This window comes from Rikenella microfusus DSM 15922 (assembly GCF_000427365.1).
GTDB classification, from domain to species: domain Bacteria; phylum Bacteroidota; class Bacteroidia; order Bacteroidales; family Rikenellaceae; genus Rikenella; species Rikenella microfusus.
In genome coordinates this window covers 2202952-2260622 of record NZ_KE386488.1, presented here as the reverse complement: position 1 = coordinate 2260622, position 57671 = coordinate 2202952, and the positions used below count along the sequence as shown (strand labels likewise).

At 48.8% G+C, this 57671-nt stretch carries 50 protein-coding genes and 1 riboswitch (2 of these 51 only partly in view); of the genes, 27 read left to right on the top strand and 23 right to left on the bottom strand.

Annotated elements, in window-relative coordinates; all coding sequences use genetic code 11:
• Window positions 1–835: the 5' portion of a DUF4435 domain-containing protein gene (locus RIKMI_RS0110365; protein WP_051214584.1), read on the bottom strand. It extends 746 nt beyond the left edge of the window; only the first 835 of its 1581 coding nucleotides appear in the window; the start codon lies at window positions 833–835; the stop codon falls past the left edge of the window.
• Window positions 836–842: 7 nt separating this feature from the next.
• Window positions 843–1130, bottom strand: coding sequence for a helix-turn-helix domain-containing protein (locus RIKMI_RS13910; protein ID WP_037292554.1), 288 nt, complete (start codon window positions 1128–1130; stop codon window positions 843–845).
• Between the two features lie 136 nt (window positions 1131–1266).
• Between RIKMI_RS13910 and RIKMI_RS14915 the strand changes: the two genes are divergently transcribed.
• The 6 genes from RIKMI_RS14915 to RIKMI_RS0110335 all read left to right on the top strand — a co-directional run bounded on the left by RIKMI_RS14915 (window position 1267) and on the right by RIKMI_RS0110335 (window position 4766).
• On the top strand, window positions 1267–1461 hold the full coding sequence (locus RIKMI_RS14915; protein ID WP_147288479.1) for a hypothetical protein: 195 nt from the start codon (window positions 1267–1269) through the stop codon (window positions 1459–1461).
• A gap of 11 nt (window positions 1462–1472) precedes the next feature.
• Window positions 1473–1811, top strand: coding sequence for an SH3 beta-barrel fold-containing protein (locus RIKMI_RS0110355; RefSeq protein WP_051214504.1), 339 nt, complete (start codon window positions 1473–1475; stop codon window positions 1809–1811).
• 7 nt (window positions 1812–1818) lie between these two features.
• Window positions 1819–2007: a hypothetical protein gene (locus RIKMI_RS14410; protein ID WP_147288480.1), complete on the top strand. Its 189-nt coding sequence runs from the start codon at window positions 1819–1821 to the stop codon at window positions 2005–2007.
• A 125-nt stretch (window positions 2008–2132) separates the two neighbouring features.
• Entirely contained in the window at window positions 2133–2669 is a 537-nt protein-coding gene (locus tag RIKMI_RS13900) for a recombinase family protein (RefSeq protein ID WP_084135265.1), read from the top strand.
• 303 nt (window positions 2670–2972) lie between these two features.
• Window positions 2973–3344, top strand: coding sequence for a hypothetical protein (locus RIKMI_RS0110340; protein ID WP_027291545.1), 372 nt, complete (start codon window positions 2973–2975; stop codon window positions 3342–3344).
• A gap of 189 nt (window positions 3345–3533) precedes the next feature.
• Window positions 3534–4766 carry a site-specific integrase gene (locus tag RIKMI_RS0110335; RefSeq protein ID WP_027291544.1) on the top strand — a complete coding sequence of 411 codons (1233 nt, stop codon included), beginning with the start codon at window positions 3534–3536 and terminating at the stop codon, window positions 4764–4766.
• A gap of 244 nt (window positions 4767–5010) precedes the next feature.
• Here RIKMI_RS0110335 and RIKMI_RS0110330 read toward each other — a convergent pair whose 3' ends face one another.
• Both RIKMI_RS0110330 and RIKMI_RS0110325 read right to left on the bottom strand, forming a co-directional pair.
• Entirely contained in the window at window positions 5011–6867 is a 1857-nt protein-coding gene (locus RIKMI_RS0110330; RefSeq protein ID WP_027291543.1) for a radical SAM protein, read from the bottom strand.
• A gap of 26 nt (window positions 6868–6893) precedes the next feature.
• Window positions 6894–9071 (bottom strand): O-antigen ligase family protein, encoded by a 2178-nt coding sequence (locus RIKMI_RS0110325; protein WP_027291542.1) that lies wholly within the window; start codon window positions 9069–9071, stop codon window positions 6894–6896.
• Between the two features lie 159 nt (window positions 9072–9230).
• Here RIKMI_RS0110325 and RIKMI_RS0110320 point away from each other — a divergent pair, with 159 nt between their 5' ends.
• The 6 genes from RIKMI_RS0110320 to RIKMI_RS14405 all read left to right on the top strand — a co-directional run bounded on the left by RIKMI_RS0110320 (window position 9231) and on the right by RIKMI_RS14405 (window position 16836).
• Entirely contained in the window at window positions 9231–11639 is a 2409-nt protein-coding gene (locus tag RIKMI_RS0110320; protein WP_027291541.1) for a TonB-dependent receptor, read from the top strand.
• A 121-nt stretch (window positions 11640–11760) separates the two neighbouring features.
• Entirely contained in the window at window positions 11761–11961 is a 201-nt protein-coding gene (locus tag RIKMI_RS13895) for a hypothetical protein (protein WP_037291868.1), read from the top strand.
• Between the two features lie 124 nt (window positions 11962–12085).
• Window positions 12086–13279 (top strand): zinc metalloprotease, encoded by a 1194-nt coding sequence (locus tag RIKMI_RS0110310; protein WP_147288481.1) that lies wholly within the window; start codon window positions 12086–12088, stop codon window positions 13277–13279.
• A 12-nt stretch (window positions 13280–13291) separates the two neighbouring features.
• Window positions 13292–15328, top strand: coding sequence for a hypothetical protein (locus RIKMI_RS0110305; RefSeq protein WP_027291539.1), 2037 nt, complete (start codon window positions 13292–13294; stop codon window positions 15326–15328).
• A 55-nt stretch (window positions 15329–15383) separates the two neighbouring features.
• Window positions 15384–15977, top strand: coding sequence for a hypothetical protein (locus RIKMI_RS0110300; protein ID WP_037291864.1), 594 nt, complete (start codon window positions 15384–15386; stop codon window positions 15975–15977).
• 13 nt (window positions 15978–15990) lie between these two features.
• On the top strand, window positions 15991–16836 hold the full coding sequence (locus RIKMI_RS14405; RefSeq protein WP_051214501.1) for a Kiwa anti-phage protein KwaB-like domain-containing protein: 846 nt from the start codon (window positions 15991–15993) through the stop codon (window positions 16834–16836).
• 158 nt (window positions 16837–16994) lie between these two features.
• Here RIKMI_RS14405 and RIKMI_RS0110290 read toward each other — a convergent pair whose 3' ends face one another.
• The 5 genes from RIKMI_RS0110290 to RIKMI_RS14655 form a co-directional block, all read right to left on the bottom strand.
• Window positions 16995–17408: a hypothetical protein gene (locus RIKMI_RS0110290; RefSeq protein ID WP_147288482.1), complete on the bottom strand. Its 414-nt coding sequence runs from the start codon at window positions 17406–17408 to the stop codon at window positions 16995–16997.
• On the bottom strand, window positions 17305–17730 hold the full coding sequence (locus RIKMI_RS15310) for a protein kinase domain-containing protein (RefSeq protein ID WP_084135263.1): 426 nt from the start codon (window positions 17728–17730) through the stop codon (window positions 17305–17307). The genes RIKMI_RS0110290 and RIKMI_RS15310 overlap by 104 nt, the downstream gene beginning before the upstream one ends.
• A gap of 604 nt (window positions 17731–18334) precedes the next feature.
• A complete protein-coding gene (locus RIKMI_RS14660; protein ID WP_022391183.1) occupies window positions 18335–18739 on the bottom strand; it encodes a TIR domain-containing protein in 405 nt (134 codons plus the stop codon).
• Window position 18740: 1 nt separating this feature from the next.
• Entirely contained in the window at window positions 18741–19985 is a 1245-nt protein-coding gene (locus tag RIKMI_RS0110285) for a tetratricopeptide repeat-containing protein (protein ID WP_022391184.1), read from the bottom strand.
• Window positions 19986–19993: 8 nt separating this feature from the next.
• The gene (locus tag RIKMI_RS14655; RefSeq protein ID WP_084135262.1) at window positions 19994–20593 is read right to left on the bottom strand and encodes a TIR domain-containing protein; all 600 of its coding nucleotides are present in this window, start codon (window positions 20591–20593) and stop codon (window positions 19994–19996) included.
• Between the two features lie 90 nt (window positions 20594–20683).
• Here RIKMI_RS14655 and RIKMI_RS0110280 point away from each other — a divergent pair, with 90 nt between their 5' ends.
• The 6 genes from RIKMI_RS0110280 (at window position 20684) to RIKMI_RS15335 (ending at window position 27633) form a co-directional block, all read left to right on the top strand.
• Entirely contained in the window at window positions 20684–20890 is a 207-nt protein-coding gene (locus RIKMI_RS0110280) for a helix-turn-helix domain-containing protein (RefSeq protein ID WP_022391186.1), read from the top strand.
• Between the two features lie 69 nt (window positions 20891–20959).
• Window positions 20960–23665 carry a type I restriction endonuclease subunit R gene (locus RIKMI_RS0110275; protein ID WP_027291535.1) on the top strand — a complete coding sequence of 902 codons (2706 nt, stop codon included), beginning with the start codon at window positions 20960–20962 and terminating at the stop codon, window positions 23663–23665.
• A 6-nt stretch (window positions 23666–23671) separates the two neighbouring features.
• Window positions 23672–25090 carry a type I restriction-modification system subunit M gene (locus RIKMI_RS0110270; RefSeq protein WP_027291534.1) on the top strand — a complete coding sequence of 473 codons (1419 nt, stop codon included), beginning with the start codon at window positions 23672–23674 and terminating at the stop codon, window positions 25088–25090.
• Window positions 25091–25094: 4 nt separating this feature from the next.
• Window positions 25095–26252, top strand: a complete 1158-nt coding sequence (locus tag RIKMI_RS0110265) for a PDDEXK nuclease domain-containing protein (RefSeq protein WP_027291533.1) — start codon at window positions 25095–25097, stop codon at window positions 26250–26252.
• Window positions 26253–26257: 5 nt separating this feature from the next.
• Window positions 26258–26947, top strand: a complete 690-nt coding sequence (locus RIKMI_RS15340; RefSeq protein ID WP_473241532.1) for a restriction endonuclease subunit S — start codon at window positions 26258–26260, stop codon at window positions 26945–26947.
• A complete protein-coding gene (locus tag RIKMI_RS15335) occupies window positions 26914–27633 on the top strand; it encodes a restriction endonuclease subunit S (protein ID WP_473241531.1) in 720 nt (239 codons plus the stop codon). The genes RIKMI_RS15340 and RIKMI_RS15335 overlap by 34 nt, the downstream gene beginning before the upstream one ends.
• Here RIKMI_RS15335 and RIKMI_RS13885 read toward each other — a convergent pair.
• Window positions 27628–28095, bottom strand: coding sequence for a restriction endonuclease subunit S (locus RIKMI_RS13885; RefSeq protein ID WP_084135261.1), 468 nt, complete (start codon window positions 28093–28095; stop codon window positions 27628–27630). The two genes, RIKMI_RS15335 and RIKMI_RS13885, sit on opposite strands and share 6 nt — an antisense overlap.
• A 64-nt stretch (window positions 28096–28159) precedes the next feature.
• Here RIKMI_RS13885 and RIKMI_RS0110245 point away from each other — a divergent pair, with 64 nt between their 5' ends.
• Complete coding sequence (locus RIKMI_RS0110245) at window positions 28160–28963, top strand: tyrosine-type recombinase/integrase (RefSeq protein WP_022391192.1); 804 nt, start codon at window positions 28160–28162, stop codon at window positions 28961–28963.
• 26 nt (window positions 28964–28989) lie between these two features.
• On the opposite strand, the gene RIKMI_RS13880 is transcribed toward RIKMI_RS0110245, so the two are convergent.
• From RIKMI_RS13880 to RIKMI_RS0110205, 8 genes are all read right to left on the bottom strand, one after another.
• On the bottom strand, window positions 28990–30177 hold the full coding sequence (locus RIKMI_RS13880) for a restriction endonuclease subunit S (protein ID WP_037291858.1): 1188 nt from the start codon (window positions 30175–30177) through the stop codon (window positions 28990–28992).
• 112 nt (window positions 30178–30289) lie between these two features.
• Complete coding sequence (gene mobV, locus RIKMI_RS0110235) at window positions 30290–31663, bottom strand: MobV family relaxase (RefSeq protein ID WP_027291531.1); 1374 nt, start codon at window positions 31661–31663, stop codon at window positions 30290–30292.
• Window positions 31664–31864: 201 nt separating this feature from the next.
• Complete coding sequence (locus RIKMI_RS0110230; protein WP_027291530.1) at window positions 31865–32935, bottom strand: DUF6371 domain-containing protein; 1071 nt, start codon at window positions 32933–32935, stop codon at window positions 31865–31867.
• A gap of 134 nt (window positions 32936–33069) precedes the next feature.
• Window positions 33070–34485, bottom strand: coding sequence for a DUF3987 domain-containing protein (locus tag RIKMI_RS0110225; protein ID WP_027291529.1), 1416 nt, complete (start codon window positions 34483–34485; stop codon window positions 33070–33072).
• Entirely contained in the window at window positions 34478–34831 is a 354-nt protein-coding gene (locus RIKMI_RS0110220) for a helix-turn-helix domain-containing protein (RefSeq protein WP_004328966.1), read from the bottom strand. The genes RIKMI_RS0110225 and RIKMI_RS0110220 overlap by 8 nt, the downstream gene beginning before the upstream one ends.
• 215 nt (window positions 34832–35046) lie before the next feature.
• Entirely contained in the window at window positions 35047–36195 is a 1149-nt protein-coding gene (locus RIKMI_RS0110215; RefSeq protein WP_027291528.1) for a DUF6043 family protein, read from the bottom strand.
• Window positions 36196–36242: 47 nt separating this feature from the next.
• On the bottom strand, window positions 36243–37574 hold the full coding sequence (locus RIKMI_RS0110210) for a site-specific integrase (protein ID WP_027291527.1): 1332 nt from the start codon (window positions 37572–37574) through the stop codon (window positions 36243–36245).
• A 13-nt stretch (window positions 37575–37587) separates the two neighbouring features.
• Window positions 37588–38886 (bottom strand): site-specific integrase, encoded by a 1299-nt coding sequence (locus tag RIKMI_RS0110205; RefSeq protein WP_027291526.1) that lies wholly within the window; start codon window positions 38884–38886, stop codon window positions 37588–37590.
• A 231-nt stretch (window positions 38887–39117) separates the two neighbouring features.
• Here RIKMI_RS0110205 and RIKMI_RS14905 point away from each other — a divergent pair, with 231 nt between their 5' ends.
• The 3 genes from RIKMI_RS14905 to lepB all read left to right on the top strand — a co-directional run bounded on the left by RIKMI_RS14905 (window position 39118) and on the right by lepB (window position 42263).
• Window positions 39118–39258 carry a hypothetical protein gene (locus RIKMI_RS14905; protein ID WP_156877461.1) on the top strand — a complete coding sequence of 47 codons (141 nt, stop codon included), beginning with the start codon at window positions 39118–39120 and terminating at the stop codon, window positions 39256–39258.
• A gap of 258 nt (window positions 39259–39516) precedes the next feature.
• The gene (locus RIKMI_RS0110195) at window positions 39517–41322 is read left to right on the top strand and encodes an O-antigen ligase family protein (protein ID WP_169715519.1); all 1806 of its coding nucleotides are present in this window, start codon (window positions 39517–39519) and stop codon (window positions 41320–41322) included.
• 32 nt (window positions 41323–41354) lie between these two features.
• Window positions 41355–42263, top strand: a complete 909-nt coding sequence (gene lepB, locus RIKMI_RS13875; protein WP_051214500.1) for a signal peptidase I — start codon at window positions 41355–41357, stop codon at window positions 42261–42263.
• An 838-nt stretch (window positions 42264–43101) separates the two neighbouring features.
• Here the strand turns inward: lepB and RIKMI_RS0110185 are convergent.
• Window positions 43102–44187, bottom strand: a complete 1086-nt coding sequence (locus tag RIKMI_RS0110185; protein WP_037291851.1) for a YncE family protein — start codon at window positions 44185–44187, stop codon at window positions 43102–43104.
• A gap of 206 nt (window positions 44188–44393) precedes the next feature.
• A riboswitch (cobalamin riboswitch) is annotated at window positions 44394–44660 on the bottom strand.
• Window positions 44661–44723: 63 nt separating this feature from the next.
• Here RIKMI_RS0110185 and RIKMI_RS0110180 point away from each other — a divergent pair.
• The 3 genes from RIKMI_RS0110180 (at window position 44724) to RIKMI_RS0110170 (ending at window position 47318) form a co-directional block, all read left to right on the top strand.
• A complete protein-coding gene (locus tag RIKMI_RS0110180; RefSeq protein WP_027291523.1) occupies window positions 44724–45935 on the top strand; it encodes an L-serine ammonia-lyase, iron-sulfur-dependent, subunit alpha in 1212 nt (403 codons plus the stop codon).
• A gap of 129 nt (window positions 45936–46064) precedes the next feature.
• Window positions 46065–46544 carry a hypothetical protein gene (locus RIKMI_RS0110175; RefSeq protein ID WP_027291522.1) on the top strand — a complete coding sequence of 160 codons (480 nt, stop codon included), beginning with the start codon at window positions 46065–46067 and terminating at the stop codon, window positions 46542–46544.
• A 78-nt stretch (window positions 46545–46622) separates the two neighbouring features.
• Window positions 46623–47318 (top strand): cell division ATP-binding protein FtsE, encoded by a 696-nt coding sequence (locus RIKMI_RS0110170; protein ID WP_211224113.1) that lies wholly within the window; start codon window positions 46623–46625, stop codon window positions 47316–47318.
• A gap of 1096 nt (window positions 47319–48414) precedes the next feature.
• On the opposite strand, the gene RIKMI_RS0110160 is transcribed toward RIKMI_RS0110170, so the two are convergent.
• Window positions 48415–49659 (bottom strand): ABC transporter permease, encoded by a 1245-nt coding sequence (locus tag RIKMI_RS0110160; protein ID WP_027291519.1) that lies wholly within the window; start codon window positions 49657–49659, stop codon window positions 48415–48417.
• A gap of 73 nt (window positions 49660–49732) precedes the next feature.
• Here RIKMI_RS0110160 and glmM point away from each other — a divergent pair, with 73 nt between their 5' ends.
• Complete coding sequence (glmM, locus tag RIKMI_RS0110155; protein ID WP_027291518.1) at window positions 49733–51121, top strand: phosphoglucosamine mutase; 1389 nt, start codon at window positions 49733–49735, stop codon at window positions 51119–51121.
• Between the two features lie 242 nt (window positions 51122–51363).
• Window positions 51364–54243: a glycoside hydrolase family 3 N-terminal domain-containing protein gene (locus tag RIKMI_RS0110150; protein ID WP_084135260.1), complete on the top strand. Its 2880-nt coding sequence runs from the start codon at window positions 51364–51366 to the stop codon at window positions 54241–54243.
• A 1207-nt stretch (window positions 54244–55450) separates the two neighbouring features.
• Here the strand turns inward: RIKMI_RS0110150 and RIKMI_RS0110145 are convergent.
• From RIKMI_RS0110145 to RIKMI_RS0110135, 3 genes are all read right to left on the bottom strand, one after another.
• A complete protein-coding gene (locus RIKMI_RS0110145; protein ID WP_027291516.1) occupies window positions 55451–55981 on the bottom strand; it encodes a GNAT family N-acetyltransferase in 531 nt (176 codons plus the stop codon).
• A 4-nt stretch (window positions 55982–55985) separates the two neighbouring features.
• Entirely contained in the window at window positions 55986–56843 is an 858-nt protein-coding gene (prmA, locus tag RIKMI_RS0110140; RefSeq protein ID WP_027291515.1) for a 50S ribosomal protein L11 methyltransferase, read from the bottom strand.
• Window positions 56844–56967: 124 nt separating this feature from the next.
• Window positions 56968–57671, bottom strand: the 3' portion of a protein-coding gene (locus RIKMI_RS0110135; protein WP_027291514.1) for a S28 family serine protease. Its footprint extends 592 nt past the window's final position; 704 of the gene's 1296 nt are visible here — the last part of the coding sequence; its start codon lies beyond the right edge, outside the window — the gene reads right to left on this strand; its stop codon occupies window positions 56968–56970.

The following is a 57671-nucleotide window of genomic DNA, read 5'->3' as shown; positions in this document are numbered from 1 at the left end:
TATCAGGAATATCATCGTCTCTATTTAGAATCTCAATATCCCATTGTTCTGAATCGTTTTCTTTATCATAACTCTTTAACCATATTTTTGTAGATTCTTTTCGAGATGCTGCAAAATCTAAATCATGGGTAATGTACACAAATGTATTGTTGGGACAATATTCCTCAATTTTATCCCACAGTTTATGCATAATTGACTTATGCAAATGTATTTCGGGCTCATCGATTACGAGCGTTATTCCATCAGGTGCAACAAGACACTGACCAATAAGATATATCGCAACCCTTTCGCCATCTGACATGTCTTTTGCATGATAATGATTGCCACCTATCACTGATGCAATTATTTTGGCATCCTCTAAAACAATTGTTCGATGTGGGAAAACAGCATTCCAAATGTCTATAATTTTATCTGATATAATATCAGGGGTGTGTGGGTTTGATTCGTTTCGACTTTCATATTCACGACATAATGCAAAAAAAGCTTTATGTTCGTTAGTCATTCGGGCAAATATTGAGGCTAATACATTCTCATAATCATTAACTAATTGCGTAGTATAATTTTTCCCCCATTTCCATTTGTAGCCTTTATTCTTTTCTTTTTCATGACCATAGAGTATGTAATTCCAAGCATCAGCCTCGCTCTTTATTATTACACTTTCGGGTATTTCTAAAGCTCTTTGGGCAGAAATACGCAAAACGGTTTCCACGTTATGCATTTCAAGCCATGCGCCCAATCGACTTTTACCACTACCATTTGCTCCTACAAAGACAAAGCAATGTTGGCTTTCAATAGTTGTTTCAGTTCCATTAATCGGAATTTCGATGCTTTTCATAGATAATTTATTCATTTTCAGCTTTTACTTTATCTGTCAGAGCATATAGGCTACTGAAATCATTAATGGGATATATTGCTCCTTTGTACTGCACTATGCCGCTAATATCCTGCTCTTTCTTGAATAGCTGCCATACTTCTACCTGAAGTATATCGGCTACCTCCTTCAGCCTTGCAAGGGTTGGATTGCCATTCAGCGAATTACTCAGGTTTACATTGGATATGCCGATTCTTTCGGCTATTTCCGTTTGGGTGATTCCCTTTTCTTTACATAGCTCTTTAATTCTCAATTCCATAGCACTCTCCATTTTCCACAAATGTAATAAAACATTAAAATAATTCAAACTTTTAATAAAATACCATTAAAAATATTTGCATAATTAATATTATACTATTATCTTTATAGCATTAATTAATAATAAAGCATAAACAATGAAAGCACAGGTAGGCAGATATTTTTTCGGACGGCACAGAAGTTTGTGGGGCATATGGCAGTGGGACCATGTAACCGAAAATAGTGCATCAGGAATTTTCATCAAGGATGTATATAGCTATGCTGAGGCCGTGCGCGAAATTTACCGCCTCAATGGATGGGGAGAACCAAAGAATATTAACCGTCAATTTTAATACTTACTACTATGATACAGGCATTGGCAATATCGAATCAAACCGCAATCAGGGCAGGTGTAATAAAATCTCTAACAGATAGTGATTTCATGGCAGGGGCGAAAGCCATGATGATTGAGACGCTAAAAGAGAAGCTCCGCAATGGTATCGCGTCCTTTTGCTTCGTCAAAAAGAACGGGGAACTGCGCTATGTGAAATGTGCAACTACCAATTCCGCATTGGTCGAACAATGGACAAACGGCAGGGGTGAAAGCCGTGAGCGTTACGGTTGCTGTGCATTCCTCGAATTGACCGAAGACGGCATCCAATGGCGTAGTTTTCGGTGGGAATCAATCGTTAAGGTATTCTAAGATGGAAATGTCGAAGTATATTTTGCAAATACTGCGTGCATCGCTCACTACTGTTTTCTCGTGGGGATTCCATTCCCCACGGGCCACCCAAGAGGGGCTGATGTTCAAAGTACGGGGTTTCATCCATCAGGGTTGGGTGCATGTCAAGTATAACGAAGGCCCGGACTTATTCGATGTGGATTTGCTATTGCCTTAACGTGAATGTGTAGAGACCATCGAATGCGTATATTTTGATGATTTGGTGTATACTATCGACCGATCGGTTGAACGTGTACCCGACTATGATGAACGTGTTAAACGGACTTATTATTTGCAATAGCGATGAATGTTGTTCTTTTGTGTAGGGTTAGCACCAATTCTCAGGATTACGACCGTCAGATACAAGAACTGACAGCACATTGCCATAGTGCGGGGTGGAATATCGTACGGGTATTCGCTAATAAGGTCAGCGGAGCCAAGAAACTTGAGGAATGGACGGAAATCGTGGAGTTGCTTGAGTTCGTGAATAACAACAAGGTGGACCGTGTTTGTGTGATTGAAATCTCTCGCTTAGGGCGCAATACATTGGAAGCATTAAAAGTGATTCTGTTGCTTAATGAAAACGGCGTTTGCCTCTATATCAAGAACTACAACCTTGAAACCATCACCAATGGCAAAGTCAATCCTATCACGTCATTGATTTGCACGATTCTGTTGGAAATCTCCTCGATGGAACGCCTGACCATTGCCGAACGCATGGCGAGCGGGAGAAGCCAATACATTGCCCGCTGTCGTGCGGAAGGCAAGAAGATGGGACGCCCTTCAAATTATCGCAAGTCCGATGAAGCGATGAAGGAACGGTACAGCTGGGAGATTTAGTTACTACGAAAAAGTTAAGTTTGCGGAACATAAACAAAATACAGGCACGAACGTAAGCTGTAAATTCAATTCATCGACCCAAAGCGTTCACACGGCATTTGAAAATAAGGTGAATGGTTCAAGCTTGACAATACGGAGACGGAAATATTAAAGTTCCAACTATCCAAAGTCTTTAAAGCCCTCAATGAGGAGAACCGAAAGGCTGTAACGGCAATCAAAGCTAATATTTCCAAGAAAGAGAGCGATATTGAACAGGTAGAGTATAATTATACCCTTGCTGCCGACCCGAAGAAGCAGGGGATAATGGAGAAAGCTTTGACGAAATTGCAAACTGAAAAAGCAGAAATGGAAGCCGAGCTTGAGCGCGTAAGCAAAGAGATATTGAACCTCGATGATTTTATGGAATACAGCTTGACTCTCCGTTCTAATATATTCAGAATGTGGGATATAGTGGATTTAGGCGACAAGCGAAGATTGCAAAATTTAATTTTCCCCAAGGGGATAGTTTACGACAAAGAAACAGCCCGTATTGAACCTCGTGAGGTGAACAGGTTGTTCATCGCAATGCCTTGTGAATTAGAGCAAACCATAGAAAAAGAAAACGGACAAACTGATAAAAATATCAATCTGTCCGCTTTGGCTCCTCGACTAGGACTTGAACCTAGGACCCCCTGATTAACAGTCGTATTCTTTTTATTTTCCCGTTTTTGCCGGATTTTTCATTCATATGATTAATCTATTGATTTACACTTATAAATATACAAATATTATTCCGCAATGACTTGCTCAATTCACCCAAATTCGCCATATTTGCATGCAAATTGTATGTACAGTCCCGGATTTGCATGCAGAATCCCACCCGCTATGTTTAAGTTCGCTAAAGATAACGTTTCCGTATTGACCGTACTGGATACACGGCGGTCGAAAGCCAATGGACTCTATCCGATCAAGGTACAGGTGGTTCATCAGCGAGCCCAGAAATACTACTCAACCGGCAAAGAACTAAGCCCGGAGGATTGGAAAAGGTTGCCGATGGCGAAGAATCGAGAGCTGAAAGAGATCAGACAGAGCATCGAAAACAGTTTTTCACTGGTGAAGGCCGCTGTCGAGGCCCTCGCGGAAAAAGGTGACTTTTCATTTGATACGCTAAATCTGCGACTGGGGAAAGCGACGGGCGGCACGGTAAACACGGCGTTCAAAACCAAGATCGCCGCACTCAAAAAGGAGGAGCGTATCGGCACGATGCTCTACTATGACAACATCCTCAAAAACGTGGAGGCGTTCGGCGGCCCCAAGATCGCTTTCGAGCAGGTGTCGGTGGACTGGCTGAAGCGGTACGAGAAGTTCCTCCTGAAAGACAAGAACCACACGACGGTCGGGATGCACATGCGGGCGATCCGGGCCATCATGAACGAGGCGAAGAAGGCGGGGATAATCCGGGAGTCGCAGTACCCTTTCGGCAAGGACCGCTACGAGATCCAGACAGGCGAGTCCCGGAAGAAGGCGCTAACGCTGGAACAGATCCGGCAGGTGGTCACGTTCACGGACGGGCGCGAAACGACAGAGAAGTACCGCGACCTGTGGTTCTTCATGTACCTCTGCAACGGCATCAACACGGCCGACCTCGTGAAACTGAAGTACAAAAACATCGTGGACGGGGAAATCTGTTTCGTCCGCCAAAAGACGGAGCGGACGACCAAAACGATCAAGGAGATCCGCGCCATCGTCACGCCGGAGATGCAAACCATCATCGCCCACTGGGGCAACGACCGCAAGCCGGATCACTATATTTTCCCCTGCATCACGGGCTCGGAGGATGCACTCAAACAGAAGCTGATGACGAAGGACCTGACGAAGCGGATCAACAAGCGGATGAAGTTCATCGGCGAGACGCTGGGCATCGACGGCATCAGCACGTACACGGCGCGGCACTCTTATGCAACTGTCCTGAAGCGCAGCGGCGCGAACATCGCCTACATCAGTGAATCGCTGGGCCACAACGACCTGAAGACGACGGAACACTACTTAGCCTCTTTCGAGAAGGAGGAGCGACAGAAGAATGCGGCGCTACTGACTAATTTCGGAGAAAAGGTGTAACGGCTACACAGTATATATTAGTCTACTGTTTCGCTAAAATGGACCCTTGCCTTACATGGTGTTTAGCAATATACACGCAAATCATGTCAGATAGGCCATATGAACAATCATTCCTGGCACAATCTAATAAACTATGTGCTTCCGAGGCTTTTGTCTGCAAACTTAACGACTTTGAAGTTATTCGAGATGGGATTGAGCTATTAAATACAAGGTGATAAGGGTAGATTTAAATCTTTTATGACCATTATTTGACGAGCGAAGTGTCGATTATTGTAACGAGCTCATCCAAGGTGTTATTTGAGTATAACAGGCCTGAGTCTTTCAGATCGACGATTGTACTGGTAAGGCTGGCTTTATCGAGACAATTCGTACGTGCGACGATCTGATCCAAGGTGGATACGCTGTCGTTGGCGGCCTGCAGAATTTGCCATTCGAGCGAATCTTTACCAAACAATGACTGGCTGATTTGGCTCCCGTTCCGGTATTCTGTATAGTAAATGGTATCCCCATCTGTTACCAAGCTGTAAGTGTGCGGATTATTGCCATAGAATTTTTCGATCTTAAAAAAACTATCCCAAGTGGTATCATATTTCAACCTGACACATTCCAACAGGCTGTATCGGTCATCCATATAAGCCGTCGGAAAGAAACTCTCCAACAGGGAGGAATTCCAATCGTCGAGTCGACCGTCGGACTCGATTTGGTTGAAATACCGAGACAGTTTGTTGATCGCCAGTAGTGAATCATTATGCTCACATTGGCCTTTATGCAGAGAGAATCGTAAAAACCGCAGGTTGTTTATGGCTTCGTAAATATCTTCCGTAGTCTCTTCCGGCAGATTCTTGATCACGTTCAATCCGGCGATCTTGATTCCGTAAATAGTCGCCCATTTAATAAACAGCAGGTTGCTGGCAAACGTATTCTTTTTATCTATTTTTTTCAGTATGCTTGCACTTGGCGATTCGTAGCCGATCTGTACCGTATGGAATCCGGCCAGCCACATTTTTTTGACTACCTCTGCATTCAGTTCCGAGGTAATCACTTCGGCAAGTTTGATCCGGAACTTGGGATTTTCTTTTCTGTATTCAATCAGTAGATTTAGCAGGGTATCGAACCGATAGGCATTCATACCGATCACATCATTGTCCAAAAAAGCTATGGTGTGAACGTTGTATTCCCGGATTTGCGTCTTGATCTCGTTAACGATATTCAGGGGACTTTTCTGTCTGTATTTGTAGCCGGCGTTCAGGAAACAAAACCGGCATTTACGCCAGTGGCACCCCCGGCTGCCTTCTACGGGTAGGTAAACCGGGACTTGTATATGTGCAGAACGGAGTTGGCAGAAATAATCTCTGAAGTCGGGAATTGGCTGGCTGTCGAGGTTAACGTACAGATTTCTACCGATTGTGGTTTCGATAGCCTGCCGATTCCGGTATGCCAAGTTTGGCACCGTTCGGATGTCCACCTCGCCCTCTTCCGGGTCAAGCATACGCGTTAACCAGAGCAAGGAATGCTCCCCTTCGCCCCATAGCGCATAATCGTATGCTGAAAAATTCCTCAGTATACTTGTCGCTGTTTCGCGCGCAGGTAATCCACCGATAACCACGACGATGCTAGGATGCTTCAGTTTGATCCGTTCAACCAATATATTGCCGAATACCCATTGCTGGAATTGACCCGACAATCCAATATACAGGTATTGGGGTACGTTCATTTTCGCGATCTCTGCATCTAGTAATTCCTCGACTCGATCCGAGCATTCAGAAAGATAGTGCTCCAGAAATCGGTTTCCTTTGGACTGGAATTGAGGCTGCATGGATAGAATAGAAGACTTTATTTTTTCAATGGTGGCGCGATCTTTCGACTTATGAGCCAAATAGTTGAGAAAGGGGAACAGCTTCAGAAGGTCGGAACCTTCGGCAGTCAAGACATGGTTGCCAAGCAGAAAAAAATCTTTCTGCAGTCGGAAAAAGAAGATATTCCAATACTTGATTTCGATTTCGTATCCGTTAGCCTCCAAATGAGCTTTGAGTACAGAAAGCCCCGGGGAGGCCTGCGTGGGCATAGCAGGGGGGCACCAATTCAATAAAATCTTTTTCATAAGGAATATCTGTTGGAAATAGCGGTTTAAAAAATGATTACCGGTACTTTTTCACTATGGTACCACCGGTTGAATTTTGCAGCGTATTTACTCTCCAGGAACTCCAGCCCATCTCGCATTCCAGAGTCGCGTATATCCGTCAAGCTACCCGAGAGGCACTGACTGGTGAAGCTATCGCCTGGATCCAGCACCAGTGCGCGTTCAATGTACAGGGAACCAACACTGTCCTTATCCATGCTGCGATAGATAAGCCCCAGATAGCACCACGGGCGGGAAAGATTGGGCATCCGAATGATGACTCGTTCGAGCATTCGCTGTGACCCGGCAATATCGCCGAGTGCCAACAAGATTTTCCCCTGTTTCGCCTGTATAATCGGGTTCTCTGCCTTGGATTCGTGGATATTTCGGCGAAGGCGGCTTATGATATTCTCGCCGAAAGCACTATCTGCGGAAGTAATATCGTTCCAGTATTGGGTATCTAATAGTTGTGGGGATAATAAGATAGCCTGAGTCAGGTTCTCTGCAGCCGAGTCGACCTCACCTCTTTCGTATTGCAGTCTGAAAAGTGCCAGGCGGTAAAGGGTATTTGCCGGGGATTGCCGAGCAAGCTTTGTTATCAGTTCTTCGGCCAGTAGAGTCTTTCTCTGACGTACTTTGACAACAGCCTGATAATACTTGAGGCGGTTGTCATAGTCATTCATCTGTATCGCCTGACCGAAATATAAGGCCGCCCGATTCAGATATGTCGAATCACCAGTAATTTGGTCGTATCTCAGATATAGCAATCCCCGGTTGACCAGATACGGCATCCGTAATGGAGTGGAAGCAATCTCTCGCTCGGCACCGACCAAGTCATTGTTTTGCATACACTCCAAGAAGCGGATGTTCGATCTTTCGTTACGTTCGTGAGCTATGGCAAATGAACATATTACCCCCACGGTCAACACCGGCAGCCAGGCGAACGTGAAACTACCGACAGCCCGAGTCTTGGCCTCTGTAGAATTGACGAACAAAGCTACAAAAAGGAAGATAAGCATTAAGAGGCCCGTTTTTTCGAAACATATTGGCAGAGTGGCCTCCCGAAAGGCTACTGCACCCAATACGGAATATATCCAGATGTCGCACCATGTTTTTTTCTGTTTCTTCCAGAGCCTGATTGTGATTAAGACAAACGTGCCGACGCATAGAATCAAAAAGATAATGCCGCGCTCAGCCAGTAAAGGGGCGACTATTGTGGGACTGACAGATAAAAAACTTTGATTATCGTCATCGTAGATTTCCCGGTCGGCAACCAGTGAATAGTTTCCTGGGCCTACGCCTGTAAGCGGATACCGCTTGAAGATGTCGAATGCTACCTGAGTAGCCGTTAAACGTCCTTCGATACTTTTTTGCTGAGAAACGGTAGTGGTCATTTCCAGTGTGCGAAGCACCTCATGTCTGACGGGGAAGATTAGCCCCGCATGGATGACGCCACAACAGGCCAATACAAGCATTTTACGGTTTCGGGTCAGCGACCGGCTTCTGCACACGGAGCTCGTCAGGACTAGCAGCAACAGCCCGTATGATATATAGACTCCACGGGAGAATGTGACAATCAGACTGAAAATCACAGGCAGCAGCATGATTGACAACCAAATGACCCCTGTGCGCTTTTCCTTGTATCGATATATAGTTAAGGCTATTATTCCCACATATACCAGCGAATAGGCTCCCCACGTATTGGCTGATGTTCCGACCGGGTGGTATAAGAATCGAAAATCATATACGTCGGTCAGCCCTACCACTGCTAAGCTCCCGCTAAAATATAGGAATGAAACGATTGCCAGCAAAGACGTAATCCCCGCAAACAGACTCACCAATAAAACTAACCTATCGGTGTCAGCTGTGCTGAGGTATCCGCTACGGAGAATGAAATAAAATAACACCGCAGTCGTAATGTTGCGAATATAGAATAAGTCCCAACTAATAGGCAGTGAGGAACACAGCGTAGCGAAGATTGTAATCAACCAGATACCTGCGACAAAATAGTCAATGACGGAAAAACGGAAGCGCCGTTTAGTCCAAATATAAGCCAATGTCAAAGACAATAGCAATCCGCAAACATAATAGGAATCCTTTAATGAACATTGCAGGACTACGAAAACGAAGAATAACAGCCACGCAATTACCCGTGATAAAATGTTACCTGCGGATAAAAATCCCATTTGCTCGATCTTTATTTTGTATTCAGCTACTGTTTAGTCGCAAAAATACGAATATTGTTTCTAAATGTCGCTGCAACATAAAGTACAAATGCAATATTTTCGAAAACACATTGATTAAATTACGTACATTTGTTCCTACATTTATTACTACATTCATATATGAAATTTCAGGTAAAAGTTTTTATCCTGTCTATTATCAACATTGCTCTTTTTGCAATGGGATGTATTTTTGCTCAGAATCCGCCAATTCGTGTCTCCGGGACGGTTTACGACACCGATGGTAATCCATTGGAATATCTGGCCGTCTCATTCTCTTCGGCAGACAGCCTGCCGCCAGTGGGTGCACTGACTGACAGAAAGGGGGATTTTAGTTGTACCCTGCTTCCGGGGAATTACCGCATGGTGCTGATCTTTCTGGGCAAGGAATTGCATACCGCCTCACTTTCTGTATCTGCGAATACGCGACTGGATACACTCAGGGTGGCTTTGCCGGTATTGGCGGCTGAAGAAGTGGTGGTGCGGGGAAATAAGATTATCCGCGAGGCAGACCGTTTTATCATGCACGTGGGTGATTCGCCACTAACAGTAGGACGCGACGCGCAGGAATTATTGCAACTGGCTCCCGGTGTGGTTGTCGGTCAGAACAGCGGGATCAGCATTTATGGTCGTGGCGGTACCCGGGTGATCGTCAATGAAAGATTGTTGCGGGAAACAGGTGAGGATTTGATGAATTACTTGCATAATATCAAAGCTGAAGATATTCAAAAAATCGAAGTGATTCCATTTGCTGGTTCTGAGTATGATGCGAGTATGGGCGGAGGAGTGATCAAGTTGACATTAAAGAAAAAGCGAGAGAATGGAGTGGACGGCTCTATTTCCATGCGTTATCAGCAGGCACTGGCTTCAGGAAAATATTGGAGTACAGAACCCTCGTTCAATATCAAATATCGACAGAACAAGTTCCATATTTACACAATCTTGTCTTATTCCAGAAGCGACATGACGAGTGAAGTTTCGGAGGATAATCTTTTCAAAACAGGGTCTGGAATATCGCAATTATCGCAAGGATTACGTAGGGATACGAGTGACTATTGGCGGTTTGTCGTCGGAGGCACATACGACATCAGCGACCGGCAAAGTCTTGGACTCGAAGTAAACTACGCATCGAATAGCCGGGACAATACGCACAATAATTTCACGGAGCAAACGGATCCACAATCGGGCGTGACTGATGTTCGGAGCCTGTACCTCGGAGTGGCAGCTACCGACAGAGTCGGAGTGTCGGGGAACTATTTTTGGACTTTGGACGACCGGGGTTCGCTTTTTAAGCTGTTACTCGATTACAACTACCGTAAGGTCGGCGACAACACGAACTATAATAGCATTTTCTCGGGGCAACAAAATTACGATACCGTGTACCGGAGTCGTTATTTCACCACTAATCATCTCTACTCCGTATCGGCCGATTTTGACCTGCCGTTGGGCGAACGTTCCAAGTTATCAACCGGGGCAAAATACAATTACAACCTGATGGATAATACGACCGATTATTCCTATGAGCGAGGTGGGTGGCACGAAATCGACAACCTAAGCAGCATGAATCGATATGCTGAGAATATTGGAGCCCTGTATGTCAATTACACTACTCGCTTCAAGAATAACATGTCACTAGGGGTTGGGCTTCGTGGAGAGTATACTTATGCGGAGCCGACGACAACCCAAGTGGGTCACATACCGAGTCAGAACTATTTTGGGCTGTTTCCGAGCGTCAACATTATGCTGCCGTTGGTCAAGTCCATGAAACATATTTTGATACTTAACTATGGCCGTAAGATACGAAGGCCTAACTTCTCGGATCTTAATCCGTTCCGAACTCCGATGAACGAATACGCTTACATCGAAGGCAATCCAGACCTGAGACCATCCTATCTCAACAACCTGAGTCTAACTTGGGTGTTCAACCAGAAATACACTCTGGCAGGAGGAATGACGCTGATTAATGATGCCATTGCGCAAATCACGACTGTCGATTCGCAGGATCCCGACATTATCATCTATCGGGAGGAAAATATCCAAAACAATCGGAATTATTTCGTCAACCTCTCTTTACCGATCGACTTTTTCAAGTGGTGGGAAATGAACACTTCGCTGACCTACATCAATGTCAATACGGAAGTCACAGGCATCAAGCGGCACAAGAATATGTTTTTGGGAAACATGAATCACATCTTCACGCTCCGAGACAAATGGTATATAGACCTAACCCTATTCTACCGCTCGCCTGCGCTCTCCGGGAACTACGTATCCAACCACACCTACCGGGTCGATCTGGCGTTTAAGCGGAGCTTTATGGAAAATCGGCTGACCTGTTCCGTTGGGGTCAACGATCTGTTCGAATCCCAGCGCTTGACGATAACAGTTAACGACCCAACCTACTACCGCCAGACCTCTGTCATGCAAAATTACCGAACCTTGGTCATGTCGGTCAGGTATAATTTCAAGGCAGGCAAAGCAGTTAAATCAAAAGTAATCCAGTCCGGAGCCGAAGACGAAAAAAACCGATTGTAGAGTTACACAAATTAAACTCAAAAAATAACTCAATACATTTATTTTTAATTTAAAAAAGACTATCTTTGAAGTAAAGAGAGAGTGGGTGAAAAACATCTTATCACTTTAAAATTAAGAGATCATGAAAAAATTAGACGACAAACTGGCGCTGTTAAACGAAGAACTCCGGTCTGACTTTTCAGTGGAGACTTTGGACGAACGTTTGGAAACTGACCCGCTCATGTTGCCGAACATGCTCAATGTGCAGGGTCTGGCTGATGACAATGGGGTTGACGTGGATTCGGATGGAGATATAACCGTTACAGTCACAGTGAAATTTTAATGTACCTCCGGAATATTCCGGTCGACAGCCATATCATGGACAATGATATGGCTTTTTCGTTCAGTAAATGACCACGACATATACATATAGTAGTGAAGGCCTAAAAGAGATAACGATCCATACGTTGGAAACTTCGAACTCCCGGCGCAGGTATGTCGTATCCCGCAATGGACAGCATTTCGAGGTTAGTGAGCCTGTGGTAGACCTGATCGTTTCGCTGCAGGAGTGCATATCCATAGAAGATGCTGTTGAAAGATTTTCAAAGAAGCGTGGCAGATCGTATACTTCCGAGGAGTTCGTGATTTTGATGCAAACGTGCATTTCCCCATTGTTTGTACCCAAGGCCAAAGGGAGCAAACGGACGAAAGCATTCTTATTCCGAAAAGATCTATTGTCGGAAAATGTGATTAGCCACTGCTCCGAGCCGCTGAAAGGGTTATTCCATTTCGGAGTGATTCTTCCTGTATTGCTTCTTGTTGCAGTATTGGAGGTGATGTTCTTTACCGGGACTACAATGGATTTTTTCATAGACGACATGACGGCACCCATATTAATGGGATTGGTAGTCCTGTTTCTTTTCTCTTCTATGTTCCACGAACTTGGTCACGCAGCAGCCTGCAAATTCTTCAGAGTTGACCACGGTCCGATCGGTTTCGCCATCTATCTGATATTTCCAGTTTTCTATACAGACATTTCCAATGTCTGGACTCTTTCACGAAAAAAAAGAACCGTGATCAACTTCGCCGGAGTATATTTTCAATTAATCTTCCTGATTCCGCTACTGGTCATTTATCTGCTTACAGACAGCGAACTACTGAAATACTGTATCGTGATCATCAACTTCAATTTCATATTCACGCTCAATCCATTCTTTAAATTCGACGGATATTGGGTCATGTCCGATTTGCTGGGCGTTCCTAATCTTAGAGGGCGAAGCCGTGAACTATTCGCCTATCTGTTTAGCAGTCCGGGAAAGAGGCGGCAGATGAAAAGACCGTTTTTACTGACCATGCGTCAAACGGAGAAAATTTTCTTCGTCATCTACTCTGTTATCGTGAACCTATTTTTCATTTACTATTTCGTCTATGTGATTCCGCATTTTATCGGGTCATTTATCGATACATTCCCAGCAAAGGCGCGAGAAGTCATATTATCGCTGTCGTTTGGCAAGATGCCGGATTTCGGCACCCTACGAGCCGTGTTCGTACAGCTACTCTTTATGGGGTTGTGCGCCTACCTGATTTTCAACTTGGGATTAGCACTCGTAAAATCATTCAAACGTAAGAAAACAACGTGTGAGTCCAGCCAGGATAACTAATACTTCGAATCTATGCGGCATATCCTTTTATTTTGCACTACCATAGCCTGTTGTTGTATCCTGGGGGGATGCCAATCCCCCAATAGAGGCCATGTCCCCGACAATAAAGCCCTTGCGGAAGAAGCTCTGTCTCAGGCCGGAAAGAACCGGGTCGAGCTCGAAAAAGTACTCAGACATTATCAAGCGCCTGAAGATAGCCAGAAACTACAAGCAGCCTACTTCCTGATCGCCAACATGCCGGGCAAGAACACTGTCACGGCTCTGAATCACGATCGCTATCGGTGTCTGCTGGCCGAATTGGGAGCATTGACAGCCGACCAAAAGGCAGACCCACAGGTGGATATAATCCGGACCAGGATTGACTCCATGTTGTCTGCTTCGCCGGTCAGCTATGTCATACGCCCCGATTTGGAAACCGTATCCGCAGATTACCTGATCCGCAATATCGATGAATCGTTCGCGGCATGGGAAAAAACACCATGGCATGAACGGTACTCGTTTGAAGATTTTTGCGAATGGGTTTTGCCGTACAGGGAAGGGAATGAAGAACTCGAAGACTGGCGCGCTTTAGCCCTGACTCTAGAGCGTCCTGGTGAAGATATGCTCCAGAGCATTGACAGTATACTGAAATGGGGTATCGTGTTGATCAACAATAGCGGGCTGGATTATGGTACCGGTATTCTGCACTATCCATTACCGCTTACCTTGAGTGATATGGAAACGGTGGGCAGTGGGGCATGCGGTACACTTACGCAGTACTCCGCCAAGGTATTCCGCTCTCGAGGTATTCCCGCCGGTATGGATTTCATTCCGGCATGGGGTAACCGGAGTTCGACGCATGCATGGAACAGCATCATTCTGCCTGAGGGTAAATGTGAGGGCATAGGATATCAGAAGCGAGGGATTCTAGTCATGAAAGATAAAGTCCCCAAAATATACCGCAAACGCTTCTCACTACTTCGGAGCGACGTTCTGTATCGGTTTCGAGAGACGGAAGATATACCGGACTTTTTTTCCGGCTACGATATGGAGGATGTGACAACGCAGTATCATATGCGGGTAGCAGACGTGAAAATCGAAGATTTGAAGAGTCCCGGGCGGCTGATTTGGTTATCATGCTTTAATAATACTTCATGGGTTCCGGTGGCGTATGCCGAGAAACATAAAGGCTGTGCAGAATTCCGGAATATGGGTTGCGGCTCTCCCATTCGTAAAGGAACCGAAATCGGCAATAACATTATGGTGGATAGGAAAACCGACCCACCTTATATCGGTATCGGAGATGGCATCGTTTACTTACCGATTTTTTACCTGAAGGGGACAAAATATCCCGCTCAAGCACCGTTCATTCTCCATACTGACGGAATGTCGGAGCGTTTGGTGGCGGATGCCAAACATACTCAAAAGGTTATACTGTATCGCAAATATCCGCAACACGAGCAATTCGCGGAATTTGCTCAACGTGTTATCGGAGGACGGTTCGAGGGAGCTAACCATCCGAATTTCTCAGATGCTACCATCCTCCACAAGATCACATCTGTTCAGGATCATCCTTTTCAATCTCATCCGGTGGAACAATCTGGTACTTTCCGCTATCTGCGTTATGTGGCTCCTGATAGCTCGTTTGCAAATCTGGCGGAGATCCGATTCTATGAAGATACGGTGTTACTGACCGGGAAAACGAGTGGGACACCAGGACGCTTGCCGGCAAACGCCCCGAAAGCTTTGTTCGATGGTGATCCGTTAAGTTATTACGTTACGGCAGAACCTTATGGGACGTCAGCGGTATTGGATTTAGAGGCTCAGCGGCGTATTACTTCGATTGCTTATTGTGTCCGAACCGATATGAATGAAATTTGGCCTGGATGTATATATGAGATGTGGTATTGGGACAATGATTGGGTTTCTCTAGGAAAGAAAAAAGCCCTGGGATATTCTGTGGAATGGGATAACGCTCCCAAGGGTGCATTGTATTTGATCCGGAATCTGACTCACGGCAAGGAACAACGCATATTTACTTGGCAAAACAATCAGGTTGTTTGGTGGTGATTCGAGATATTATGCCTTACTCAGTCGAGCCCAGAATTTGAAACTTTATGTAATTATGCTATCAAATTTCGTAAAATTCATTCTGACAGCCTCTGCATTTTCTCCGTTCCTACTGGTTTATTGGATCGTTACAGTTATTCAGGAGGCTCAAAAATACACATTGCCTAAAAACGATACTTTTGTATGCGTAATCACTGATAGTTTAAGACTTGTTTTGTTACCTACAATCACGTCATTGTTGATTTTTCTTTGCTTTATCCTGTTATTGGTTTGGATGATTAGATGGGCGAAGGATAAATTAACAATCCATTCTATCGTGATTGATTCGATAGAAAGTTCTGACAGTGGAAATATCGTTCCGATTTTAATCGGCTATTTTTTACCGGCTTTAAATTTATTCTCGGATATTGGTAAGCATCGAATGTATATGTGGGGGATGCTTTTTATCTATATTCTGGTTATTCTTGTTAATAAAAACTCTTACAGTCATAATCCTGTATTATGGGTATTTGGTTATAGGCATTATAAGGTTAAAACTTCAGCCGGCGTAACATTAATTCTGTTATCTAAGGCTAAAATCATCAATAAAAAGGATGTCACGAAGTATGTACATTTAACGGACTATCTTCTTCTAAATATGTCTCACTAACACCGAAGTTATTATGAATGAATTGACTTGTAATTTTTTTGCAATCTTGACAGATGGTCAACTGCGAAAAATCAATCTGACGCAAGATATAACAACCGAGGTTCGCCGGGCATTTATTGATCATGCCGGGGATTTGTCTGACAATGGTCTGGATCAAATAGAATTTGAGGGTAATTATGTGTTGGACAAAGGAGAAATATTTTTTGTCTCGATGGAGCTTGATCCAGCCATTTCAGAGGCAGTACGTGATGCATTTGGAATACAGGAACTCAATTTAGGTGTGGATATGATTAAGACGTTATTCTGGTTTGAAGATAATGTATATTATTTCCAGAATTTCGATTCGAGAAAGCTTCTGTCCAACAAAAAAGTTCTTTGTTATAGTAACAACACCTATCATAAATTGACGAACGACGCATTTATTCTTGACAATCATGTCGATGGAATATATCGAGACGATAAATTTTATTTTTATTCCTACCGTAATGGGAATAGAATATTTAGTCTGTTAGATTTCTATAAAGAGGCAACTAACGAAGATCTATCAACTTTTTCAGCACATCCTATTATTGAGGTTGACTCAGCATGGCTGCAAGCTAACGCCGATACAATTATTAGGAAACAAATCGCTCTCATATCTAATGCAGGTATTCTGGATACTGTCCATTCCGAAAAAATATATCGGAAAGCTCGCAGATTATTTGGTCTAGTCTTGGATGTTCACGATGGAAAAATAAATCTTCCATGTGATAAAAAAGCATGTAAAGAGATTCTCAATTTTCTAAATGAACAATATTATGTCGGCCCTGTCTCAGGTAGAAAATACATAACGAATTCCAAACGTCGCATTGATAATTAGATTCTTCATATGATGGTGAACTAGTTCATTTCGCGCCCTCTTCTATATGCCACCCGCTGACCCTTCGGCATTGTCTGTTGCTCATAGGTCATCACTTTGCGAATAATCGTCATATCCAACGTATTCTGAAATTACTGATACGCTGACGATTACGAACCTCATTCCGGCAATTGGTTGCGTAATTGCACCTCATACCACGCCCTCGCCGCCTGGCGAATCGGCAGACCCGAGACATGGAACATCGTATTAGCCGGATTGGGGGCTGAAAGCAAAAGCACCAAGGTATCCAGCGCAGCTGTAGCCGCAACGATACGCCGCCAGATCAAAGCAACCATTCCCCGATGAATTCCTTGAAAGATGGCTTCCCGGTGTTGTATCCGATCCAATTGCTGGGTCACAGCGGTGTCTTTCTCGATAATGCGTACCGTATCGATCCGGACGATCGTATCGCGGGTCGCTATCGGACCTTTACCCAACGGCCACATAAACAAGAGGCCGCTCAGGAATAGTACGAGCAATACAACGATCCATCCCCTGTTGCGACGTTCCAGTCTCGCATCGATATTGGGCACTCGCCGGACGCTTTGAGCGGTCCAGCGCCGTGCACCGTCGGACAAGCCGACGCACCGCAGGCGAAGCTAACCCAACAGTCCGGAAATCCTCCATAATCCGCCCCAGCGCATACAAATCAGCCCGGCAATCAATGATCCCGTCAGCCAGTTGTTCCGGCGCCGCATAGCGTCGCGTACCCGCCGCCCCCTTCAACACGGCATATGAATCCGCATCCGCCAGACTGAAGTCGATTACTTTCACCTGACCACCATTACGGGTCAGAAGGATGTTCTCCGGCTTGATATCCCGGTGGACGATCTGTTGTGCGTGGAGGTACTCCAGTGCGGTACAGAGCTATTTCAAAACCTCTACAGTCTGGACTCGGGTCATCTTTCCGTCGTCCAATCTTTCACGTAATATCCGCGAAACGACGAGATCGACACGTTGACGGTATACATCTACATCCCCATCCTACGATAATCTTCGTGGTGGATCAATGGCTAAAAACCCGAAAAATCGGTCTAATTTTGCCATCCGAGCAACAGCCCGAAAGGGAGCAAAGATGGGCAGCGTTGTTTTTCGGGTAAGAATCGTTACATTTGTGATGATCGGTCACGAGAAATAGACCCTTCGCTGGACACCAACCATAGGAGAGTGTCTGACTTATTCCTTTAGTGAAATCTGGTAAATTTTAACTGAATGAGGAATAAGCATCTTTGTTTTCACGCTATTACGGCGTGGACTGTTGCTTATTTACATTCAGGGTTTACCAGAACCTCACTAATAGATAAGTTAGCAGTTCCACACTTGAACCGGTATATTCGTTCTATCCTGTTTATTTCCAATTTATATAAAAATAGAACTCTACGATTTGATACCATAGAGTTCCCGTAGATTTTGTACTTTAAAAGTGTTCTATTATAAGCGATAGTCTAAAAATAAGATGTTATCTTGCGTATTTTCGTATTGCAGAAACAATACTCTCCGTATTCCAATGTACAATCTCAATTGCCCTGTTGCTAACAATAGAAGAAATTCGTTCTTGTCCTCTTGGAATTACTCCGATAATTGGCACCCCTTTTTCTATTGCTTTATCAAGCTCCCATTTCATCCAATCGCTATGTGAAGCATATATTCCAGCAATCCCTAAAACAATATCTGAGGTTTGTATTCTTTCTGTGATTCGTTGTCTTATGTAGTATGTATTCATTGAATTTATAGAATCTGTTGGTGGAAATTCTGTAAACTCAACACTAAAGTATCCTCTTGATTCAAGAAGATTTCTTAACGACTTTAAATCATTCACATGTGCCCAAGAATGACTAATGAAAATTTTGTATGTATTGGCCATATTAATCAACTTCAATATTTATCAATTGTTTTAGCTCTTCTTTTTGAAAATTATATGTGTCTTTTTCCCATTGTTCTGCCATATCTTTAAATAGTTTTTCGTATTTACGTCCTTCCTCTTGTTTCCCCAATGCATAACAGCATATTGAGAAAGTTGCCGACATCCATTTTACATTAGGGATATTTGTTATATCTTCTAATTCCATTTTAGAAGATAATATTTTATATAATTGTTCTCGTATTTTTTTTGCCTGAATTCGACAATATATTTTTTCATCTTCACCATCATTCAAAAGGGTAGATTTTTTATCAAAGCAAAAAGCTAAGTTTTCACCCGTATAGAAATCATAACTAATCATATACCCTTTTTCATAATATTCAATAGCTCTATTTAAATAACCAATGTTATCATTATTGATTCTTGATAATCGTTTATAAATGGCTCCTTTTAAACCAAATGTTTCTGGATCATTTGAGTCTGTCAATCTCTCAAGTATTCTTAATGCATCATTAAGGTACATTTCTTGCTCTTCTTTACTTACTTTTTGTTTATAAGTACATAATGCCAATTGCTGAATATAGTATGGCTCAGCTGGATTCTTTTCTAAAGCTTTTTTCCAGTATTTGATTGCTTCACTAAAATTTTCCTCTTTCATTAGCAATTTTGCACTTTCAACTAAAGCAAAAATACAATCATTTTTCTCTGCCAATGCTCCTACGATATCTTTATATTCTTCAATATCCATATGTGGCTCTTGCAGTGTATGCAAATATTCGTAGACAGGACTATCTTTTACTGAGCCTTTCGCTATGTTTAATATTTTTTCTTTTAATAATTTTTTCATCCGATTAGCTTCATCTACACCAACGTCTTCACCCAAATGCTTGTATGAGAAAACTCTCGTATGATCAATATCAAATGGTATTTTTGAAGTTGATTCTGCTTTGATTATGATTGTAGATGAAGGTTTAACTGCATGCCGTACTCCAAGTTCATATATTGCGTTAGGATTTAATGTTGAGATATCTGCAATTACTAAATCTGCCCAAAGAATCAATGCATACATGCTTCTATCTATAAGACCTGTATCTTGTACTTCATCAGCTCTCACGCATTTATAGCCACATTCTGAAACAATCGGCTTAATTATATTCTGATATGTTTTATCCAAATCAAAAGTATTCCCTGAAGCCAAGTCGGTTTTTTTCCCGAAACCCATGACAACAAAACACAATTTCTCTTCCATTATTTTAATTATTTTGGTCTAACAATAACTTCATCAGCTATAGGCTGACTGCGCTTATTAAATGCTTTTTCTATATAAGAATTAGGATCCTTTTTAAAGTCATCCCATTTGACTAATACACAGAATCTGTCGCCTTCATCGTATGCACATTTTCCGTGATTATTTAAATAATAGTTCCGTCCAAATTCTTTAATAACAGTGTCATCGTTGATAGCTACAGTATTATGATTTTTGCCACAAATCTGGCATGTGTATTGACCTTTGTATATAGAATTATACATTGACGGCAAAACAACTCCTAAAGTTCCATTTCGAGTATTACCTTCTCCATTATACAATGAAGCTTGCAGTTCTCTCTTTATAAATCGTTGTTCTTCCCATCCCAAGGTTTCAGCACTATATAATCCAATCAGAAAGATTGTAACTGTTGAGTCAGAAAGATAATCTTCTCTGATTTTTCGCATAATATAGTCTTCGTCGTCAGAATTAATAGGAGTATTTAACGATTTGTCTATCATATCAACTTTTTCATTATCGCTCCATTTTTGTATTTCTTTTTTATACCAACAATCTTCCGTTTTAAAAGATATATAACATTTATGTCCCATATGCTTATGTTTTTGACAACAAAAGTACAAAAATAATTCGAGGTATCGAATATAATTCGCTATATTTGCACAATAAAATTGCATCTAAGAATGAAACTAAATAGGATAAAGGCGGTCTTGTCGGACAAAGGTATTTCCCAAACGTGGTTGGCTAAAAAACTGGATAAGAGCTTCAGTATGGTCAATGCCTATGCTTGCAACAGAATCCAGCCTAACTTGGAGACACTGCAGCAAATTGCAGAGATTCTTCAGGTAGACTTAAAAGATCTGATAACAGACAAGGATGAACGGGAATGATGTCCTGTGGACATGTATTATCTTTTTTTAGCGTATAACTTCTGATAATGCAGAAATATAGGAACAGCTATGACACCAGAAGAAAAAGCTAGGCAAAAGATAGATCAATGGTTCGCCGAGGCAGGTTGGAAAGTAATCAATAGGGAAGATTATGAACCAACCTGTACAGCTGTTGCCATAAGGGAGGGATTGCTGAAGGGTAATCTTGAAGCGGATTATTTCCTTTTCATTAATGGTAAGGCCGTTGGTGTTCTTGAGGCCAAAAGGGAAGATGTGGATGCGCTTTCCGATAAGGTATGTGAGCAGGCGGCATTATATGCCAAAAGCGTTCCTCATATATATCAGACATATCAGAACCCATTGCCTTTTATTTTTACTTCCAATGGGAAGGAACTGTATTTCTGTGATTTCCGCAAGAAGGAGCAAAGTTTCAAACAGATAATGGCTATCCCAACTCCCTATGAGTTGGTCAAACAGTTAGGGATAGGTGATTATTTTGCAGGACTTCCTACTTTGCAAAAAAAAGGATTGCGAGATTGCCAGTATGAAGCCGTAACCGAGTTGGAAAAAAGTTTTCGTACAAGACAGAACCGGGCTCTGATGGTTTTGGCGACAGGTGCAGGCAAGACATATACAGCTTGTCTTGCGGCATATCGTCTGCTATCCTACACCCCCATGCGAAGGATACTGTTTCTGGTGGATAGAAATAATCTTGGCAAACAAGCCGAGGGCGAATTCGGAACTTTCCGATTGACAGAAAACGGAGAAGCCTTCAATACCATATTTACGGTAAACAGGCTTCGTTCTTCATCCATTCCGTCAGACAGCAATGTGATTATTTCGACTATTCAGAGACTTTTTTCATTCTTGAAAGGTGATACTATCGAAGACAGCGATGAAGATGATGGCAATGAGCCAACCGAGGAAATCATTTTGCCGCCAAATCCGAACCTGCCGCATGATTATTTTGACCTGATTATCATAGACGAATGTCATCGCTCTATTTATGGAAACTGGCGGAAAGTATTGGAGTATTTTGATACGGCAAGGCTCATTGGATTGACAGCCACACCTGTACCGGAGACTATGGCGTTCTTCAACAATAACCGTATAGTCAACTATACCCTGGAAAAAAGTATTGTTGACGGTGTAAATGTTGACTGCCGTGTATATAGAATCAAAACACAGGTAACGGAGAATGGCGGTGCCATATTGGAGGGTGAAAAGGTAAAAGAAGAAACACGCTATACAGGAGATATAAAAACCATCTTCAACAAGGAAACTAAAATTTATACCTGTAAGGAACTGAATCGAAGTGTCATCAATCCTGCACAGATTAAACTTGTCTTATCCACTTATCGCGATGTAGTCTATACCGAACTATTCAATGACCCTCAAAGGGAAGCCAACTTTGACTATTTGCCGAAGACATTGATATTTGCCCTCAACGAAACTCACGCTACCAATATCGTACAGATTGCGAAAGAGGTATTCGGACGTACCGATAACCGCTTTGTGCAAAAAATCACATATTCTGCAGGCGACAGCAACGAACTGATACGCCAGTTCCGCAACGACAAGGATTTCCGTATTGCAGTTACCTGCACATTGGTTGCAACCGGAACGGATATAAAACCGTTGGAAGTTGTGATGTTTATGCGCGATGTGGAATCGTTGCCCCTGTATATACAGATGAAAGGTCGCGGCGTGCGCACCATTGGAGACGAGCAACTGCGCAATGTCACCCCGAATGCATTCAGTAAAGATTGCTTCTACTTGGTTGATGCCGTCGGTGTAACTGAACACGAAAAGATAATACCGGCGACGGCAGATGAGCCGACAACAAAGACAATTACTCTTAAAGAGTTATTGGAGCGGATCAGTCATGGCTATCTCCCCGATGAATATTTGCAACGTCTTGCAGCAACGCTTTCTCGAATATATAACAAGGCAGACAATTCGCAGAGAAATGAGTTCGCCCGCTTGGCTCATGATGACATGAAGGGACTTGCTTCCAGAATTTATGATGCACTTGACAATAGCACACTCCCACCGTTTGTCAGCATAAACGAGCCAAATAACGAGCGGAAAGGATTGGTTTCCCCACTTGCCAATCATGCAGATGCAAGACGATACTTGCTTATTCTTGCCGCAGGATTTGTCAATACGCTGATGCCGGGAGAAGATACACTTATCTCTAAAGGGTTTTCTATTGAGGAAGCACAAAACACGACCGAGGCCTTCGAAGAGTTTTGCAGAGAACACACTGACGAAATTGAAGCATTGCGAATCATTTACAATAATGAAGGAGAGCCGATTACTTATTCAATGTTAAAAGATTTGGAGAACAAGCTCAAAATGGCAAACAATCATTTCACATCCAAGCAACTTTGGAACTCGTATGCCATCCTGAATCCAAACAGTGTGCGACGCTCTACCACCAAAGAAGAAAGCGATGCACTTACAAATATCATTCAGCTTGTGCGCTATGCTTTCCGGCAAATCGAACGGTTGGATAGTGTAGTCACTACCTCCAAACAGTACTTCAATCTATGGCTAGGACAAAACCAGCGAGAAATAACAGATAAACAGCGCGAAGTGATAAGTCGCATAGTGGACTACATCGCCTCCAACGGTGCTTGTACTGTGAGGGATATTCGTGAAGACGATGCAACCCATGCGGCACAAATGATACGGGCGTTTGGTAATATGCAGAAAGCAGACGATGCACTCCGTTCTCTTTATACATTTGTAGTTTTAAGAAAAGCAGCATAATAAATAATGGCAACAAATAACACAACAGAGCAATCACTCACCAAAAAGGTATGGAATCTGGCTACCACTCTTGCTGGGCAAGGGATTGGGTTTACCGATTATATAACTCAGCTCACCTATCTTCTGTTCCTGAAGATGGATGCCGAGAATGTAGAAATGTTTGGAGAAGAATCCGCTATCCCAGATGGTTATCAGTGGGCAGATCTGATTTCTCTTGACGGCTTGGATTTGGTCAGACAGTATGAAGAAACGCTTAAACTGCTTAGCGAACAGGACAATCTGATTGGTACTATCTATACAAAGGCACAAAACAAGATTGACAAGCCCGTTTATCTGAAAAAGGTCATTTCCATGATTGATGAGGAACAATGGCTCATCATGGACGGCGATGTGAAAGGTGCTATCTACGAAAGCATTCTCGAAAAGAATGGGCAAGACAAGAAAAGCGGTGCGGGACAATACTTCACTCCTCGTCCACTTATCAAAGCAATGGTGGATTGCATCGCTCCGCAAATCGGTGAAACGGTTTGCGACCCGGCTTGCGGAACAGGTGGTTTCCTGTTGACGGCTTACGATTACATGAAAGGTCAGTCAGCAAGTAAGGAAAAACGGGATTTCCTGCGCAACAAAGCCTTACATGGTGTGGATAATACTCCATTGGTGGTAACGCTTGCCTCAATGAATCTATATCTGCATGGCGTAGGCACAGACCGAAGTCCGATTGTCTGTGAAGATTCGCTGGAGAAAGAGCCGTCAACGCTTGTAGATGTGATACTTGCAAATCCTCCATTCGGAACACGCCCGGCTGGTTCTGTCGATATCAACCGTCCGGATTTCTATGTAGAGACAAAGAATAATCAGCTGAACTTCCTGCAGCACATGATGCTGATGCTTAAAACCGGAGGCCGTGCAGCTGTAGTATTGCCGGACAATGTTCTTTTTGAAGGAGGTGCAGGTGAAACAATACGAAAGAAGTTGCTGAAGGATTTTAATCTGCACACCATTCTCCGCTTGCCTACAGGTATATTTTATGCCCAAGGCGTGAAAGCCAATGTCTTGTTCTTTACGAAAGGACAGCCGACAAAAGAGATCTGGTTCTATGATTATCGTACAGATGTCAAGCATACTCTTGCCACCAACAAACTCGAACGCCATCATCTGGATGATTTTGTCTCTTGCTATAATAACCGGGTAGAAACCTTCGATGCAGAAAACAATCCGCAAGGACGATGGCGGAAATATCCGGTAGAGGAAATTCTTGCCCGTGACAAAACAAGCCTTGACATCACATGGATAAAACAAGGTGGGGACGCTGATGATCGTTTGCTTTCCGAACTAATAGCCGATATAAAAGAGAAAAGCCAAAGAATAAGTACCGCTGTAGCCGAACTTGAAAAGTTACTGGCAAATATAAATGAGGATTGAGCGCATGGAAAACAATAAGATAGCCATATCAGTCGAACAACAGTTCGGAGAAGTCATAGACATCATTCTCCAACATAAGAGTCGTGCTTCCAAAGCTGTTAATGAAGAGTTGCTTCAAACAGCATGGCATGTGGGAGGTTATGTTTCAGCCAAATTGAAAAGCGAAGAATGGGGAAGCAAGGTCGTAACACAGTTGTCTGAATATATTCGTTCACAACGACCGGACATCAAAGGATTTGGGCGAAGCAGCATTTATAACATGGTGCTATTTTATGACGAATATTCTTCTGCTGCATTTACTACTACAGTTGAGAAATACCTGAACTCTGAATTTGTCCAGCCAAGAATTGGACAAATAGAGACATCACATTCAGAGCCATCTTCAGAACACGTAATAATAGTGCATCCAAAAACTGCACAAATCGTCCAGCCAGGAATTGGACAAATGCCGAAGATACTGGAATTGACAACATTGACCAACCATATTGAAATCTTATGCCGTTGTAAAAGTAACGAAGAACGGTTGTTCTATATTCTTTATGCCAATAAAGAACATCTGGTAAAACGGGAACTTCAGCGTTGTATCTCAAATCAGACATATACGGCTTTATTAGGTAATAAGGACAATATGTCAAAAGGATTGCTTAAAACATATCCTGAAGCTCCAGTCATGTTTAAAGATACTTTGTTTGTTGATTTTCTTGATTTGCCGAAGAAGCATAGCGAATCACGGTTGAGAAATGGTTTGCTGGAGCACATGAAGCAGTTTATCCTTGAATTGGGCAAAGATTTTATATTCATGGATCAGGAATATCGTCTCAATATTGGGGCGTCTACATTTAAAGCCGATTTGCTGTTCTTTCATCGTGGATTGCAGGCATTGGTCGCTGTAGAACTGAAAAAGACGAAGTTTCATCCTCGTGATCTCGGTCAGTTGGAATTTTATTTGGAAGCACTTGACCGGGATGTAAAACGTTCCAACGAGAATCCGTCCATAGGTATAATTCTCTGTCCTGAAGCAGATAGGGTAGTGGTAGAATATGCCATGAGCCGGAGTATGAGCCCGACAATGATAGCTGAATACAAGCGTATCCTTATTCCACAAGAACGTATGCAGGAGAAGCTGAACGAATTTTGCAACCTGTTTCTGAATAAAGACTGATTGCTATGGATACTAAGAAATTACGTCAAAAGATATTAGATCTTGCCATTCATGGCAAACTTGTACCACAAGACCCGAATGATGAACCTGCATCTGTCCTGCTTGAACGCATCAAGGTAGAAAAAGAGCAGTTGATAAAAGAGGGAAAGATAAAGAGAAGTAGAAAGTCTGCAAAGACTTCTGATACGCCCCATTATCCCTACTTGTTGCCGAAAGGGTGGGAATGGTGTAAGTTAGAGGATATTGCTTATGTTGCTTCTGGTAGTACACCAAGTAAAGAATCATTCGTTTCTAATGGAATACCATATATTAAAATGTATAATTTAAGGAATCAAAAAATTGATTTTGATTTTAAACCTCAATATATTAAAACAGAAACTCATAATGGGAAACTTCAACGTTCTCGCACAGAGGTTGGAGATTTAATCATGAATATAGTAGGTCCTCCTTTAGGCAAATTAGCAATTATTCCACCTTCTTTACCACGGGCAAATTTTAATCAAGCAGCAGTGTTAATACGTCCGCTACTTCATAAAGCCATATTGACAAAGTATCTATTTTATTATTTGTCAGAAATGTCAGAAATAAATTCTATTTCTACAAAAGGTTCAGCAGGGCAGGTAAATATTTCTTTGACGCAATCTCAAAATATGAGAGTTCATTGCCTCCTCTTTCTGAGCAGAAAAGAATCATAGCAGAATTAGAATATTGTTTTGATTTAATAAGCACTATTGAGCAAAGTCAATCAGATTTACAAGATACTATCAAGCAAGCCAAAAGCAAAATTCTTGACCTCGCCATTCACGGCAAACTCGTTCCGCAAGACCCGAATGACGAGCCAGCATCGGAACTGCTAAAACGCATCAATCCTAAGGCCGAAATCACTTGTGATAACGGGCATTATCCGCAGTTGCCTGATAGTTGGACAATAGTTCCCATGCAAATGCTATGTTCTTTGACGGATGGAGAGAAACTTGACGGTAAGGGAATGCCAAATCTTGATGTAAAATATCTAAGAGGAGAACGTGACTTTAAGACACTGACAAATGGACGATATGTAGCAGCCAATAGCCTATTGATTTTGGTTGATGGAGAAAACTCTGGTGAAGTGTTCAGAACGCCGATTGAAGGTTATCAAGGCAGCACATTCAAGCAACTACATATCAATGAAAATATGCTTGCAGAGTACATCTTACACGTTATAAACCTGCATCGTAAAGCATTGCGTGAAAACAAAGTAGGTTCGGCAATACCTCATCTGGATAAGAAGCTATTTAAGGCAATAGAAGTACCCGTACCACCTTATGATGAACAAGTAAGAATTGTAACTGTGATAAATTCAATGCATAGTAAATTGGATGCAATAATGGAGAATTTATAAACTCTCCATTATTGCATCAAGTTTTTCAAACATTGCGTTTGCTGCATTGATTATACGCTTTTGTTCATCTTTTGGTGGTATTGGTATGCAAAGTTTAGAGTATTCTGAAATCCAATAACGCTTATGAGTGTCACCAATGAGCCGTGTTATGTTCATAAACATAGCAACATATTCAATTTCTATATCATCTGCTACTTTTAAGATTTTCATAGCAGATGATTTCACCTTGAATGGAAAATCAACGAGTTTAGAATCTGTGGTGAAGTCATCAAAAATGATACAGGGCGTATTTTGATAAATGCCTTCTGTTTCGTTGGTATATCCTATTACAAAAGACTTCCCTGCCGTTAAAACAGGGGTTAAATATCTGTCGTCATAATCAGTTGAATTGACTATATAGGCTTGTGGTTGTTCGTATTCAACTATGTCCTCTAATCGGCATTTGCACCACCCGTCAGGCAACTGCGGATAATGCCCGTTAGGTTGCGCTTTATATTGTTATCGTATTCATCAAAAATAAATGTATATGATAACAAGATTCAAAGACTATCTTGCCAAAACGAATTTGGCAAAGAACACCGTAGCATCGTATGTGTGGACGGTGAACTACTTTCTCAGTCACTATGGAGAAGTGAACAAGAAAAACCTGTTGGCCTATAAGGGCTATCTGGTGGAAAACTTCAAACCGCAGACCGTCAATCTCCGTTTGCAAGGCATCAACAAGTATCTGGAGTTTACCAAGCACGACAGGCTGAAAGTGAAGTTTGTCAAAGTGCAACAAAAGAACTTTTTAGAGAATGTCATCAGCGATGCCGATTACAAGTTTCTGAAAGCTCAGTTGAAGGCTGACGGTTACGAGGATTGGTATTTCGTAGTATGGTTCATGGCGGCGACAGGTGCACGGGTAAGCGAGTTGTTGCACATAAAGGTTGAACACGTGAAAGTGGGTTATCTCGACCTTTACAGCAAAGGTGGCAAAGTGCGCCGTTTATACATTCCCAAAAACTTGCGGAGTGAAGCTTCATTATGGCTGAAAAGAAAGGGTATCACGAGCGGCTATCTCTTTCTCAACCGTTTTGGGCAGCGCATAACGACACGCGGTATTGCCCAACAGTTAAAGCATTTTGCCGATAAATATGGATTGAACCGTGATGTTGTTTATCCTCATTCTTTTCGTCACCGTTTCGCCAAGAACTTCCTTGACCGTTTCAACGACCTTGCTTTATTGGCCGACCTTATGGGACATGAAAGCATAGAAACCACTCGCATCTACCTGCGCCGCACCGCCAGCGAACAGCAGAAAATTGTCGATAAGGTAGTAAATTGGTAATAACGTAGCCTTAGAAGCGCATCTTATCACGCTTCTAAGGCATTTTCAATGTTATCAAGAACGGAAAACAGCTCTTCAATCTTTAACACTATTCTATCTTGTTCTTTTCGTGGCGGTAATGGCATTCCTATTTTATGCAATTCATTGGACGACAACCCTAGCAATCCAATGCCTTTACCTCCTATTCGATTATGTTCTTTCAAGAACCGTAAAACATAATAATAAAATGAGACATTCAAGTCTCCTTTAGGACGCAATCTATGAATGTGATTCTGAATGCAGATATTGTAATCAAAATTCCATATTGCAGAACGGCCAACATCTCCGCCTTCACATACAAGTAAGTCACCCTTTTGAACAGTACATTTTTCTAACTCATTATCCCTAAAAGGCATTTGTTTAACAAGAGACAAGTCAAACTGATTCCAATACACATTGGATGTTGTAAGATAGTTTCTCAATACACCTTCTTTGTTTGATGAGTTAAGAGCCTTTCCCGTATTATGATAGAATATATCTCCTAGAATTACATCAATCCAACCAACGGGATAATGCCCGTTATCACAAGTGATTTCGGCTTTCGGGTTGATGCGTTTTAGCAGTTCCGATGCTGGCTCGTCATTCGGGTTTTGCAGAACGAGCTTGCCGTGAATGGCAAGGTCAAGAATTTTGCTTTTGGTTTGTCTAATTGCTGTTTGTAAGTCAGATTTGTCTTGTTCTATCTGGTCTATTAAGGCAAACCAATACTCGATTTCTTCAACGATGCGTTGCTGCTCAGCAAAAGGAGGAAGAGGAATATGTAAGTCTGTAAATATCTCTTTGTGAACTCTTTGTTGTCCAACTACACCTTTGAAATATTTAGTGCCTTCTTTGACATACCAATCTGATTTGAAAAGATAAAGATAGAATTTTGTGTAAACTTTAATTGGTCTGAGAATAACTAATTCTGTTGTTCCTGCGCCATAAGTATTAGGAAGATTTTTGAATATCGTTGATTTACGATTTTCAAAGCATGGCGATATTTTCGCTATGCCAATATCTCCATTTTGAAAGTGACAATACCCCCTTTTGACATCTTTCCATGTACGTTCTTCATAGAAATGATTCCCTGAAAATCCATCCTCGACAAGTGCCATTGGAATAAATCCGACTTTCATATTATCATCTAATTCTGATTTCGGATTCAATAAAAACAAATCTGAAACAGAAACCATATACCAAGAATTTGGTACCTCAAGCTTCACCTGCTCATAATGGGGCGTATGTATAGTAAGTGATGCTTAATTATATGCTAAAGTTTTTCCGTAATATATTTTGAATTAGTTTTTATCTTCTATTCCCTTTTTTCTGTTCTCCCCACGGGAGGTCAGACGATGAGCCACCAGAACCAGTACCAACATGAACCTCTGCCGGTCCACCGGCAACAAGGGTAAAAGCTGCACCCAATAGCTCTGCCTGCTTTCCATTTACCTGTTCCTGTGACTCGAAGACAGCATTGACAAACTCCTCGTCCGTGATCTGGCCGTTGAAATGTCTTTGAGCCACATCATAGTCTATCTGGAATTTGATATTCTCAAAAAGTTCCTCTCCGACCCGTGTCCAGATATGGAGCGACGGATTCCGATAGTTTGAAACATTGACACGTACAAGCTCGGCACCGGACGATAGGCTGTAACGCTGGGGATTGGCCTTGCGGTCGAGCAAACTTATCTGCTTCCTCTGCCTGTCTATGAGTGCATCCTTCTCCTTGAATTGTCGTTCTGCCACTTCCGCCTGATGAATGGCCTTGTCTATTTCTTTTTGATAGCCGTTTCGTAGTTTTCCGATTTCTGATTTATGTTGTTCCTGCAACCGTGCCTTTTCTGCCTGAAGTTCCTTAATCTGTTTATTGAGTTCGGCAATCAGTACATCTTTGTCAGCCAGTTCCTTTTTCGCCTTGGAAAGGTCCCCCTTGCCGAACCACGCGAGGATGGTGTTCCTGCCTTCTTGCGCCTTCTCCACATCGGCCTGTAACTTGGCTATATCCTCTTCATACTGGATTACCTGCTGCCTGTAATATTCCGAGTTAGCCTGATGCTTGGCGGTAGAACCGACAATTCCACGCTGCAACCCGAACGGTTTCATGGCCTTGGCGTAGCTGTTCTGGTATTCATGCAATTTGGTACGGCGCATCACATCGTCCGCCGACAGACGGGGTCCGGACTTCGTTTCATATTTCTTTTCGCCCTCCCGCTTCCTGCGGATACGCTCACCGGTTACAATGGGCACGACTGTGGCGTGCAGGTGTGGGGTCTTCTCGTCCATATGCAGCACGCAGGACACAAGGTTGTCATCACCAAAGGTCTCCCTTAGCCATTTGAGATTGGCATCGATCCAACTGCCCAGTTTGCCGTCATTGGCAATTTCCATCATCTGCTCATGCGTTCCGGTCAGCATTACGCGTATTGCCTTTGTCTGGTTCTTGCTGACTTTGCGGCGCAGCCCGGCGGTCTCGATGCGGTGCTGTATCGCCTCGGTGCGATTGGAGACGCCATCGGGAAATCTGACCAACTCACGGTTGAGATGTGTCCGGTCCGCATCGGCATTAACCGGCACATAAACCTTTCCCTTGGCATCCTTTCTTTCTATATGGCATGACATTCCACTGTCATTACCGCTGCCACGCTGCAGGTGGCAGACAGCGTATTGTGTATTACTCATATCTGTTCGTTATTTTATTGTTATTCTTGTTGTAAAATCCCGTCAGACCGCCGGAGGCATACCCGGGAGCCTGGAGAGTACCCCGGCTTATGGGCTTTTTGACTGCCGGACGCGAAGCGGAGACGGTGAAAATGCCCTAATAAGCTACGGGATTTTACAACCCCATTTTCACGGGACAGCGAGCTGTCCATTGATTCTCCTTCATTCGATCTTCCCTGCATCCACCAGTTCAAGTCCGAAGGTGTCGATGAAGCTCTGCAACGCTGGATTGCGTTGTATCATCCTCGCGAGAATCATCTGTGGTGTATCCTCCATCAGCAGGAAGTCGGCGATGTCCAGTCTCCGACTACGCTGTTCATCGGTCGCCATCTTTTCCAGCAGGTCGGAACAGGTGACACGCCTGCAGATAGTCTCCAGCATCGGCAGCCGTTGCCGCCATTCATCGGTTGCCTTGAGGTCGGGGAAAAGGATCACTTCACGTTCTTTCAACACCTGCATGGCCTCGCTGTTGAAACAGCCGTGCATTCCCCCGGTGGCAAGCCATACAAAATCAGGGATGAACAGGGCGGCAACCAGTGCCGTCTTTTCGCTTTCGACAATGGCTACAGGCTTGGCTGACATGGCAGCGGAAGTGTCCGAAAGCAGATGCTCACCGAACAGGCACTGCTTCATGTGGAAGTCCGGCACTTTTCTTACAGAATGGACCCAGTTGACTTGATTGAAAGGCTCTTTAATCCGGTGCCCGGTTACGGCATCGTAGCCCATAATCTTGCCTGCACGCACGTTACCCCTGACATCTATCTGCCAGAACACGGTCGAACCGTTCCACATCCTTGACGTGCCGACTTTGTAAACATGGAACAACCGGCCGGCTTCCTCCTTTCCCGCCACTTTGGTGAAGTAACGGTACAATGGGTTGATGTCGTACCCGCGCATGGATTGCTCCACCAAATCATAGGGAAGATAAGAAATCTCCGGTTCTTGTTCTGTTGGCGGTTGTTTAGCTGCATACTTTACTGCCGTAAATACATTGCCGTTCATTTTATGGCCAGCCGATGTTTCCCTTGCTGACGGATTGTCCCGGAAGTATTCTTTCGGGGAATAGTGATAGCCACAACTGTTGACGTGGTCGCATTTGCCCACGTATCCCGGGAAAGATATCTCTCCCGCCTCGTCGATATAACGGGTAAAGCAAGACTTCCTTCCGCACCCCGGACAAACGGTCTTGCTGCCCGGTTTGTATTTTTGAAGATGGAATCTATATTCGTTCATAATATTGCCGATTACGTGTTTCTGCAAATGAATACCACCATTTGCAGTTTGCAGTTCTTGCAGTCCTGCAGGAATTTCCCCTTTTCAGTCCTCGAAACTGCAAAACTGCAAAGACTGCAGGCTGCAACAAGAGATCATCCGTTGCAGTTTCGTGGGGATGATTCATCATTGCTTTCATTAGATTTACCAGATTTATCATACATGATTTTCTCGTAATGTCCGGCTTTTGATTTCCGGAGAAGCCTGCTGCGGCATAACTCTTTCAGGTAATTCATGACAGTCCGCTCGCTGACGCACTGCCGTTCCTTTCCAACGGTTATTGCTGTTTTTGTATCAAAGGTATCAGGCAACATAGACAGCAGCACCTTGGGAGGGTCTTCACAGGCGTCATTCGCCACGAAAGAACGGATACGCGTATATGATTCCTCAAAATAGTCGTTCAGCCGTATGCCAGCTTTCACCGATGATACATCTATAAACTGCAGGTGACTTTCACCGGACGCGTGGCGCAAAACCTGAATTATCAATGCTAGACGGGCTACATGGGCCGGATGTTTCATTTCCCGGCTGTCCACCTCGGCATCATCCTCTATCCGGTTGATACGCTCCACCTTCCTGTTCCACCAGGAGAAGAAGTATTCCCTGGCCTCCCTGTCCATGGACAGCACGTGGGGTATTTTTTCTTCCGCTTCGGTGTCATAGTCCAACGCAAGGACCTTGTTCAATATATTCTCCCAACGGATTGCAGCGAGGGATGTCCTTTCCCCATCGTCGTCCCGGTTTTTCCAGGATGAAAGCTTGGGGGATTTGGGCATCACGAACAGGATACGGTCAAGCAGCCCGTTTTCCTCGAACCCCTTTTTCAGAAGCTCGTGTACACGCTTGGTCTGCGTGGTTCCGATGATGTTTATGCATGGATGCTCGATGTGTACAGGAACAGGGGAGTTTACCCTGGTAACATCCAAAGCCCCGCCACTCCATGCAGTCAGAAGCTGTTCTATGAGCTGCCCGTTCGTGTAACGGTTGGCGGAATTGAACATGCCCATGATCTCGTCCACCAGAATGACCACGCTTCTCGGGTTGTTGTGGTGGGTCAGTAAAAGCGACTCGGGAGTGAAATCAGAGACTACAGTGTGTTTCAGGACAGGTTTCTTCCCGTTTTCTCCCGCGGCTTTCCATGCCTCCATTTCTGTCTCGTACACCTTGAAAAGGGCATAGTCACGTTTCCGGATCGGGCGATATGCGGCCTCCAGCGGTGGGGTCTTGCCCAGTCCGGGCCTGCCTACCAGAATGACGTACAACGCTCCGCTGCTCTGCCAGTCTCCTTTGATGCGGATACGGTATGCGCCTCCCAGGGCCGCGGATACAGCCGACAACATGGCCGTAGCGATAAACTCGATCTTGTAGTTCTCGTATGTGGCCATATCGAGAATGACAGACTGCACGGCCTGGGGCAGGACCTCCAGCGGGAATCCCGTTCTTTCAATATCCTCCGCCTCCATGCGGATTCTGTTACACAGTTCTAGCCTGCCGGTTGCCATATCACACATTTTTTCTCTTGCAATAGGATGTTACACTCTCTGACTTGTTGCCTGTCTGTACCCGGCGTACATCAGATTTGGCATACATGTTCTTGTTACCGACCTTGACCGGTACGAGATAGCCTCGTTTCGCCCACAGGTTGAGCGTGCCCTCGCACACGTTCAGCAACTCACGGACCTGTTTTGTATTGAGATAAGTCTCCTCCGCTTCACGCAGTATCGCGGCTCTCTGTTCTTCCTGTTGCGCCATGATGGTACGCTGCACGATGGATTCAGCGAACATTTTAAGGTCAGCGGGAGTAACTTCCAGTTTCACGTTCGCTCCTTGCTCGACCAGACTCTCTATGGTAATCATAAATATCAGTTTTGAAGTTTGTGATGACCATCTTCAAAAGTTCCCTGGTGCCCCGCTTCCGATGGCTTATAAAAGAGAAGCACCGCCAGCCCTCGGGAAAGGATTGACGGTGCAAATGTATGTGTAAATTGAAAGTGGTTGATATATAATGATTTGTCTTAAATTGTCATGACAATATAAATCCGTGTGACAACGTGAAAAGGTTATAATTGGCCTTATTTCTCTGCAATGGCCATCGTGGCTGTACCTGGGATATTACTGATAGCCTGTGCCAATTTCTGGAACAGTTCCCGGTTCTCGTCACTCTCTATCAGGGGGGCCATCTGGTCTTTGCCATCCTTGATTACATGTTTTGCCGTTCTCAGGAACCCAACCGACTGCCGTATGGCGCTCTCGCTTTTCAATGACGGCAAATCCGTGAACTGCAATGTCATCCCCATGCTGTACTCCTTGGCTGTATGCATACCGGCAACCAGACCGAGCTCCTTCAATACATAGAACGGTAATGCCTGATGAATGGCACTTGTATTGACGGAAATAAAGTCGCGGATATGATGTAATACAACTTCCTTGTTCTCGTGATCAAGATAATCGGCGAGTGGCCGTTCCTGGATTTTTTTCTTTCCGGCCACGCGTTGTACAACAGGCCCCCTGACGCTGTCTTCGGTCCGGGTTGTAATCGTATCCCTGCTTTCTTCATCGGTTTCCATGTCAGCCGTGATGGTCTGCAAGGCCCATTCGCCGACATGGCCTTTTTCAATGGCGTTGTTCATGGTAAAATACCTGTCCCAGTCTGCCCGGGTTCGGAAACCGTTCCTGATGGATACGTTTATTATCTGCTTGACGACAAGGGAACAGCCCAGCCTGTCTGCATTGTCAGCTTTCGGGTTCTTCATCTGTTTCTCTATCATGGAGACCATCGCCTCGAAGCTCTTTCCGTAATACAGCCAGCTCAACACGAGCGGTGCCGAAAGGGTGACACCCGGCTTGGAAGATTTACCACTGAAAAAGGACTTTATCCTGCCCCAGAATGTGACCGGCAGAACGTTGTCGGGCAGAGGATTGTTTTCCTCCCTCTGTTTCCTGTACAGCTCCACGATCTGCCCGGGTACCGCGTTCTCCGCGAATTGCATGTTTATATTTGCAAGGCCATCCGTGCTGTCATCGTTCCAGGACAATTCCCATTCCCGCCTGATGCCGGGGAGTTGCCTGAATATGGCTTTGCAGATGGCAAGATACTGCCTCTCGTCACCGTTTGTCATCAGGCGCGAGAAGCGGTTGTATTCTTCACGGTGCGTGTTCTTCCACTGGAGAATATCCTCCTTGAATTGTTCGTATGTCAACTTCTGCTCGTCCATATTCATATTGCATTATCGGTGGATATAAAAGGATAGGTGGAAAAAAGGAACGGTCAATCCAGAAGATTTACCAGCTCCTTCTTCATTTCATCGTCTATCTTGCGATACCGGGCAAAGGCACGGCTACCTTCAGAGTGCCCGGACATGGAGGCAATCAGGTTCGGGTCCTTGACCTGCTTGTACAGGTTTCCGATGAAGGTCTTCCTCGCCGTGTGGGTGGTGGCCACCTCGTACAATGGTCTTGCCACATCCTCGCGCGTCTTCGGGTCGAGCACCCTGACCATGCGGTCGATTCCCACGTATTTGAGAATCTCCTTTATTTTCTTGTTGTAGCCGAAATGCGAGAATCTCGGGAGCAGCGCTTCTTCCAGGTCCTTGTACCTTTCCAGTATATCCAAGGCCTTTTGGTTAAGCGGGACCCGTACCGTGCCCGCGTGCTCCAGCTTGGTTTTCTGGGGGATGTACTCCACGCAACCGTCCACGATATTCGCCTGGGTCAGCCGGTTCAGGTCACTGACACGGCAACCGATCAGGCACTGGAACATGAAGATGTCACGATAGACCGGATAGCTGGCACCCATGCCGCTTAAGTCGGCATAATATACCTTGTCCCGTTCTTCAAGTGTCAGGTAGAACGGGTCACCGTACATGGGCTGCGCGATCTGGTATTGGTCGAAAGGATTATTTCGTGTAAGGCCACGCTTGATGCACCATTTGATGACGGTGCGAATGCGGTACAGGCTTCCCGACATGCTGTTCTCGGAACGTACCTGCTCGACATTGCGGCGGACCTCGTTCCGGTAAAACACGGGATACATGTCAACATACTTGTGCTCCTCCTGCAGCCAGAATTTGAAATCCCTTATGTCCTCTGCCGTGATGGAGTCAATGCAAAGATGGAAGCCCCTCTGGTGCATGACCTCATGGCGGAAACGCTCGTAACGGAGTACCTTGTTGAGATTGTCAAGGTGATGTTTCCGGCTTTCGAACGCGAGTGAGGTCTCGTCAACATATTTTTGTATCTGGTATGACAACAGGTATTCCTCTGCCTTGTTGCCGCCTCTTGCATTGATGTTGGGGTGATGGTATTCTTCTATCAGCCCCTTGAGCCAGTTCCCGTCAACTCCACGGCTGTATTCTCTGGTGATCAGGTGGGTAATTTGCTGGATATCCCTGTCGAAAGCGTTCTTCTTCTCTTCCGAGACAAGAGCCACACGTGGTTTGTAGCCTTGCCTCTCCGGACACCAATGGTTCGGGTTGATGGACAACTCGCTCGCGGCCTTTATGTCCACACCACCGATATCCCGGACACGGAAATAGACCCGGGCAAGATCCGTCACGTTGTTTTTCGCCGATGTTTTTCTGATAAATGCTGTTACTTTCATGTATATATCCTCCTCAGTTTATCATTTCCACAAGTTTTCGTTTCATGTCATCATCTATCGTCCGGTAACGCCGGAAGGCCCTGCTGCCTTCCACGTGGCCTGACATGGAGGCTATCAGGTTGGGGTCCGGAACCTGCCGGTACAGGTTGCCTACAAAAGTCTTGCGTGCCGTGTGGCTGCTGGCCACCTCGTACAAGGGTTTCTGCACGGTATTGTAGCCGTGCGTGTCAAGAATGGTTACCACGCGGTCAATGCCACAATGTTTCAGCAGTTCCCGTATACCCAGATTGTAAGTGTTGATGGGCTTGAAGGGAAGCAGCTTGCCGGTATTCCCGCTATAGCGTTCCAGTATTCTGACTGCCTTTTCATGCAATGGGACCCTGACGGTTTTCGCCTGGCACTTCTTTGTCTTTTGAGGCATATACTCCAGAAAACCGTCCTTGATGTTCTCCTTGGTCATCCTGTAGAGATCACCGACACGGCAACCGACATAACAGTGGAATACAAATATGTCCCGGATGACAGCTAGTTTCGGGCAGTCGCTCAGGTCCGCATCGTACAGGACATTCCTCTCTTCCGATGTGAGGTAGAACGGGTCGCCGTAGGTCGGCTCCTTGCATCCATAGACAGCATAGACTTCGTTGTCGGAATACTTCATTCTCTTGCACCAGTGCAGGAACGTGCAGAAAAGGTTCATGGTATTGATGACGGTCGTGTTGGATAGAGGCTTGGGCTTGTGGTTGATGAGCATACGGGGAGTATAAAAGTCAGGATACTCCTGGCGGAGCAGGTACTCGTTGGCGACGTACTCCCTGAAGTCGTTCATCTGCCCCAGGGTGACAGTTTCAACGAAGAGCGTGAAGTCAGTATCGCCCAATAATTCACGCCGGTACTCGTGATACCTGGTCATCGTTCGCTCGAAGCGGACGATGTGCTCCTTGGTTCTTTCCGCACCGTCATATTTTTCCAGGTACTCGTGGATGCGGTGGAGCAAGTTCGGGTAATCACGCTCGAAAGCCCGCGCGGGATGCAGGACATCCTCGATGACCTGTTTCATCCACTTGCCGTCAGCCTTCTCGGAGAAGGTCTTTTCCGCTCTCTCGATGATGGCAGCGATCTGTTCGGGCACCCGTTTCTGCTCAATGGCCGTCACGGCAGTCGTTCGCCTGTAACATAAAGTATCGGTATCCCAATACTTGTCATGGACCGCGATGGGGGAAACCACTTTGATGTCCACGTTCTTCTCCCGTACCCGGAAGCAGATGTTTGAAGTGGTCGCGGAACATTTTTTCAAATAGACGGAAATTTTCATTTGCTATGCCTTTTTTGATTACATGACAAAGGTAAATAAATTCCCGAATATGTTCCCATATATCCCGAAGAAACTTGCAACGAATTAAGACAAATTAAAAAGTCATTCCCGAATCTGATACCACATAAAGTATTGAATATTAGAGGTTATATTTGCACTTGTTTAGCTCTTTTTTTCATTTTCGTCTTTATTCGACTTCTCGAATATCATATATTGCAGTTCCACGCTTTTTTGTTGGATAGGGATAACCGGGTGGTATTGGTCGGCTCGCCTATCGGCAATCCGAAGATGTGGGAACTGTACAAATCCACGATCGACCGCCTGGTCGAAAACGGAGGGACATTGCCCCCGGAAAGTTCGGACGACGAGTAGGTCCCAGCCCGTCTTCCGGGTGATCCGACCGATCGGGACACCAAACCATCGGCCGGATCCGGCAGGTGCGGACAGGCTTGCCGGATTCGATGAACGAAAAACAGACCGCTTTCTCCATTTCGCATGTCAGCTTCCCCCGTTATCCGTTTTTGCCGAACTCCGGCATTCCGCAGCTTTTTTATCGAACGACTGCCTGTTGTCGGTATCGCGGCCATAGTCGGGACTTTGCTCGTACCGGGCACGCTGCCGCCCGCCGGCATGGAAACTTCGCAGTTCTTCTGGCTGGCCGGAGCCTTGCTCCTGTTCAGCGCTACGTTGATACCCGGATTGCCGGGGATGCTGCGGGCCGGTTTCCGGTGGCACGCGGCCGACCTGCTTGTCCTGGTTTTCTTCGGGTTCCGGTTCTTCAGTACCTATGTTGCCGGCAACGCCTCGGTTCCGAACCTCTGGATGCCCGTACTGCTGTTCGTACTTTATGCCGATATTCGTTTTTACGTCCGTATCGGCGGGTATGCCGCTTTATCCCGGATCGCACTCCTGCTGCTCGCAACCGGGCTTATCGAAATCGTCGTCGGATTCCGCCAGCTCTATGGATACGACCTGTCGAACCACGCCCGTTTCCATATTACCGGAACTTTCCACAATCCGGCGCCGCTCGGAGGTTATCTCGCCATGGTGCTGGGGGTGGCCCTCTCTCAGCTCCGCACGCAGTATCCCATAGTTATACGGCGTTTCCGGCTGCTCGGTCCGCGCACTTTGCTGACCGGGCGTTTCTGGCTTTTCGCGGCAGCCCTGCCGACAGTCGGCGGGTGCCTGATGTTGCTGCCGTCCACGCAGAGCCGGATCGCCTGGATAGCGGCTATCGGCGCGGCCGCTGTAGCCCTTTTATCAGGTTCTGTTCGACGCAGGCTGTTCCGGTGGACGGTACGGCACCGGACGGCGACCGTGGCGGGCGGTCTGCTCCTGCTCGCTGTCATCGCAGCCGGAGGATGGGGAGCCTACCGGATGAAAGCCTCCTCGGCCGACGGACGGTTGCTGATGTGGAAAATCACGGCCCGGATCATCGCCGATCATCCCGTTACCGGGACGGGCGGCAACTCGTATGCCGGCATCTACGGAGACTATCAGGCCCGCTATTTCGCCTCCGGATGCGGCACGCCCGGCGAAATCGCAGTCGCCGGCAGCACCGGAGCGGCTTTCAACGATTATTTGCAGCTGACAGCCGAGCTCGGCCTGGTCGGCCTGCTGCTTTTCGCCGTTCCGCTCATCGCCGCCTTCCGGGGATATGCGAAGCGACAGCTGCCGGACGATACAAAAATCCGGCGAAACGTGTGCCGTTACGACAATGGTTTGTCCGCCGCCCTGACGGCGTTGCTGCTTTTTGCTCTGGCTTCCTATCCGTTTCAGCTGGTCTCGTTCCTGACATTGCTCACCCTGCTGACGGCCTGCGGTATTTCGCTCTGTTCCGGACGGCGGCTCGGCAGATGCCGTCCGGCGGTTACGGGCGCTATCGTCGTCGTTGTGTTTTCGCTCCAGGGCATCGCCCTGCGGCACGCACTTCCGATGAAGGCTCGATATGAAGACTGGCGGAAGATACAACCCGTCTATCGGCTGGAAGCATTCGAGGCGGTCGAAGCCGATTATGCGTCCCTGTCGCCTTATCTGGACGGGGAGTTGCAGTTTATCTTCGAATATGCCAATATCCTCGGTAAAACCGGCGATTTCGTCCGGAGCAATGAATGGTTGCGGAGAGGTTTCCGGCTGAGTTCCGATCCCATGCTGTACAACCTGGCAGGGAACAACTACAAGGCGTTGGGCGAGTGGCAGGCCGCGGAGGGGGCCTACCGGCGGGCTTTCGACGTCATACCGAGCCGCATCTATCCGCTCTATCTGCTGACCGAATTATATGCCGAAAGCGGTCAAACCGATAAAATGCAGCAAACGGCCGGGCAAGTACTGGAATTTCAGGAAAAAATCCCTTCGCAGGCCGTGCGGGAGATCAAACGGAATGTTCGCCTCCTGTTGGACGAGAAACGAAAAAAAACGGAAACCGAACCCGAATGATTATCTTTGGGAACGGATAACCCCCGACACACATGACGATACGGCACAAACGGAAATGGTGGCAGAAACTGCTGCGCGGACTGGGAATCGCTTTTCTGACGATCGCTCCCGGTGCCTTTGTGGTCATGTCGCGTTTTTTCTGCTGGGAAATGTTCACCATTCCCACCGAATCGATGTATCCGACCCTGTTGCCCGGCGACCGTGTCATCGTGAACAAGGCCGTTTTCGGAGCGCGTTTGCACCGTACGTTCGAAAGCATGGGAGCCGAAAAGCCCGATATCCTGCGCTGGAAATACCGGGGGTATCGTCCGCTGCGGCGGGGCGACATCATCGTTTTCAATTACCCTTATGCGCGGGGATGGGGTAAAATCGCCTTCGACTTCAACACGCTTTACGTCAAACGGTGCGTCGCCCTTCCGGGGGATTCGGTTTATGCCGAACGGGGAGCGGTCCGGGTGCGCGGGGTCGAAGGTACCGTCGGCATCCGTCAATACCAGCGGCAGCTGGCGTTCGCCGACCTGTCGCTTTACCCGCCGCAGTCGTGGCAGACCATCGCGCCCGATTCCGCGGCCGGGAAATGGACCATCCGCGATTTCGGGCCGATCTACGTTCCCCGGCAGGGAGATACCATTCCGCTCGATCGCCGCAACATCGCCCTTTATGCTCCGGCCGTAGAGTTCGAAACCGGCGTCAGGCCGAGGATAGACAGTACGGGGCGGACACGGCTGGGGGACAGTACGATTACGCATTATACTTTCCGCCGCAATTTTTATTTCGCCTGCGGCGACAACACGATGGCTTCGATGGATTCCCGCTACTGGGGGTTTATACCCGAAGATTTCGTATTGGGTGTGGTCACGCGGGTCGCCTATTCTTACGACCGGGAACGGGAGAAAGTACGATGGAACCGGATATGGAAAAACACCCGGTGGAAAGAGTGATGCGGTCGGATGCACCGCTATCGTTCGCCGGAACCGTGCACGTGTAATCTCAAGAGATAGCCAAATAGAATCTAATAATCCTCGCGGAGTGTCCGACGGTGTCACCGGACACTCCGAATCGGGCAGTACCCTCCCCCTTTCGCAGGATAGGGCCAGATACAAGAAACGGTACGGTTAATTGTCCGCGTAGCGGTCAGCCCGGAGCCACCTCCGGCGAAGGGCTGCAACCTGCGGTCTTGCCTTCGCTGGCTCCGGGCGACAACATATAAATTAACCGTACAGTTAAATGGCAGGGGCTTACTTTGCGGCCTTTAGGCCGCGCGGGCCGCAGCCTCCCGCAGCGAAAGCCCGCCCGCTAACGCGGAAACTTATATTTTAACCGTATGGTTAATTTTTCATTCGGGTCGGACGCCCGGGAAGTCTCGGGTAGTTACAGCCCGGCTCGAGTGCCGAGCGGCACCGGGCCTCACGAGGGGGAGGCGTCCGGCCCGCCCGCTGACGCGGAGACTTATTTTAACCGTACGGTTTATTTATGCGATTCGAAAGAGTTGTCGGCAAGCGCTTTGCCGCTTCGGGAGAATGAAAACCGAACGGAGAAAGCGTATTGACCGTATGGGTCATCGGATCCCCGGGTCCGCTACCCGCGGCTTTTTAGGGTAATTCCTACCCCCTGTCGCATTCCCCCAGCCGAACGATACGTTGGTCCCTCCCTGTGAACGGTTTCCGTTTCCGGAGCAGTTTTTTCGAAATAAAAAGGCACGGGGAGAACCACCACCCCGTGCCCCGCCCCGGACACGTCCGGGGCATCACGAATAAAAACCTTACACTACAAAAGTTTTTATTTTGAGATTTTATTCACGAAAGCCACCGTATTGGCTGCGTTGCCGACTCCGGTGAGCGTCGCGAGCGCATTGCCTTTTTCATCGAAGCCCATTACCGTGCTCGTCATATAATCCGCTGCCACATTCATCACATAGACATAACCGTTCAGCGCATTGACATTCACCCCGTTGAACGAACCGGGCTGCGATGCGATCATCGTTTCCGACGAATTGTCAGAGAGGTTCACCTTCACCAGCGAACAGCTCGGAGCGTAGGTCGTTGCATCGTAAGTGGTATTGACCCCGTACAACGTCTGGCCGTAGATGGCGATTTTCGTCACCTCGACGTTCGGAATCGTCGTATAGGACATTCCTGTCAGATCCAGTTTATGCAATGCCGCCGGTGCGCCGGTCGTATAATCCGTCCATGTGGCCAAGTATACCGAATTGTCGCCGGCTACCGCCAGTTCGTTCGGATTGGTCGGCACGGTAATGCTCCCCTTTTCAGTGAAAGTCGGAATATCGATCACCGTCACCGTATTGCCCGATCCGTAGCCGGAATTGGCAACGACCAAAGTGCGTTCATTGACCTCTGCGATCCCTTCGCTGTATTTGAAGGCGCCACTGTACGGCGTATAGTCCGTCGCATAAGTCGTCGTGTCGATCCGGGCCACTTCGCCGCTGTACAACGACACGAAAACTTTGCCGGCTGCGCAGGCCAGCCCGCGCGGCTCACGGTTCTGTCCGTCGGCCTGTCCCATGTCGATTTCATCCAGGATACGTCCCGATGCGGCGTCCAGTACCACGACCTTATTGCTGACATCCACGGCCACGTAGAGTTTCGTACCGTAAACCTTCATGTCGTTGGCCGTACTGCCGAGCACCGAACCGGGATTGGCGGCCGTGAACTTGTCGGTCACCGTCTTATCGTTCAAATCGTAATAATACAACGTCGAGGAGTTGGCGATCGAGAAGCTCCCCTCGCCGAGAATCCAATACCCCTGGGTCTTAGGCCCCGGAATATCGACGCCTCCTCCCTTATCGTTGCAACTGAACAGTAACAGGGCTGCCGATGCGGCCAGCAGCAAATTGATCTTTTTCATCTTCGTTATTTGTATCGTTTGGTTTTCTGTCGTTTCGCTGTCGTCCGCTCTTGCATACGCCGCCGTCGGGATACAGATCCCCCCGACACGGTTTTCCCGTCTCTGCATTACGAACCGCCTCCGTTTCACAGCTCGGAACGATCCTATTAAATTATATACCCAAGATCCACAACAGGCGTTCTCCGGCTCCAAATCCCCGAAAGCGGACAACATTCAACGGCAAGGCAGGTCTTCTGACTTACCCCGGAGTGCTTTAGGACGCGCCTTCCCGTTCCCTGTGCGCGTATTTCCGGCGAAACCCGGATGCCGCGCCCGAACAGTGGCATAACGAAGATTGTCCTGCACCCGCGATCCGGAATTCCCGGATGAGGTTCACAGCAGCGGGACTGTCCGGGACTTTCACCCGGTTCCCTATTAATCGCCCGTGCCCCCGAAAGGGCACCCTCGGCGAACCATTGCCGGGGACAAAGATATATCCTTTTTCAGAACCCGCAAGCGGAAAAAACGTATCTTTGGATTTCCAAAGCGAAATCTTTATGGAATCGATCAAAGGCATCTACCGTATCGGGCACGGCCCGTCCAGCAGCCATACGATGGCTCCGCGCCGGGCGGCGCAGGAGTTTCTGGAGCGCAATCCGGGCGCCTCGCGGTACGAAGTGACCCTTTTCGGCAGTCTGGCGGCCACCGGCAAGGGCCACCTGACCGACAAAGCCATCCTGGACGTTCTGGAACCGGCCGCTCCGACGTCGATTCATTGGAAACCGGAGGTTTTTCTGCCGTTCCACCCGAACGGAATGCAGTTCGACAGCTATTACGGCACGGACGGCGAGCCGCGCGAAAGCTGGCGCATATACAGCATCGGCGGCGGTTCGCTGGCCAACGAGGAGACGGCGGCGGAAAAGCCCGAGATGATCTACGGCATGACCACCATCGCCGAAATACAAGAGTGGTGCGAAAAGACGGGTTGCTCGTACTGGGAGTATGTCGAGCAGTGCGAAGGACCGGAGATCTGGGATTATCTGGACCGGGTGTGGACGATCATGCAGGAGGGTATCCGACGGGGCCTGGAGGCCGAGGGCGTGCTGCCGGGCGGTCTGGGCGTGCGCCGCAAGGCCGCCGGATATTTCATCCGTTCGAAGGGGTATTCGGAAGCGATGCGCAGCCGGGGATTGGTCTATGCTTACGCGCTGGCGACTTCGGAGGAAAATGCGGCGGGCGGGGAGATCGTCACGGCTCCGACCTGCGGGTCGTCGGGGGTGATGCCGGCCGTGTTGTACCATTTGCAGCAGACGCGCGATTTCATCAAGCCGCGTATGCTCCGGGCGCTGGCGACTGCGGGGCTGTTCGGGAACGTGGTCAAGCACAACGCGTCGGTTTCGGGCGCGGAGGTGGGATGCCAGGGCGAGGTGGGCGTGGCCTGCGCGATGGCTGCGGCGGCTTCGTGCCAACTGTTCGGAGGGACGCCGGCGCAGATCGAATATGCGGCCGAAATGGGACTGGAACACCACCTGGGGCTGACCTGCGATCCGATCTGCGGGCTGGTGCAGATTCCCTGTATCGAACGAAATGCCTATGCGGCGGCGCGGGCGCTGGATTCGAACATCTATGCGACCTATTCGGACGGCAGGCACCGGGTGAGTTTCGACCGGGTGGTGGAGGTGATGCGCCAGACGGGACACGATCTGCCGAGCCTCTATAAGGAGACGGCCGAGGGAGGTCTGGCGAAAGATTACCGTTTCGGTTCCTGACTTTCCGGCAGCGCGGCAAACTCTTTCCGACCTTTCGCAAACCCGTGCCTTTCACGCGATTCGGTATCGGTTATTTTCGTTGTGCAGCATTGCTGCTAACCGATTTGTTTTACTACAATTTACCGAATCATGAAGATGTCGGATTTGTACAAAGCGGGCAAAGAATGGAATGCCCGTGTCTGGATCGAAGGAAATTACGTCGTACGCGACCGGATCATCGCCGACCTGAATGCCGCCCTGGGCGGCTTGTCCATACGGATAGGCCACGGCTGGCAGCAATACGATCCGGTCGTGCGCGTAGGCCGTCCCCGGAATTATGTCAGCATCGCTGCCGATCCGGACAACGATGCACAGAATAATGCCGCGCTATTCATCGGATTCGCCGACGATGGCTGCGAATTGAGCGATCTGCCGCGGACATTGCAGGAACTCTGCGTCATCGTCTTTTTCGCGGAAACGGGACGCGGCTATGGCTCCGGATTGGAGAGCGAGTTGTACCCGTTGGTCGGAGACATCCGGTCGGGCAACGACGTATGGGCTTCGCTCAAAACCCGTTATACGCCCTCTCTGACTTACCAAGAGGATAATAAGGATTACATTCTGGAATAATCCGCCTCCTTTTATCGAAGCGGCCCGAATAAAGGCCGCTTTTCTTTTACGGCAAAAGCGTATATTTGTCCTGACGATATGATGCAGGAACAACCTTTTTTACAGCTTACGGATGCCGTGATTTTCCAGAAGAATTCCCGCAGGGAAGTGCTTCGGGAGGTGAATCTGTACGCATGGCCCGGCGAGCTGATTTATCTGGTGGGGCGCGTGGGCAGCGGCAAAAGCAGCCTGCTGAAGACGCTTTACGGCGAGTTGCCGCTTTTGGCGGGACGGGGACAGATCGCGGGTTTCGCCCTGCATTCGCTCACCCGCAAACAGGTGCCTTACCTGCGTCGGCGGCTGGGGATCGTCTTCCAGGACGCGACGCTGCTCGACGACTGCACCGTGTACCAGAATCTCGAATTCGTCCTCCGCGCCACGGACTGGCGCGATACCGCGGCGATCGACAACCGGATATGGGACGTGCTGCACCTGACGTATATGGAACATAAGGCGCATGCCTATCCTCACCAGTTATCGGGGGGCGAGAGGCAGCGGGCGGGGATAGCTCGGGCTTTGCTGAACAACCCGCAGATCGTGCTGGCGGACGAACCGACGGCCAACCTCGATCCGAATGCCACGCAGGAGGTGATGGAGTTGTTCCGCAGTATTGCCGACGAAGGCCGCACGGTCATCATCTCGACGCACAATATCGCCAATATCCGCCAATATCCGGGACGGACGTGGCTGCTGGAAGAGGGGTATGTGACGGAACTTGATCCGGAACAGATCTGACGCGCAATTTCGGCTTCCCATTCTATATTTCGATATGCCGCCTGCTTTAGCCGATGCTTTCCCGGTTGCTTGTGCCGGACCTTCCGGGGGAGGCCGGGTTTGCATCGCCTTGCGCTGCGAGGCCCGGAGCCGGCGGGGGAGCTTTCGCGCTTTAGCACATGCGGTGTGCCGGTGTATTGATTATACGATTTGCATGCAGGTTTTAGCGATAGCGGGCGGACCGGTCGCTTTCCTCCAGGAGGCCCGGTACCGCTCGGTACTCGAACCTGGCTATAATTACCCTATTGCCCGTAGACTGCGGCCCATTACAAAGAAACGTACCGTTAAAATGCTTTCCCGGTCGGCTTTGCGCCCATCCCCCGAAGCGGCTATGCCGCTTGGGCGCGAAAGCCGGCGATTCTCATGAATCGCAAAAATTAACGGAAGTATCCCCATTCGGCTTGTTCCGGTTTCCGGAAAGCTGTCGCGGTCGCGGGTCCGCCCGCAGGGGGACGCGCGCCGAGACATCGAAAGCCGGAAGCTATATAAATATATAAAGTACAAGCCTGAAAGGGATATTTCCGAAAATTAAAAATCGTAGGTTTAAAAAGTACTCCCGGTTGTTTACCTGGTACCGAAGTACGGGTAGAGGTTGCTGGCCCGGGAATGTGCGATTTCCCGGGCCGACGTCAGTCGGGAGCGGGGAATCGCATTCCCGGCGACTTCTTTGCTTTCTTTCTTGGTCGCACAAGAAAGAAAGTGCCCCCGCGGCATGAGCGGGCAAAGAAAAAACAAACACCTGTCGGCGAAAGACATACAATTAACCCTAAGGTTATTCGTAAAGGTACCGCGATAGCGGGCGGGCCGGACGCCTCCCCACGGGAGGTCCGGTGCCGCTCGGCACTCGAGCCGGGCTGTAACTACCCGAGACTTCCCGGGCGTCCGACCGTGGAAATAACCGTACGTTTGTTTGCCAATGGCCGCAGCCTACGGGGAACGGGAACGAGCATGGCGAGCGAGCCTCCGCTGCGGGAGGCTGCGGCCCGCGCGGCCTAAAGGCCGCAAGCCGATATTGACATCTCGATTTTAACCGAGTCGGGAAGTCGTATTCTAACGCCTATTCGTACCTCAGCGCCTCGACCGGGTCCAGCGAAGCGGCCCTGCGTGCCGGTAGGTAACCGGAACCGACGCCGACGATCAGGCATAGGGCCACTCCCACCAGAATCCACAGCCAGGGCACTACGAACATTCCGCCCGTCAGCACCGAAATCAAGTTACCGCATACGATTCCCAGCACGATGCCGCAAATACCCCCCAGCTGGCTAATAACGATCGATTCGAGCAGGAACTGCTCCCGAATCATCCGCGGCTTCGCTCCCAAAGCCATCCGCGTGCCGATCTCCCTCGTACGCTCGCTGACCGAAACCAGCATGATGTTCATCAGTCCCACCGCCGCGCCCAGCAGCGTAATCAGCCCCACCAACGAAGCCACCAGCGTGACCGTAGCCATATTGTCCGCCAGCATCGCCGCCAGCGAATCGCTGCGTTCTACGGTGAAATCCGACTCGTCCGCCGCCGACAGCCGGCGGATCGTTCGGAACAACCCTTCCGCCTCGCTGACCGCCGTTTCCAACAGCCTCGGATCGTCCGGAATCACCGAAATCACCGTACTGACCCGCATGTTCGGGAACGCCGCCCGTGCCGTAGTAATAGGAATGACAAGCCGTAAGTCGTCGTTGCGCCCCATGCCCATGCCGCTGCCTTTCGGGGCCAGCACCCCCACCACTTCGTATTGTCCGCCGGCGATGTTGATCGTTTTTCCCAGCGGCGAATCGCCCGAAGGGAACAACAAATCGGCCACTCCGTAACCGATGACAGCCACGCGGGCGCCCGTCTCGGCTTCGCGTCGCGAGAAGTTGCGCCCCGAGGCGATCTCCAGGCTGCTGTTCCGCAGTCCGTTTTCATCCATGCCCCACAGCCATAGGTTCGGATTGCTCTTTTCGGAGCGGTATTTGGCCGTCACTCCGCCGCTGATATTCATCGTCAAGGCTACCGACGACGGAATGGAAAACCGTTCCCGAAACTCCCGCGCCTGGTCGTAACCGATGAAATTGTCATTGCGGTTGCGCCCCCAGCCCATGCCGTACAGACTCTGGTTCTGGATCGAGAAGCCGCCCGCCCCGAGCGACGCGAACGATTCGGTGATGCTCGCCTTGATCGACTCGATGGCCGTCACGATCCCCACCAGCGACATAATGCCGATGGCTATGATCGCCATCGTAAGGATCGACCGCAGGCGGTTGCTCAGGATCGAGGCGAACGAAAGGCGTATGTTTTCGCGGAAAAATGTACCGAATTTCATCAGGAACGGGATAAAACTCCGGCTAAATTAGTAACTTGCCGTCTAATTCGAAAATATAAACGAACTAACTACCATGACTCTGATCAAATCCATTTCAGGCATCCGGGGCACCATCGGGGGCACGCCGGGCGACGCGCTGACGCCGATCGACCTGGTGAAATTCACGGCATCGTACAGCCAGTGGCTCAAGGAAACCGTTGCGGCGGACGGGCGCAGGCTGCGCGTAGTGGTGGGCCGCGACGCACGCCTCTCCGGGCAGATGGTCTCGGACATCGTGGAAGGTACCCTGATGGCCAGCGGCGTGGACGTGATCGCCATCGGACTGGCCACCACGCCGACCACCGAAATGGCCGTAACGGGACACGGAGCGGACGGCGGGATCATCCTCACGGCCAGCCATAACCCTAAACAGTGGAACGCCCTGAAACTGCTCAACGCCAAAGGCGAATTCCTCAACGCCGCCGAAGGGCAGCGGGTACTCGAAATCGCCGATACCGAGGCATACACCTTCCCGGAAATCGACGGCATCGGCAGCGTGATCGTGCGGGAATCGTACGACAAACAACATATCGACGCCGTGCTGGCGCTTCCGTTGGTGGACGTCGAAGCCGTGCGGCAGGCGAAATTCAAGGTGGTCGTGGACGCAGTCAATTCGGTCGGCGGAATCGTCATGCCGGCTCTTCTGAAAGCGATGGGCGTCGAAGTCGTCGAGCTGAACTGCACCCCGGACGGTAAGTTCGCCCACAATCCGGAGCCGATTCCGGAACATCTGACCGAAATTTCGGCGCTCGTCCCGGCATCGGGAGCGGATCTGGGCGTAGTGGTCGATCCGGACGTGGACCGGCTGGCCCTGATCAACGAAGACGGGACGATGTTCGGCGAAGAATACACGCTGGTGGCCGTAGCGGACTACGTGCTGTCGAAGACGCCCGGCAACACGGTATCGAACCTCAGCTCCTCCCGCGCGCTGGCAGACGTTACGGCTCGATACGGCGGTTCGTACGCAGCCGCGGCCGTGGGCGAGGTGAACGTCGTGGCGAAAATGCGCGAAACGGATGCCGTCATCGGCGGCGAAGGCAACGGAGGCGTGATTTATCCGGCCCTACACAGCGGCCGCGACGCGTTGGTGGGGGTTGCCCTGCTGCTGACCTACCTGGCCAAGACGGGCAAGAAACTGTCGGAACTCAAGGCGACCTATCCGGCCTATTACATTTCGAAAAACCGGATCGACCTGGTGTCGGGAACGGACGTGGACGGTATCCTGGCCAGGATGAAAGCCAAATACGCTTCGGAGAAGGTGAACGACATCGACGGGGTGAAGATCGATTTCCCGACCGAATGGGTACACCTGCGCAAGTCGAACACCGAACCGATCATCCGCATCTATGCCGAAAGCAGGGACAAAGCGTCGGCCGAGGCGTTGGCGAACCGCATCATCGCCGACATCAAAAGCCTGTTGTAAAAAAGGACCTTATTCCATGGAACGTATCCGTTTCCCCGATTCGGCTGGGGAAACGGATATTTTTTGAGCAAGTATAGTACGACCTTGCCCGAACCGGGCGGCACTTCCCGGACCGTCTCTCCCATACCGACGGCGAACGGTAGTCAGGCGGCCCGTTTCCGGCTCGGAACAGCGGAGACGGATTTCGGGACGAAATGAGTACATTTGCGCTGCTACTAACACCAAATCATATTTATCATTCGATGGCAAAACAGACCATTCTGCTGCCGGCTCTGGCAGCCCTTTGTCTGGCAGGGAACGCTGCCGCCCAGGGTTTCGGCAAAGCCGGCGAACCGGTGATCCGTTCCGAATACCGTCCCAAAGGCGACATGTACCGCGACGGTTGGATCGACTTCAACAAAAACGGGAAAAAAGACATTTTCGAAGACCCGGCACAACCGGTGGACAAACGCGTCGAAGACCTGCTCTCGCAGATGAACCTCGACGAAAAAACCGCCCAGATGGCTACCCTGTACGGCTACGGACGGGTATTGACCGACCGGCTTCCCACCCCGGAGTGGAAAACCGACCGTATCTGGAAAGACGGTATCGGGGCGATCGACGAACACCTGAACGGTTATCCGCGCGGCGGCCGGAACTCCCCCGACAAGAACCCCTGGGTATGGCCCGCGTCGAACCATGCGTGGGCGCTCAACGAAGTGCAGCGCTTTTTCGTCGAAAATACCCGGCTCGGCATTCCGGTCGATTTCACGAACGAGGGGTTGCGCGGCGTAGAGAGCTACCGGGCTACCAATTTCCCGACCCAGTTGGGCGTGGGGCACACGTGGAACCGCGATCTGGTCTATAAAATGGGCGAGATCGAAGGGCGCGAAGCCAAAGCGCTGGGTTATACCAATATCTATGCCCCGATTCTCGACGTGGGACGCGACCAGCGCTGGGGCCGTTACGAGGAGGTGTACGGCGAATCGCCCTATCTGGTGGCCGAGTTGGGGATACAGATGGTGCGCGGCATTCAGGACCAGGGCGTGGCGGCCACTTCCAAACACTTCGTGGGATACAGCAACGGCAAAGGCGCGCGCGAAGGCATGGCGCGGAACAATCCGCAAATGTCGCTGCGCGAGATGGAGCAGATCCACGTCTATCCTTTCGGACGGGTGATCCGCGAAGCCGGGCTGCTGGGCATCATGAGTTCCTACAACGATTTCGACGGGGAACCGATTCAGGGAAGCCGCCACTGGCTGACCGAAGTGCTGCGCGGGCGGTACGGTTTCCGGGGCTACGTCGTATCGGACAGCGATGCCGTGGAGTACCTGTACAGCAAGCATTTCACGGCGGCGGACATGAAAGAGGCCGTCCGTCAGGCGGTCGAAGCGGGACTGAACGTGCGCTGTACGTTCCGCTCGCCCGATTCGTTCATCGTGCCGCTGCGCGAGCTGGTGAAAGAGGGCGCTTTGAGCGAAGAGGTGATCGACGACCGCGTGCGGGACATCCTGCGGGTGAAGTTCCTGTGCGGACTGTTCGACAATCCGTACAAAAACGACCTGAAAGCCGCCGATGCCGAAGTGTGCAGCGAGGCCAACGAAGCGGTGGCCAAACAGATTTCGCTGGAATCCATCGTTTTACTGAAAAACGAGTCGCATACGCTTCCTTTGAACCGCGACAGCGTGCACCGTATCGCGGTGATCGGGCCGAACGCGGCGGCGACCGATTTCGTGACGGCGCGTTACGGCCCCAATGCCGTAGAGCCGGTGAGCGTTCTGGACGGCATCCGTGCGGCGGCCGGGGATGCCGAGGTCGTCTATGCGAAAGGGTGCGAACTGGTGGACGACAACTGGCCGGATTCGGAACTGATGGACTATCCGCTGACGCAGCAGGAGAAAGATAGTATCGCGCGGGCATATGAGACGGCGGCCGGAGCCGATGCGGTGGTACTGGTGCTCGGCGGAGGCACGCGCACCTGCGGCGAGAACAAGTCTCGGTCGAGCCTCGACCTGCCGGGCCGCCAGCAACAGTTGCTGGAAGCGATCACACCGCTGAAAGAGCAGGGGAAAAAGGTGATTCTGGTCCTGATCAACGGCCGGCCGCTTTCCATTAACTGGGCGGACAAGTACGTGCCGGCGATCGTCGAAGCATGGTATCCGGGTCGGCACGGCGGTACGGCGGTGGCCGAGGTATTGTTCGGGGACTACAATCCGGGCGGCAAGCTGACGGTAACATTCCCGCGCAGCGTGGGGCAGATTCCCTTCAATTTCCCGACGCTGCCGTCGGCTCAGAGCGATTCATGGGGAGCCAACGGGCCGCGCAGCCACCGGGCACGGGTGAACGGAGCTCTCTATCCGTTCGGCTTCGGGCTGAGCTATACGACGTTCGCATACAGCGATTTGCAACTTTCGGATACGGTGATTACGCCGCATCAGGGGCTGACGGTTTCGTGCACGGTGACCAATACGGGCACTCGTGCAGGGGACGAGGTGGTTCAGCTCTACCTGCACGACAGGATCGCTTCGGTGATGGCTTATGAAAAAGTGTTACGCGGTTTCGAACGCGTACATCTGGCGCCGGGCGAGAGCAAACGAGTGGAATTCCGGCTCCTGCCGCGCGATCTGGAGATTTTGGATCTGAATTACAAGTGGACGGTCGAGCCGGGAGATTTCACGGTGATGGTCGGGGCTTCGTCCGAGGATATGAAGCTCAAACGCGACTTTACGGTGGTGGAGGCGGGACGTCTGCTGGAGATGCGTGCGAGCGAGCGGAAAGGCTCGCTTGCAGCGAAAGTGTCGGCCAGCATTGCCGACGATAAAGCGGCTAACACGGTGGACGGGAATCTGAATACCGTATGGGAGGGTACCAAAAACCAGTATATTACCTACGAGCTGCGCAGCGGGGCGAAGCCGACTTCGATCGGGATCGCCTGGGACGAGGGCGCTCCGGTGGAGTTCGAGATCCAGCTTTCGAGCGGCGGCGGTCTCTTCATTCCGGTATGGAAGGGGAAAAGCCGTCTGAACAACGGCTCGATGGAGACTTATTCGTTCGACGGGGCTACGTCGAGCGACCTGCGTATCGTGATCCTCAGCGACAAGGGACGTATCAAGGAGGTGAAACTGGACGTATCAAGGAGGTGAAACTGGACGAACTTTAAGTCTGTCGTCATTGAAAAATCCGGCGGGGCATCCTATTTAAGGATGCCCCGCTTTTCGATAAAAGGCAGATAAGCATTTGCGCTTTACCCACGCTATGCGACCATCGGGTAGTTCCGCAGCCCGATCGAATTAACCGTATGTCTTTCGCCGACGGACGTTTGTTCTTTCTCCGTCCGCTCATACCGCGGGGGCACCGGCTTCTCCGGACGCCTTATGTCGGCGGGGCACTTACTTTTTTACGCGACCAAAAAAGAAGGCAAAAAACTCGCCGGGAATGCGATTCCCCGTTCCCGACTCCCGTCGGAACGGAAAATCGCACATTCCCGGGTTTGCAGCCTTTACCCGCACTTTGATGCCAATGTAAGAAACCGGGAGTACTTCTTTAAACCTACGATTATCTTTCATTCGGGTCGGACGCCCGGGAGCGACCGCATCGAGCTGCGCGAGAGTTGCGGGCCTCCCGTGGGGAGGCGTCCGGCCCGCCCGCTAACGCGGATTCTTCACAAAGAACCGTACGGTTAATTGTCCGCGTAGCGGTCAGCCCGAACCGACGCAGCAGCCGAGAGCCATCGGGCTTGCACGAATGGCCGAGGAGCCAGGAGGGAGCCGGAACGGCAACCCACCCCCGGCAAAGGGCTGCAACCTGCGGTCTTGCTTTCGCTGGCTCCGGTCATAGAATTAATTGTACAATTAAATGGCAGGGGCTTACTTTGCGGCCTTTAGGCCGTGCGGGCCGCAACTTCCCGCAGCGGAGGCCCGATGCCGCTTGGCACTCGATCCGGCCTGTAAGTACCCTATTCCCCGTAGGCTGCGTCCTTGGGCAAAGAAACGTACGGTTTATTACAATGTTCTCCTTTAGTCAGGCCGGAGCCAGCGGAGGCCCAACGAGCTTTGCAAGTTGCAGGCCTTCGCCGGGGGTGGCTCCGGCCTGACCGCTAACGCGGAAATTTATTCTTAACCGTAGGTTTAAAAATACTTCCGGCTTCTTATATTGGTATCGAAACAGGGGCGGAGACTGCTGGCCCGGGAATGTGCGATTTCCCGATCCGACGGGAGTCGGGAGCGGGGAATCGCATTCCCGGCGACTTCTTTGCTTTCTTTCTTGGTCGCGCAAGAAAGAAAGTGCCTCCGCGGCATGAGCGGGCGAAGAAAGAACAAACGCCCGTCGGCGGCAGACATACATTTAAACCTACCATTTCCGGAACAGTTGCACGAAACGGGCATCTTCGTACGTACCGTCATGGCGGCGAACCCATTCCCGACGCACCGTATCGCCGGTAAAGCCCGCTTTTGCGAACAAACCGAGGCTCGCCGTATTGGAAACCGGAATATCGGCCCACAACTGCCGCAGCTCCAGATATCCGAAAGCATACTCCGCCACTATTTTCAACGCCGAAAAAGCATATCCCTTCCTACGCATATCCGGTTCATAAACCAGCACCCCTACTCCCGCCCGCCGGTTCAGCGGGTCGAAAGCGAACAGATCGACACAGCCGACCGCCTCCGGCCAAGACAACGGTTCGATCACCAACCGGAGCTGCCGCGCATGATATATGTCGAGCGAAGCATCGGCGATGAAATCCCTCAACACCGCCCGGGAAAACGGACGCGTAACATCGCCGAACGTCCACAGCGACGTATCGTTCTCCCAACGGTACATCGCCTCGCAATCGTCCGGCTCCATGGCCCGCAGCCGGATACGGTCATCCTGCAACAACACCCGACTACGCTTTCTGGAAAGTAATCTGCGCCCAGCCGTCACGGGTATTCACGGCCGTCTGTTCCAGCCCCTGTTTCCGCGCCCGGCCGATCACCGTATCCACGTCCAATTCCAGAATCCCGCTGACCAGCAACAGACCTCCCCTGCGCAAAGCGGCGGCATACTCGGCCATATCCGCCAACAGGATATTCCGATTGATATTAGCCAGGATATAGTCGTACACCTTGCCTTTGATGGCCGACACATCGCCGAGAACGGGACATACGACCGTCTGCACGCCGTTGGCCTGTATGTTTTCGAGGCAATTTTCATATGCCCATTCGTCGATGTCCACCGCATCCGCCACCACGGCGCCGCGCCGCGCCGCCAGTATCGCCAGGATACCCGTCCCGCTGCCCATATCCAGCACCGACGCTCCGCCGAAGTCCAACGCCAGCATCTGCTCGGCCATCAGATAGGTCGTGGCATGATGGCCCGTGCCGAACGACATCTTCGGCATGATGACGATCTCGTATTCCGCCCCTTTCGCCGGATGGAACGGGGCGCGGATATAACAGGAGCCGCCCATGATCTCGATCGGTTCGAAATGCGACTCCCACTCGGCGTTCCAATTCTGCGGCTCGATCTCCTGCCGCTCGTAGGGATGTCCTTCGTTGTACAGGAAATTTTGAATGCGGGTATGATTCGCACCCTCGGCCTCCGCGGCGGCCGGAACATAACACTTTACGCTCCCGGCGCCCGGCATAAAGCCGTCGGGCAGGTAATCCGAAAAGCTCTCGAAACCCATATCGGCCAATTCGGCCACTACGATCTCCCCCACCTCGGGGTTCGGTACGTTGATGTTATATTCGATGTAGTTCATATCTTTATCTTATCGATTAACGCTAAAGAATCACCGTATCTCCGCACCTGCGCGGGTCGGGGCCCGCGCAGGCGCGATCCTCCGAACATCAAGCTCGGAAACGAATCTAAACACATCAGGCCTTTTAAATCCCGAAAAGCCAGCCTTCGATCGTTTTCCATATCTGGTTCTGCACTTCGTCGCTCTGCGTCTTGATACGCGCGCGGTGGCTGCCTCCGGGTTCGACGATCAGCTTCATATTCTGCTTGCCGTCGAACGCCGTCGTATCGAGCATCGCCGCGCTCCACGGGTCGTTCTGTCCGTATATGCAGATCACCTTCGGGTCGTTGGTCTTGTAGAAAGCGGTTATTTTCCGGGAGAGCGCGTCGCTGAACCGGATTCGCCGGGCATCGTCCGGCAACAGGATGCGCGGCAGGTAACCTTTGGCGTTTTTGATCGAAAGCAACCCCTCGAACGGAGCCGTATCGTACCCGTAATACCCCAGTTCGCGCTGGGCCTGCACGAAGAACGACGGTTCCTCGCTGACGGCGAAATAATCCGGCGAGACAGTCGCCGTCAGATGGTCGAGCAGCTCCTGATGCGGCGAGTCCGAAGCGGGAATCACGCTCACGGCCGTACCCCACTGCCAGATGGAAAAAGGATATTCCAGCACGCACAGATCGAACACCTCGTCGATATTCGTGCGGAACTCGTAACCTTTCGATTTGCAATACTCGTCGAACAGCGGCACCAGCTCTTTGCGCCGTTTCAGCACTTCGGTCTGGAATTCGCGGATCGCCGCCCGTTCTTCGGCCGTCCCGACCCGTTCAAGAAACGGCTCGTGCCGGC

Bases quoted from the DNA above. Each gene is read 5' to 3' on its own strand.
- RIKMI_RS13910 (WP_037292554.1), bottom strand. From the start codon at position 1,130: ATGGAATTGAGAATTAAAGAGCTATGTAAAGAAAAGGGAATCACCCAA.
- RIKMI_RS14915 (WP_147288479.1), top strand. From the start codon at position 1,267: ATGAAAGCACAGGTAGGCAGATATTTTTTCGGACGGCACAGAAGTTTG.
- RIKMI_RS0110355 (WP_051214504.1), top strand. From the start codon at position 1,473: ATGATACAGGCATTGGCAATATCGAATCAAACCGCAATCAGGGCAGGT.
- RIKMI_RS14410 (WP_147288480.1), top strand. From the start codon at position 1,819: ATGTCGAAGTATATTTTGCAAATACTGCGTGCATCGCTCACTACTGTT.
- RIKMI_RS13900 (WP_084135265.1), top strand. From the start codon at position 2,133: ATGAATGTTGTTCTTTTGTGTAGGGTTAGCACCAATTCTCAGGATTAC.
- RIKMI_RS0110340 (WP_027291545.1), top strand. From the start codon at position 2,973: ATGGAGAAAGCTTTGACGAAATTGCAAACTGAAAAAGCAGAAATGGAA.
- RIKMI_RS0110335 (WP_027291544.1), top strand. From the start codon at position 3,534: ATGTTTAAGTTCGCTAAAGATAACGTTTCCGTATTGACCGTACTGGAT.
- RIKMI_RS0110330 (WP_027291543.1), bottom strand. From the start codon at position 6,867: ATGAAAAAGATTTTATTGAATTGGTGCCCCCCTGCTATGCCCACGCAG.
- RIKMI_RS0110325 (WP_027291542.1), bottom strand. From the start codon at position 9,071: ATGGGATTTTTATCCGCAGGTAACATTTTATCACGGGTAATTGCGTGG.
- RIKMI_RS0110320 (WP_027291541.1), top strand. From the start codon at position 9,231: ATGAAATTTCAGGTAAAAGTTTTTATCCTGTCTATTATCAACATTGCT.
- RIKMI_RS13895 (WP_037291868.1), top strand. From the start codon at position 11,761: ATGAAAAAATTAGACGACAAACTGGCGCTGTTAAACGAAGAACTCCGG.
- RIKMI_RS0110305 (WP_027291539.1), top strand. From the start codon at position 13,292: ATGCGGCATATCCTTTTATTTTGCACTACCATAGCCTGTTGTTGTATC.
- RIKMI_RS0110300 (WP_037291864.1), top strand. From the start codon at position 15,384: ATGCTATCAAATTTCGTAAAATTCATTCTGACAGCCTCTGCATTTTCT.
- RIKMI_RS14405 (WP_051214501.1), top strand. From the start codon at position 15,991: ATGAATGAATTGACTTGTAATTTTTTTGCAATCTTGACAGATGGTCAA.
- RIKMI_RS14660 (WP_022391183.1), bottom strand. From the start codon at position 18,739: ATGGCCAATACATACAAAATTTTCATTAGTCATTCTTGGGCACATGTG.
- RIKMI_RS0110285 (WP_022391184.1), bottom strand. From the start codon at position 19,985: ATGGAAGAGAAATTGTGTTTTGTTGTCATGGGTTTCGGGAAAAAAACC.
- RIKMI_RS14655 (WP_084135262.1), bottom strand. From the start codon at position 20,593: ATGGGACATAAATGTTATATATCTTTTAAAACGGAAGATTGTTGGTAT.
- RIKMI_RS0110280 (WP_022391186.1), top strand. From the start codon at position 20,684: ATGAAACTAAATAGGATAAAGGCGGTCTTGTCGGACAAAGGTATTTCC.
- RIKMI_RS0110275 (WP_027291535.1), top strand. From the start codon at position 20,960: ATGACACCAGAAGAAAAAGCTAGGCAAAAGATAGATCAATGGTTCGCC.
- RIKMI_RS0110270 (WP_027291534.1), top strand. From the start codon at position 23,672: ATGGCAACAAATAACACAACAGAGCAATCACTCACCAAAAAGGTATGG.
- RIKMI_RS0110265 (WP_027291533.1), top strand. From the start codon at position 25,095: ATGGAAAACAATAAGATAGCCATATCAGTCGAACAACAGTTCGGAGAA.
- RIKMI_RS15340 (WP_473241532.1), top strand. From the start codon at position 26,258: ATGGATACTAAGAAATTACGTCAAAAGATATTAGATCTTGCCATTCAT.
- RIKMI_RS0110245 (WP_022391192.1), top strand. From the start codon at position 28,160: ATGATAACAAGATTCAAAGACTATCTTGCCAAAACGAATTTGGCAAAG.
- RIKMI_RS13880 (WP_037291858.1), bottom strand. From the start codon at position 30,177: ATGGTTTCTGTTTCAGATTTGTTTTTATTGAATCCGAAATCAGAATTA.
- mobV (WP_027291531.1), bottom strand. From the start codon at position 31,663: ATGAGTAATACACAATACGCTGTCTGCCACCTGCAGCGTGGCAGCGGT.
- RIKMI_RS0110230 (WP_027291530.1), bottom strand. From the start codon at position 32,935: ATGAACGAATATAGATTCCATCTTCAAAAATACAAACCGGGCAGCAAG.
- RIKMI_RS0110225 (WP_027291529.1), bottom strand. From the start codon at position 34,485: ATGTGTGATATGGCAACCGGCAGGCTAGAACTGTGTAACAGAATCCGC.
- RIKMI_RS0110220 (WP_004328966.1), bottom strand. From the start codon at position 34,831: ATGATTACCATAGAGAGTCTGGTCGAGCAAGGAGCGAACGTGAAACTG.
- RIKMI_RS0110215 (WP_027291528.1), bottom strand. From the start codon at position 36,195: ATGAATATGGACGAGCAGAAGTTGACATACGAACAATTCAAGGAGGAT.
- RIKMI_RS0110210 (WP_027291527.1), bottom strand. From the start codon at position 37,574: ATGAAAGTAACAGCATTTATCAGAAAAACATCGGCGAAAAACAACGTG.
- RIKMI_RS0110205 (WP_027291526.1), bottom strand. From the start codon at position 38,886: ATGAAAATTTCCGTCTATTTGAAAAAATGTTCCGCGACCACTTCAAAC.
- RIKMI_RS0110195 (WP_169715519.1), top strand. From the start codon at position 39,517: ATGGAAACTTCGCAGTTCTTCTGGCTGGCCGGAGCCTTGCTCCTGTTC.
- lepB (WP_051214500.1), top strand. From the start codon at position 41,355: ATGACGATACGGCACAAACGGAAATGGTGGCAGAAACTGCTGCGCGGA.
- RIKMI_RS0110185 (WP_037291851.1), bottom strand. From the start codon at position 44,187: ATGAAAAAGATCAATTTGCTGCTGGCCGCATCGGCAGCCCTGTTACTG.
- RIKMI_RS0110180 (WP_027291523.1), top strand. From the start codon at position 44,724: ATGGAATCGATCAAAGGCATCTACCGTATCGGGCACGGCCCGTCCAGC.
- RIKMI_RS0110175 (WP_027291522.1), top strand. From the start codon at position 46,065: ATGAAGATGTCGGATTTGTACAAAGCGGGCAAAGAATGGAATGCCCGT.
- RIKMI_RS0110170 (WP_211224113.1), top strand. From the start codon at position 46,623: ATGATGCAGGAACAACCTTTTTTACAGCTTACGGATGCCGTGATTTTC.
- RIKMI_RS0110160 (WP_027291519.1), bottom strand. From the start codon at position 49,659: ATGAAATTCGGTACATTTTTCCGCGAAAACATACGCCTTTCGTTCGCC.
- glmM (WP_027291518.1), top strand. From the start codon at position 49,733: ATGACTCTGATCAAATCCATTTCAGGCATCCGGGGCACCATCGGGGGC.
- RIKMI_RS0110150 (WP_084135260.1), top strand. From the start codon at position 51,364: ATGGCAAAACAGACCATTCTGCTGCCGGCTCTGGCAGCCCTTTGTCTG.
- prmA (WP_027291515.1), bottom strand. From the start codon at position 56,843: ATGAACTACATCGAATATAACATCAACGTACCGAACCCCGAGGTGGGG.